The sequence below is a fragment of the Pedobacter gandavensis genome (genome assembly GCF_032678465.1).
Taxonomy (GTDB): domain Bacteria; phylum Bacteroidota; class Bacteroidia; order Sphingobacteriales; family Sphingobacteriaceae; genus Pedobacter; species Pedobacter gandavensis_B.
In genome coordinates this window covers 1-57,671 of record NZ_JAVTSK010000011.1, presented here as the reverse complement: position 1 = coordinate 57,671, position 57,671 = coordinate 1, and the positions used below count along the sequence as shown (strand labels likewise).

Genomic DNA, 57,671 nt, shown 5'->3' with positions numbered 1-57,671 from the left:
GCTGCAGATTATGCCGTATCTGAATTGAAAAAAAATAACGTCTAAGCTATGGATAGAAGAGAACTTTTAAAAATGATCGCATTACTATCTGGTGCTGCTGTGATTGGAAGTGATGTGCTACTCAGCGGTTGTAATTCTGGCTCCGAAAATGGAAATCAACATCTTTTTAGCAGCCAGGAAGAGGTATTCTTAGATGAAGTTGCAGATACAATGCTTCCTGATACGGCTAAAAGTCCGGGGGCGAAGGCGGCTAAAGTAGGGGCTTTGATGGCGGTAATCGTTAGGGATTGCTATACGGAAAGAGATCAACAGGTATTTAAACAAGGGATCGCTAAACTAAATGCGGCTTCGGAAAAGATGCATGGAACAAAATTCCTAAAAGCTACTGCTCCCCAAAGATTGGCATTGATTCTTGCAATGGATAAAGAATCAAAAGACTACCAGTCTAATAAATCAGCTCTTGAAGAAATTGAACGCAAAAAAGACAAGAATTTTACCAGCTTACCAGCTCATTATTTTACCATGATGAAGCAATTGTCTTTCTGGGCTTATTTCAGCTCTGAAATAGGAGCAACAAAGGCCATGCGGTATGTGGCTGCCCCAGGTCGCTATGAAGGTAGTGTACCCTATAAAAAAGGGGATAAATCCTGGGCCTAGATTATTAATACCATTTAAACTAAATCCCCATCAGACGCTCCTCAGCCTTTCCATTGCAATATGTACTGGAAGGAGAAGAGCGCTCTTTGGGTATAAAATACATTACAATGAAGAAGTTAATTTTATTATTGTGTTTCCTTTCGGTGTCATTAATGATATGTGCCGCCGAAATTAATCCGGCAAAACCACGAATCCTTGTTTTTTCTAAAACTACAGGTTTCAGGCATACTGCGATAGAAATCGGAAAACTGGCCATAATGAAGCTAGGAAAGCAAAACGGTTTTTTAGTAGATACTACTGAAAATGCAGCCTATTTTACCACTCATGGCCTAAAAAAATATGCTGCGGTAGTCTTCTTATCTACTACTGGCGATCTGTTTAATGCAGCCCAGAAGGCAAGTTTCGAAAAGTATATCCAGGGAGGTGCTGGCTTTGTTGGTGTTCATGCTGCAACTGATACTGAATACAATTGGCCATGGTATGGAAAATTGGTGGGTGCTTATTTTGTCAGTCACCCTGCACAGCAAATGGCAACCTTAAATGTCATTGATCGTACACATAGCTCTACTAAACACCTTCCTGAAGTTTGGAAACGGAAGGATGAATGGTACAATTTTAAGAACATTAATAAAGACCTGAAAGTGTTGATTACGATTGATGAGAAATCTTACACAGGTGGTATCAATGGGGATTCACACCCTATGGCCTGGTACCACAATTTTGACGGTGGACGCTCCTGGTATACTGAACTCGGACATACGGAAGAATCCTATGAAGACCCGAATTACCTAAAACACTTATTGGGTGGGATTCAATATGCCATCGGTAAATAAATTAAATTTTTAACCTCCATTTAATAACCTCCTTTAATGTCTTATTTTAAGAAAGTTAGTCAGGCAACAGTTCAGCTATTGCTTGTGGTTTGCCTATTGTCGCTTAGCAGGGTAAATGCACAGCAAGTGATTAATGCCCATTATAATATGGGCCGTTCAGGCTCCATTACCTATGCTACTGCACCAGATGTCCTAAAAGATCAATCGGGCAAAGGAAATGACCTGAAGAAGAAAGGGCAAGCAGTTTTCTTTGCCGATGCCCCTGCCGATAAAAAGCTAAACGGGGAAGGAGCAATCTCATTTAAAGACCAGGGAAGTTACAGTACGGAGAAAAAGCTGATACAAGGGAAAGTACCCTTCGTTCTGGAGGGATGGTTTCAGGCGAATAGCCGTCAGCATGGACAAAAAAGCGATGATAATAAGGGTGTTGCCATGGCTTATGGTGATGATAAATCCGGCTATGTACTCCTGCAGAAGGCTGATCAATGGATGTTGTGGATTGATGGAAAGGAAGTTTCTCTTACAATTGCAAAAGTAAATCCTGGTGAATGGATCCATATTGCTTTAGTTGATGATGGTAAATTCCTATCGGTATATGTCAATGCACGAAAAGTAATCGATGGATTAGCCTCAGCGAAAACTATAGCGAGTAATCTCTCCATTGGAGCACTAGGGAAACAACATTATTTTGATGGTTTGGTTTATGAATTGAGGTTGAGTACTTTAAATCAATTGAAATTCGACGGAGCTAAACATTTGTTGTTTAATGGGAAAAACCTGGCTAAAAAACAAAGAGAGGCCACAGAAACGCAACGGGCATTGGTAGCAGCCCTGGAAAAAAATAACACCATTATTAAAGTAAAGAACTTTCCCTTAAGTAATTTAAATTCAGCAGATTGGTTGGTGGATCCGGTAAGTACTCCGGTGCAATTATTGATGAAAAAGAGTGAAGATGAATTGTCAGCCAAGTTATTGCTTAGTAATGGCCTGATGAGCAGAGAATTTTATATTGCAGAAAATCTGGCCTGTGTAGGCTTCAAAAATGAATCGAATGATGCCCAGTTTCTTAGAGCAATAAAACCTGAGGCGAGAGTGATGCTGGACAGTACCTGGTATGACATTGGAGGATTGAGCGGGCAACCTGAGAAATCCTATCTAATGGAAAGCTGGTATCCTAATTTAATTGCGGAGCCTTCTGCCTTTCGTTTTGCTGGTATTGAAGTCGCTCCACCTGTAGCCCGATATCCATGGCAGCAAAAGTACAATGCGGTTCATGCTGATTGGCCTCCTAAGGGACTTCATGTTTTAATGCACTATCAGGCGCCGCGCAATAAAAATAATTGGAAGGATAAAGTACAAATCACCATTCATTACGAAATGTACGAAGGAATGCCAGTCATCGCGAAATGGCTAACGATCAATAATAATTCGGATAGTTCTTTTGTAGTTCGGGAAACGGAGACAGAAGTATTGGCCATCAATCAGGATCAGGTAAAGCGCATCCATATGGAAAGTGATTACTCTTTTGCATTGGCTAACGCAGACAGAGAAGGTGGTGCGTTGATGCATTATAAGGAAGCTCCACCGGCATATCAGACCGGAGAAAGTACCACTGCCTGGCGAATTGATGATGATTACCACACCTGGGCGTCACACAATCAGGCAGAAGATAAATTTCTTGGTTTTCCACATCATAACCTCTTGGTTAGTAGAGTGCCAATGGGGCCGGCTGAAACCTTGAAAAGTAAGTCTCAATTTACTTCTTTTACCAGCTTTGAGTTATTGCAGGACAATGACGACCGCGAGCGGCAGAGCCTGGCTCATCGTAGATTCTACAGGAAACTGGCTCCACAGGTCACCGAATCTTTAATTACCGCAGGAATTACCTCACATGATCAACCAAAATTAAAAGGCTTTATTGATCAGATGGGAGAGCTGGGCTTCGAAAGATTAGACATTATGGCCTGGCCTGGGATTGCTCATGATCAACTGGATACTGCATATGTAGCTTTATGGAAGGATATCGCCGACTACGCCAAGGCAAAAGGGATCGTAATGGGTGGATATGAGTTACAAGTGGCATCCAGAGGCAGGGGAGCACAATACGATTGTATTGACCCGGTTACACAGAAACCTGGGAGCTTGTTTGGGCAAAGTGTGTGTATTGCCAGTGATTGGCAAGATGATTATTATACCAAAATGTGGGAATTTTTTGATAAAACCGGACTGATGACCTACAATATGGATGGGCCATATCATGGGGATGTTTGTGCTGCTACCAACCATAAATACCACCATAATTTATATGATTCTCAATGGCAGCAATGGAAACAACAGGTACGTGTACTTCATGAATTGCAAGGCAGGAATATGTATGTTCCCATTCCTGACTGGTATTTTTTAAACGGACAATCCTCCACTGGAATGGGATATCGGGAAGCGAGTGCCAATTTAACACCCCAACAGCAATTATTACTGGGACGGCAATATATCTATGATGGTACCTGGCATAAAACCCCAACTATGGGCTGGATGTCTTTGCAATTGGTAGGTTTTTATACCAATGATCCGAGGGTGGGTTTGGAACCTCTGGTTGAAAATATCAACCGCTATGAACTTGCCTTGTTTCAGCACCTGGCCAGTGGTTGTCAGTTTACCCTCCGTGGCAACCGGCTTTACGATACTCCTGAAACGAAAGCGATGGTATCGAAATGGTTGGGTTGGTTTAAAAAGTACAGAGCCATTCTTACTTCCGATATCATCCATATCTCGCGACCAACAGGAAGAGATCTGGATGCCATGCTACACGTTAACTCCGGCTTAGAGGAAAAGGGAATGCTGGTGGTCTTTAATCCAACAGACCAGACCATTTCTAAACAGATGAAATTGCCATTGTATTATACAGGAATCAAAGGGCAAGCGAAAATAACAGACCAAAATGGACAGGTAAGTGATTTGGCGCTCAATGAAAAACAAGAGACTTTGATTAACGTAAGCATTCCCGCTGGTGGCTTTAGCTGGTTTACCATCAAACCATAACATCATTTCATGCCCCTGCAATAAGGTGGTAGATACCAATATATAAAAAATGAAGAAGAATTTAACAGGGCTATGGCTCAGCTTTTTATGCTTAAGCTTTGGAATACGATCATTAGCCCAGGCACCAACCAGCACAGTTGATCAATTTTTAAAGCAGTTGCATGGTACATTAAAATGTTCGGTAAAAGAGTTTAATGGAACAGAATTGATGAAGGAACATGAGTTTCAGGGAAAGTCCCTGAAAACAAAAACTGCCGATTGGGGCCTCATCCTAAACGCAGCTCCTATTTCAGGACGTCCTGATGCCATGAACCTTGTTGCATCATTTCAGCTAAATACGGGTCTGGCTAGATCATCCGCGGTTTCAGTAGCCTTTGATTTTAGTAATTGGAATCCAAAAAACTATGTGTTGGTCCCCGCATCCATTTATAATGGGAATCGTTATCGTTCTATTGGAAATAGTTATGATCCCCCATATCCTAAAGATATGTACTATAACCCCGCGGTTCCCTTGACGATTTCCAATAATCCCAGACTTTCTAATCAGGAGGGACAAGCTGGGTTGATTGAATTGCAAACTGGAAATGTGTCAACGCCAGCCATGTGTTTCTTTTCAGAGCAGGAAAAGAAAGGATTTATTGTACTGACGACACAGCAAAGCAGGCTTGGTAATAACGGATTAATGATTGCAGAAAATCATAGAAAGGACAGTTGTTCCTTTAGTATTTCTGCACCGGCAGTTCGTAAAATGGCTCCGGGTTTTGGTGATTTTCATTTGAGTAATGACCTGGCTCCAGATTGGAAGGCGGGTGATGAACTCCATCTTAGTTTTAAGGTTTACGTCTTCCATGCAGCTGGTATTCCGGATTTGTTAAAGAAATTCATGGAGATTCGAAAAGAACTTTCCGGAGCAAATCAGCCACGCAATATATTGCCCATGAGTAAGCTTTTTGAAGCTGCAACAGACATCTGTAAAGGAAACTTTATTGAGGTCCCTGCTGGTGCCTATTACATGCCCGAAAACAATAGAGACTTTCAGTTGGGATGGGTGAGTGGAATGATGAACACCTATCCGATGTTAGCCCTTAATGATCAAAAGGAACGTGATCGGGTGAGTAGAGAACTCGATTTTATAGTGGATAAACTTCAGGGAAAAAGTGGATATTTCTATGGGGGAATTACAGCTGCAGGAGATTTGAGGCCGGAAAAGATGAACAAAGATTTTAAACCCCTTCAGGCCATGGTCAGGAAAAATGCAGATGTGCTTCTTTGGTTAATGAAACATATTCAATTGCTAAAAGCTCAGGGATATTCCAGTAAGGTTAAATTAGCCTGGGAACATGCCGCTGAAAAACTGGCCACTGCCTTTGTTCGCAACTGGAAAAAAGATGGCGAATTCGGACAGTTTATCGCTCCGGAAACCGGTGAAATTGCCGTGTATAATTCAACTGCAGGCGCAATTGTACCAGCGGGTCTGGCCATGGCTTCTGATTATTTTAAAAATAAAGAATGGATGAAAGTGGCACAGGATGCTGCCAGATTCTATTATAAACGTGATGTAGAAAAGCAAGGCTTAACCGGCGGCCATTGTGGAGATATTTCTCAGGATGCAGATTCCGAATCTGCATTCGGTTTTCTGGAATCATTAATGGCTTTGTATTATTATACCGGAGAACAGGAGTGGATAGAAAAGGCAGAAACACAAGCTGCATTGGGCGCAACCTGGGTGTTTTCTTATGATCCGGTATTTCCGGAAAATAGCGCAATTGGAAAGTTAAAAAGTAACATGGCTGGAGCAATTTGGGCAAGTATTCAAAATAAACATTCTGCTCCCGGTATTTGTACGGCTTCTGGCGACTATATTTTTAAATTGTTCCGTGCCACCGGTAAAATGGTTTATGCAGATCTTATCCGGGATATACAACATGCACATGCAGAAGCGGTGAATATGCCCGGACACCCAACCACTAATGGGCTAATGGGCTCATCTATGGAAAGGATTCAGTTGAGTGATGCGGAAGGTAAAGGCAGTATTGGAAATTACATCAATACCCGAAATTCATGGACAGAAACCAATGGGATGTTGATGGCGATGGAATTGCCAGGAATTTACCTGAACACAGATCAGCAAAAATTGGTCGTGTTTGATCATGTAAAGGCAGAAATTCAGTCTGCCAGTTCCTCTGAAACAATTTTAGTGCTCAGCAATCCAACGGTTTATCCTGCTGAGGTGTCTTTCCTTTCCGAAACAGAAAGTCAGGCAAAAAAACCACTGAGCTATACCGCATTTTTAAAATGGCCGAAAGTACAACTGAAAGCCGGAGAATCCCTTAAAATACGGATTCAACCTGGCAATGAAATCAGTATATTATAGGCGAAACAAAATGACCAAATATAAACGCAACAACACACTTAAAAATGAGCACAAACGATTTTTCAAGACGACACTTTTTAAAACAAACCATGATGTTATCTGCCGTTGCAGCGCTGACACCTGGTTTGTTGATGGGGATGAATAAGGGGGATGTTAAATTTGCAAGTCCTAATGAAAGGGTAAACCTTGCCGGTATCGGTATAGGAAACAGGGGAGCAGAGATCATCATTGATTTATACAAGACCGGCCTGGTCAATATCGTTGCCCTTTGTGACGTAGACATGGGTGCAGCACATACCCTGGCAATTCTAAAACAATTTCCAGATGTACCTCGTTTTCAGGATTTCCGTCAGATGTTGGATAAAATGGGCAATCAAATTGATGCGGTCACTGTTGGAGTGCCGGATTTCTCTCATTTCCCGATCACCATGATGGCTATGGGTTTAGGAAAACATGTGTATGTAGAAAAGCCAATGGCCCGTACTTTCAATGAAGTCGAGCTGATGATGAAAGCAGCAAAGAAATATCCTAAATTGGTGACACAAATGGGGAATCAAGGGCATTCTGAAGCCAATTACTTCCAATTTAAAGCCTGGAAGGAAGCGGGCATCATTAAAGATGTGACTTCCATTACTGCTCATATGAATTCGCCAAGACGCTGGCATGGTTGGGATGTCAATATTAAATCCTTTCCTGCTGCCCAAACCTTGCCAGACAGCCTGGATTGGGACATCTGGCAAATGGCCACTACAGGACATGATTACAATAAGGATTTTGTAAACGGACAATGGCGTTGCTGGTTTGATTTTGGAATGGGCGCACTCGGCGACTGGGGTGCACATATACTGGATACTGCGCATGAATTTCTTGATCTGGGTTTGCCATATCAGATCAATCCGGTATTACAGGGACATAATGATTTCTTTTTCCCTACTTCCTCAACATTAGCTTTTAAATTTCCAAAAAGAGGGTCAATGCCAGCATTAGATGTGAATTGGTATGATGGCATTAATAATTTACCCCCAATTCCAAAAGGTTATGGGGTGTCTGGATTAGACCCAAATATTCCGCCACCAAGTACCGGTGTAATTGCACCTGCAAAATTAAACCCAGGAAAAATCATTTATAGTAAAGACCTTACCTTTAAAGGTGGTTCACACGGCAGTACCTTGTCGATTATTCCCGAGGAAAAAGCAATGGCTATGGCAAGCTACCTGCCTGAAGTACCTTTAAGTCCGAGTAACCATTTTAAGAATTTTATTCTGGCTTGTAAAGGAGAAGAAAAGGCAAGATCACCATTTGCAGTCGCCGGCCCATTAAGTCAGGTCTTTTGCCTGGGGGTACTTGCTCAAAAGTTGAACACAAATCTGGCGTTTGACCGAAAGAAAAAAGTGATCACCAACAATAAAACAGCTAACGCCTTATTGATCGGCCCGCCGCCACGTAAAGGTTGGGAGCAATATTATAAGGTCTAATTCTTCAGTCCTGGAGACTTAATGATTTAGCTATTATTCCGCCGATGTCAGCAGTTGATCTGCTCCCATCGGCGGGTAATGTTAGGAATGGTCTTTTAATTTACCCATTATTAATTCTATATCGCAGGGAGACCAGTCCTGTTTCATAGGTTTTGCTTTCCAACAATTCAAGTTGAGTCCGATGCTGTTGCTGATGAAACAGGGATTTACCAGCACCTAGGAGTATGGGATGAACAGAAAGCCACAATTCATCCACTAATCCTTCTTTCATCATGGCCTCAGTTAATTCAGCGCCGCCATATAACCAGATGTCCTTACCGGGTTGTTCTTTTATTTTTTTTGCGGCTTCCATACTATTTTCAGAGATAAGTACCGCCGCTTCTTTTACACTTTTCAAGGTTCTCGAGAATATATATTCCTTCATTTTCGGCATCCCAGGAATCATTTCTCCTGAGTTTTTTTCGGCATATTCCTGGGCGATATGATAGCTTTTTCGACCGATAAAGAGGGCATCAATACGCTCGAAAAAGTCATTTAAGCCATAATCCTGGTCAGTAAAGCACCAATCATATTCGCCATTTGGTCCTTCAATGTATCCATCCAGGCTTATGGCCAATCCCAATATAAGTTTTCTCATTTATTTTAAGTTTTTAAACAGTAAAACCGCAAAGATCTTGCCTGAGAAAATTGTACAAAACCGAGATCATCTTCATCACCATCTATTGTAGAGGAAAAGTATAATTACAAAAATTCCTGCAGATTATTTTACTGCTTCAATTTTTAATACCACACTGGTTCTGCCCGAATTTACATCAGGGTTAAAACCAACTGTATTTAAGAAATCACCGGAAAAAACCTGTGTTCCTTTTAAGCTGGAACTGGTTCCCGGATAAAGATTGATTTCCTGGATTTTATATTGCTTTTCTGGATCCAGTCCCTTTAATGGTATCGGAAGACTACTGTTCGCAGCATATCTGTTGTTCACCAAATAATTAAAGATTACACCAGATGTTTTTTCTTCATTTAGGTATAACATCGATGCTGTATTGCTGGTCCCTGGATCAGATAAGCGGTACTGATCTCCCTTCCAGATGATCGTCTTTAAACCATTATAATTTTTAATGGCCTCCTGACAAAATTTAAGGTCTTGTTCCGGCAATTTACTCACCACGATATCAAAGCCTAATTTACCCATCATGGCTACATCTGTACGGAATTTTATAGGTTGTTTACCCCAGTCTGTCACATGATTGGCACTGGCAATAGCAGGGTAGAAGTAAGAGTATTCCCACTGCATAAAAATGCGTTCCAATGGATCTGTATTGTCGCTTGGCCAGAACTCAGTGAAATATTGCAAAGCGGCATAATCTACCCTTCCGCCACCACCTGAGCAAAGCATCATCGGTACCTTGGGATATTTCGTTCTGATTCTTTCTAAAACTTTGTATAAACCTTTCACATATTCAATGTAAAAATGGCTCTGGTTTTTCAGCGTGGCCGAATGTGCATTATAAATTACCGCATTACAATCCCATTTGATATAGGCCAGCTCGGGATTCTTTGTAAATAAATCAGCTACCACCCCGTATACAAAATCCTGAACCTTTGGATTGGTCAGGTCAAGGATCAATTGGTTTCTGAAATAATGTTCAGCTCTGTTTGGTTGTTTAACCACCCATTCCGGATGTTTTTCATACAGCTCACTTTTAGGATTCACCATCTCCGGTTCTATCCAGATTCCAAATTTCACCTGGTTCTGTTTAGCTTCCTTTACTAAAGAAGAAATTCCATTTGGTAATTTGGTTTTATTCTCCTGCCAGTCGCCTAAACCTGCAACGTCCCCATTGCGCGGATATTTATTGGCAAACCAACCATCGTCCAATAAAAACAGTTCCACACCTAGTTTTTTGGTGTCTTTTAATAGTCCGGCAAGCTTCTGCTCATTGAAATCGAAATATGTGGCTTCCCAGTTGTTCAGTAAGGTTAAGCGGTTGCCTTTACCATCCAGCAATTTATAGTTTCTGGCCCAGTTGTGCAGGTTTCTGCTGGCTAGCCCTTTCCCTTTGGTAGAAAGTGTGTATAAAAATACAGGGGTAACAAAGTCTTCATTTGGCTTTAAGGTATAAGGCGAAGCGTAATTATTGATGCCCGATATGATGCGTAGGTTGTCCTGAAAATCCAGCTCCAGGTCGGTGCGGAAGTTGCCGCTATAGGCTAAACTTCCAAACAACACTGTACCTTCATCTTCTGACGCAAGTTTGTTCAGAGAAACCATAAATACCGGTGGCTGGAAAAGGTCCGCACGAGTACCTAATTTGGAATCCAATGTTTTAATCCCGTGACTAAGTTTGGATTCCTCAGGTTGCATTTCCTTTGCCCAGTCGCCGTGATACTGTGTTAAATAGAAATTGCCACCCTTTAAATAAAGATTTGCCGAAGCATATTTATGAAGGACAACATTGCCTTTTTCCGTATGGTTAATCGTCGACCATTGCTCAATGACGTCCTCTTTAAAGTAGATTTTATAGTGTAGCGTCACCTTGAAATTATAGACAGGATCTTTTAGGGAGATGTTCAGTAAAGTTACATTGTTACTAATGTTTTTAAGTTCATGGTTCACATAAACCAGGTTTAAAGAGTTGTTGCCGTCAGCATGAGTGACTGTTATGGCTGGTTCCAATAAATTTGTTGAACCGGAAGGTGTATAGACTGAATTCAATACTCCGGTGAAATCCGAGCCTTGTTGATACTGTGCGCTCACCTGTGTATATTCCTGTGCTTTGCTGAGTTTTTTTCCAAAGTAAATGGTACCAAGTTGTTGATCCTTATCGGTTTGAAAAACGATCGCATTGTGTTGCGTTTCTACAGGAATAGTGACAGATTGTGCTACTATTTTGCTGGAAATAACTGCGGAAAATAAAAGTAAAAAACAGTAGGGAAGTGATCGTGGATTCAATCGGGGCTTTGGCATTTTTAAAATCGGTTTATAGGTTGTTTGTGTGTGTGTTGATGATCAGTAGAACTGAGGTTCATCGCCTAAATATAGGAAATTTTGGTAGAAGCCAATATTCAGCTATGTTTGGCCCAATCCTGTAAACCTGGTCCTCAAATCCTGACCGAAAAATTGTATTTAAACAAATAAGGCCGGTTAAAAACCGACCCTATTATGATTATTAACCTATTATTGTATTATTTCTTATGGAAACTTTCAACCCCGCTTTTTAGGTAAGCCAGGTATTCAGTAGCATCAAAGATTGCTCCCTGAGGCTTTACCAGTGGGTTCAGATCATGACCCGCCAGCACATAGAAAGGCTGACTGTTCGATACGTATTTTGTGGCCTGGAAATCTCCGTTCCATCTGCCTAAATCATCCGTATTGGTTCTCAGGACTTCTGAATAATGTACCTTTTCTTTCGGCATTTTGATGTTTCTTTCATCAACATACAACTGGATCAATACATATTCTTCCTTGATAATTTGAGCTACCTGAGGATCAGTCCAGATCTTATCTTCCATCTTACGACAGTTCACGCAGGCATGCCCGGTAAAGTCGATCAGGATAGGCTTGTTCACTTTTTTAGCATAAGCAACTCCTTCATCCAGGTCAAAGAATGGGTTGAAACCAATCGGAGCTTTCAATACCTCACTGTATTTTACTTTTGAAGGAAAATCTGTTGGTGCAGCAGCAGCTGCTGAAGAACCTCCGCCAGTCAGGATAAAGTCCTGGGTATTCATTGGAGGAGCTAAACCACTCAGTACGTTTACAGGAGCACCCCAAAGTCCTGGAACGATATAGATCGCAAATGCAAAAGAAACAATAGCAAAGAATAACCTCGGAACCGATACATAAGGAACATCACTATCATGAGAAAACTTCAGCTTACCCAGGATATAAATCCCCATCAGGAAGAAGATCACAATCCAAAGGGCCAGGAAGATCTCCCTGTCGAACCATTGCCAGTGCCATACCAGGTCGGCAGCCGACAAAAATTTCAAGGCCAATGCCAGTTCCAGGAAACCCAGACATACTTTAATCGTATTCAACCAGCCACCTGATTTAGGCATGCTGTTTAAAAATCCAGGGAAAATCGCTGAAATGGTAAAAGGTAGGGCAAGGGCCAATGCAAAACCAAACATCCCTATTGCAGGAGCCAGCAATTCACCTTTTGAACTCGCCTGAACCAATAAGGTACCGATAATCGGACCTGTGCAGGAGAAGGAAACGAGTGCAAGAGAAGCAGCCATAAAGAATATGCCACCTAATCCTTTACTGTTATCCGCCTTTTGGTCAATTTTATTTACCAATGAACTTGGTAAGGTAATTTCAAAGGCACCAAAAAAGGAAACCGCAAAAACCAATAGCAAGATAAAGAAGGCCAGGTTAAACCAGCCACTGCTGCTTAGTTCGTTCAGCATAGCAGAACCAAAAATCACCGTAATCAGTAAACCAAGTGCGACATAAATCACAATAATGGATAAACCATAGATAATGGCCTGACTGATGCCTTTTTGTCTGCTCCCGGCACGTTTGGTGAAATAACTAACCGTAAGGGGAACCATTGGGAAAATACAAGGCATCAGGAAGGCAATAAAACCTCCTGCCAGGCCTGCAATAAATGTATCCCAAAGTGTTTTTTCCTGATTGCTATGGTCAGCAGTTTTGCTTTCCTCTACCTTGCTGCTTTCAGCGACTTTAGCAGTAGAATCAGCTACCGGAGCAACCAGTTTTTCTTCTGTTTTAGGCGCAACCGTATCGGAAACTTTTGTCGCTGAAGAATCAGCACCAATCTCTGTAAATGTTAAGTCGGAAGGCATTTCTTCTGATTCCTGAGCCATCACCACACTTAGAGAAACGATATGGAACAGTATTCCCAGAAGAAATGTTTTTAGAATTATCTGATAACGCATCTTTCTTATTTAACTGGGATTGAAAATTCAACAGTTTCCGGAGGTAGGCATTGCTGGTCGTTACAGACCATAAACTCAACTGTACCTTTAACCAGTGCTTTTGGCGTAGTTAATTTGATTTTTTGTTGAAAAACTACTGAATTTGCAAAGTAGCTCACATTCATATCAAAGGACTTCTCAAATTTCGTTACCGCTTTTGGCTCTATGGTTTTTCCAATCAGTTTATAGGCTTTCGAAGGACTAAAACTGAAAGCTGTTTTCACTGGTCCGCCATCTGCCATATTTTGAGAATAAAGGTGCCAGCCATCTTCAATCGTGGCTTTCAAATATAATACAGCTTCTGTTTTTGAAGTTTTTTTAGCGGCATAACTCCATTTAACAGGTTTTAAAATCTGACTGCTTGCAGAGAAGCTGCACATCAGTGCAAATACAAATACGAATAAATTTTTCATTTCTATTGGTGGTATTGTTTAGGTTTATTTTTCGGAAAGTCTGCAGATCGGGTCGAAACCAGTAAAAATGGTATCGGTAGAAATGTAGGAATCCTGGATGGGTTCTTCTTTTACTAAGTCTGTACTCAGGTATTTTTTATTGCTGTCGGATAGGAGGGTAACTACTACTGCATCAGCGCCCATTTCCTGTTGTAATTTAATTGCACCAATCACATTGGCTCCTGAAGAAATCCCTACAGCAAGTCCCAGTTCTTTAGCCAGTTTTTGCGCCATAATGATCGCATCACCGTCGTTTGCCTGAATCACCTGATCAAGATTTTCAAGTTTTACAATCTGAGGAATGAACTCATCAGAAATGCCTTGAATCCTGTGACTACCCACTTTATATCCTGTGGTTAAAGTTGGACTTTCAGCTGGCTCCAAAGGGTGTACTTTGATGTTTGGCTGATGCGCTTTTAAGCGTTTACCCACACCCATTACGGTACCACCTGTACCTACACCAGCTACAAAAGCATCAGGAATCAGATTTCTGCTTTGCAGTTGTTCCCAGATCTCCTGACCTGTAGTTTTTTCATGGGCCTGCTCATTGTATTTATTCTCAAATTGCTGTGGCAGGAACACATTGCCATTGGCAGCAAGTTCTTCACATAATTTAATACTACCCAGGAAACCTCCTTCTTCTTTGCTGATCAAAACTACTTCAGCTCCCAGGCTTTTGATGATGTCAATTCGCTCTTTACTCAGCCAGTTCGGCATAATGATTTTTACCGGGTGACCTAAAGCTGTTCCAATTGCTGCAAAAGCAATTCCTGTATTTCCACTTGTAGCTTCAATAATGGTATCTCCAGGGCGGATAGAGCAGTTGTTATAAGCCTCAAACATGATATTAAGAGCCATACGATCTTTAATACTTCCGGTAAGGTTGTAATGCTCACATTTCACATATACTTTTCCTGGTTTTCCCTTGTAGGTATATTGAAGTTCCAACATGGGGGTATTCCCAATTAAATGGGTAAGGTTTTTGAATTTCGCAGCTAAATCTGTAGTCATACAAGCTGGTTCATTAATTTCAGCAATCATCGCTTTTTTATAAATTAGTAATGGCCAAAACTCTATATATTCCTTTTAATACACAATGGATATACATATATTCCGTTTTTTTAATGGAAAAAATATAATTTTGCTATCTTTTTACTGATTACGACTGTTTAAAGTGTACTGTAACTGTTTTTTTTACACCAAACCTATTTTAACCTATGCAATTAGACGCTATTGACCACGAACTTTTAAAAATTCTGCAACGGGATGCGACACTGACGAATAAGGATCTTGCCAATCAACTACATAGATCGGTGGCCGCAATTCAGGAGAGAAGGAGGAAATTGAATGATTTGGGCTATATACAAAGTACAGTGGCGATATTGGATCGAAACAAGATTGACCGCGGACTGATTACTTTTCCGCATGTGCACATGAATAGCCATACCGCTGAAATCCTGATTGAATTTGAAGCAGAGGTTTCTAAATTTGAAGAAGTGATGGAATGTTTCCAGATGTCCGGGGATTGCGATTTTATCCTGAAGGTGTCGACCGCCAATCTGGAGGAATACTCTAATTTTTTAAGAGATAAACTGGCCAAATTACCGAATGTTTCCAGAGTCAACAGTTCTTTTGTATTGAGGGTCGTGAAAAATATTACTGCTTATCCAATTTAAGATCGCTCTTTAGATTTGCTGTTGTCTTATTTTTTGTAGTAATCTGGATGACACCATCTTTAGCTCTGTCACCATACATTTCAATGGCTTGAGCACCTTTAATGATATTAATGGCTTCAATATGATTTGGATTGATGGAATTGATATCGGTAATCATTTCCACCCCATCCAGAAAAAATAAGGGTTTAGGGCTAATTACTGAGTTTTCTTTTCCATTTACTTTGACATCAATGGTGTGATTTCTTTCAGTGAGTAGCTGATTTTCCTGGGGTGTTACAGGCTGATTTTCCAGTTTAATTTCGGGCCTGGCACTTATTTTTAAGGAAGTCCTTTTGTTTTTTCCTACAGCTACTTTTTTTATTGGGTTGTTGATCATTGCGGTGGCTTCCATCACCTCATTTCTTGCCGCTGGTTTTTCTATGGCTGACTTTTCTAAAGCAGGCCTTTGCTGGGTAGCAGCTGGTTCCTGTAAAATTATTTCAGGTTCTGAGAATGCCCATAGGAAGAATGCTAAAGCAGGTAGAATGCTCAGCACTGCTGTTTTTTTGATCCAGACTGAAGCAGGTCTAGCCAACATTTTAATTCTTTGCTGAGGATAGTGATAGAAAGCGCTTGAAATACTAAACACCCGTGTACCCACAAAATGGTTCAGGAGTACGGCACGATAACCTGCAACTGAACTCCCTTGTTTTAAAACATGCTCATCCGCTAAAAATTCGTGGTTTTGTCGGATGGCTTTTAGATAAATCCAGGCCAATGGATTGAACCATTGGAGGCTGCAAAATAATTGTGCCAATACCAGATCTGCCCAATGCGCTTGTTTTACATGCGCGAGTTCATGTCTGAGTATCATTTTCTTTTCTGTATCAGAAAGTTCCTCTGAGCTGTCAAAAAAGATGTAGTTAAATACAGAGAAGGAGGATTTAAATTCCGGGGTACTCACCAGCCGGCAATTTTTAATGGAACGGTATCCTGATTTGGAGATCACCTTTTTGATTTTTAGCAATCCGAAAATATGACGAGCCAGTAAAAAGAGGACAATTACAGCATAAGCAATTCCCACATAACTACTCAAAAGGTTCTCTTTTATCAGGGAGGAATCTATGCCAGCACTCAGCTCATTAGCAGCATTACTTATTGGAAGGTTTAACCTCAGCTCATAGGTGTAAGTATAGAAAGGTAGAAGTATGGAACAAATCAATCCGCTGATTAAAAAATACCTGTTGAAACGAAAGAAGGTTTCATTCTTAAGAAAACACCAGTAAACGCCGAAAAACAACGTAATGCAGCATACAGATTTCAATAGATATAGCCCCAATACTTCCATAATTATTTAGCTTTTTTCTCTTTATCAAGTTCCTCTTTGGTGTCTTTGATCAATAAATCCAGTTCTTCAATACTGTAGTTGTTTTCTCTGGCAAAAAAGGAAGCCATAGCGGCAAAAGAATTGTTGAAATAGTTCTTCAGTAAGCCGGATAACTGCGTTTTAGAATAGCCTTCTTTGCTGACCAAAGGTGTGTAGATATTGACTCTTCCCTGGCTGCTATGACTGGCAAATCCTTTGTTTTCCAAAATACTCAATACGGTTGCAACAGTAGTACGGGCAGGTTTAACTTCCTCCAGCCTGTCTCTGATGTCTTGTACAGTACCTTCTCCCAGTTCCCATAACACCTGCATTATTTGTTCTTCAGCCTTTGTAAGCTGCACATTTACCAATCCATTCATCATTTAAAGATAAGAATTTTATATAGACATCACATCTGCTACTTAATTTTGAACCTTACTTTCAGCAATACCTGTGTTGGCCGAAGTTCATAGCTGGTATAATAGGAGCCAATTCCGCTATATGCCGCGGCAATGTATCGTTTGGTATTAAAAATATTATGATAATCCAGGTTAAATTCCAGTTTTTTAATGGTGTACCTAATCCCGGCATCTGCAAAATTCATAGCTCTTCCGCTGCCACTAACCGCACTGTTGTAGCCATTTTCATAATTTAACCGGATCACCAGATCTTTCAGCGGAAAAAAACTGAGCCTGCCAGATTGGGTTGCGGAATGAATGGGGCTCAATTTTCTATCATCGTTTTTCAAAATGTTCTCAGAATTTCTGTAGCTGATTCCATAATTGAAATCCCCCCATTCAGAGAATTTTCCATTGATTCTGGCGCCAGTACTATAAGATCGATTGAGGAAGCTGACGATCTCGCTTTGGTTGAGCCGGGTGTTTTCTGAACTGCTATACTCCCCGCTTAGACTCAGTTTCTCAATGATACCATCGAAACCTTTATCGACATTCAGTCTGAAACTGGCCGTATTTGATGCATTTGGAATGTCAAGCGTTCTTCTTAGGGTAAGAAAGCCCTGAAACTCCTGCCCATAGAGCAAATTCATTTTTGAACGGTTGTAACTGCTGTAAAAGGAGACAAACAGCATTTTAATGGGATGGCTGTACCGGATTCCCATACTATAGTTTTGAGTGCTTCGTTCCGGTAATTGCCCCTTGTTTTGAACCAGATATCGGTAGGATTGCATGATGTATCCGGTGTAACCGTTTTCGGCACCATCAATAGCCTGAGAATAACTGGCATTTGCACTCAGTTGCCACAATAAGTTCAGTTTGTAGAGGGCGGAAAAAGCAGGCATTAAAAACACGCGCTCCTGAGTTGCACGCAGATCTGGAATCCTGTCGCTCCGGTACTGATGGGTATAATTGAACGGTAATCTGAGGCTAAGGTTCATTTTCTTATCGTCATAGTTATATTCCGGAGATACTCCCAAATCATATCTGTTCCATTGCAGGTCGTTACTCAGCGAGTCGGTGGTCTTTCCTAATCCATTATTTTCAAGCTTGCTCTGCAAATCAGAATTCAGGTGTAACAGGCTGGCATTGGCATACAGCAGGTAATTCTGACTAAATTTCCCATTTTTTATCCTCATACTGATGTTGTTCTGCGAATTGTAGAGTTGCTGGGTAAGGGATTGATACGTACCTATATATGCTCCCGGATCACTAAAGAGGAGTGGGTACAGCATCGGTTTTACCTGAAGGTCATCATTGATTCTACCAAAACCATTATAAGAGTTGATCTTAAAAGTGAGTTTCCTGTAGTTTTTAACCATACTCAATTGATTCCCTATTTTAAAGTAAGGAGCTGTTCTGGCCTGGTCGATCAGCTGGTTGTTGGCCACACTGCCATTTTCTTTTCTTTGCAGATCAGCAGTGAAAGAAAGTGAGTTGTCAAAATAGTATTTATCCGTATTCGCATTCAGTTTTAAGCTGGCATCCAGGTAATGAAAACGGGAGAGGGAATTGAGGCGTTCTTCTATCACCAATGTGCTGTCGCCCGGAAGGTATTTCTCATCACGTGAGTAACTGCTCTTTTCCTGTTTATCGTTCAGGTAACTGATATTGGTCGTCAGTTTGTAGTCTTTCGCAATGTTGCGCAGGTTGTTTAAGCTCAGGGCATTGTCCCGATTCAAAAGGTACCTTCTTCTACTCACTGCAGGATCTGCCGGCGATTGAATTCCCAGGGAAACCGGGAAGCTGATGCTTTGACCTCCTCCATAAAAATTCCTCAGCTCTGATCCGGAATCATCTCCTGTATTGTTCCCTTTATAGGTCGCCATCCATTGCTTACCTTTTCCAAAAAACATTCCAAAAATTTCATTGTTCCACAGCAATGGGGCTGCACCGGCACCCAATTGGGCATTAGCTACCCATACGTCTTTTGCGGTATCTTTAAGCTTAAGGTTAAGTGCACCTTCATCGGTAAATTCCTTGTTTTTCAACGCTTTTATAGGTTGATGATTTTCCAATACCTGCACGGTTTCTACGTCTTTAGCAGCAATATTGTTGGTCGCAACGCCATATCGGCCTTCCAGCAAGTCCTGATTCTCAATGTAAAACTTGTTGATGGGTTTGTTGTTGTAGGTAATAGAACCATTTTCGGCGACCTCGATACCCGGCATTTTTCTCAGAACTTCTCCAATCGTCCGGTCGTTTTTTCCGGAAAACTGATCTACCGCATAATTGAGCGTATCATTTAACCTGCGAATCTTTGGAGGTTTAACTTTTAATTCTTTGAGTGTAATTCTTGCATAGGCAACATCAAAATTCAGCAAAGCGGTTTTGTTGGGGTAGCGGTGACTTTGTTTCTGAATGCTCATGCCAGAAATGGTAAGTTCAATGCTGTCAGCCGGACTGTTAAAGCTCAATTGATACCCACCTTTATCATCTGATACCGCATAACTGAGGATGGCAGTATTGCCTTTTGCTTTAAGGATAATATTTAAGCCCGGAATACCTTTTCCTTCCTCCTTGTTTTTAAGATTTCCGGTGATTTTAGTTTGACCATTGGCTAAACAGACCTTGCAAACGATCAGGAGCAGAATTAAATACCTCATTCTAATTCCATTAGGGTCGGTTCATATTTACCAGGAAAGGAATTAACGATCATTGCTCCATTAGTGAAATTAATCTGGGCGCCCAGTCCTTGTTTCTCCAGTTGTTTGGCAAATTCCGCTCTTGTGCATTTCAAATAATCGGATTTGGTGATCAACATCGGTATGGGAGTTTTAGGCTGGGTCATTCCAATCAGGGTAAATGAGAAAATCTGATCTGCATCTTCTACCTTAAGGATCAAACCTGGCAGACCAGCGAATTTCCATGGGCCATCATTAATCGGAATTTCCGGACTAAACCATGCGGTGTAATTTCTGCCTCTGAATTTTAATACCGCTTTCTGACAAACATAAGTAGCGATGGTATCGGTACCCTCAACCAATTGCCAGTTGAGTTTAGGAAATTGATCCTCATATTGGAATTTCATGGCGCCAATTGTATTGATGTAATCGAACACGGTGATCAAACCGGTCTGTTTATCTTTCACAATCTGATAGCTTTCTCCCTCCATGGTATTGCTCTGTTTTGTGCCCGGCATTTTAGATAAATCCTGCTTGCCATCTTTAAAAATACTGACACTTTTGAGTTCCGGACCGCGTATGCTGGTCATCATATCCGCCAGTGCTGAATCTCTGCCTAGTCGGGCGGGATCATAAAACCTGGAAACCTGTTTTCCTATATCCAGTGCCATGGTATCTCTTCGAAAGACAGGGGAGTTGGTGTCTTTCTTTTTTGAAAATAAATAGTAGCACCTTACGTTCACATCATCGGAAAGTTCTTTGTCTTTTTTTTGGCCAAAAGTAAAACTGCTGAGGCAACAGAATGAGATGGCAATCAGGAATTGTTTCATACAAGATTGGTTTAATTGGTAAGCCAATCTACGTCTATGTTTTTAGACAAACAAGTGAAATGAAATATTTGTCTAAAAATATAGACGAATAGGATTTTTTATGGGTTTAATAAACTTTTGCCCCAATCATTTAGCGTCCAAAGTGCGGCAACCAGTTGAAGGCCAGAGGAGCTTAACTCGTATTCTACTTCCAAAGGCTTTTCTTTAACCACAGTTTTGAACACAATTCCACTTTCTTCCAGCTCCTTTAATTGTCGGCTCAATACCCGTCTATTCATATCTGCGATGTGTAGAAAGAAATCGGAAGGTCTTTTTACGCCTTGATGAAGGTGCCATACAATTGGGATTTTCCATTTACCGCTGATGGTGTTGACTGCATGCTCCAATGGACAAATTTTATTCTCAGATACACGCAGTTTGTTTTTCATGGAGCAAGGTGTTTTTTGAAATAATGCTAAGGACAATTTTGTCCATTATTGTTTGTTAGGAGTAAGGCTCCGAAATTAGCATTTCAAAATAGCTCCATCAAATCGAAGAACAAATAAAAGGAAAATTCAATTTAAGGATGGATTATAAATGAAAATCTGAATGACCAATAAAATTTGAATGACTAATATAGAAAAGTTAAAGAATAGGAAGGGGGCTTTAAAGGTCCAAAGTATTCCGGATGAGGTGCTGAAGGCCTTGAACATGGGCTTGTTGGAAAGTGTTAACCTGACCGAGTGGCTGGCGGTAAACCATATGGAATTGCTGCGCAATGTACTTACCGCTTACCCGTTGATACTGCAGACTTGCGAAGCTCAGCTCGCTAATAGGGAAGGAATGAGTGTAAGAGTACTGATTGTAGAAATTAGTAAAATTCTGAGTCTGGAAATAAAGGAATATCCAGCGTTATTTAATGATCTGGCCAGACATCCTTCAGATAGTGTGCGTTGCTGGGCGGTTTATATTGTTGGTGGAAATGATGAGCTGGATTTGCAGGCAAAATTCAAGGCCATTTATCCATTTGCGGCTGATACCCATTTTGGAGTAAGAGAGTTGGCCTGGATGGCGATGCGGGACAACCTGGAAACGCATTTGTCGGAAAGTCTGACCATACTGTTAGCATGGACGGATTCAGAGGATGAAAATATCAGACGTTTTGCAACAGAAGCGAGTCGCCCAAGAGGAGTTTGGTGTAAGCAGCTCAAAGCTCTAATCACAGCGCCGGAACTCGCCCTGGAGCTATTGGAGGCTTTAAAAGCAGACCCCTCAGTTTATGTGCAACTTTCCCTGGCAAACTGGTTAAACGATGCAGGTAAAAGTAGGCCAGACTGGGTCATCCAACTTTGCAAATCCTGGATCACGAAAGGGGCAAATGAACATACCTTAAAAATTGTGAAGCGTGCAACAAGAAACCTATCCTTCCAGCTAGAGCGCTAAATGTACTTATTGAGCTTTACAGATGAGGTGATAAGTTCTATACGCTAAAGTATCCTGGTTTTTTAAAGTAGTCAGGAAGGATTCATTAATTTCATTATTAGAAAAACCATTTGTAATATGGTAAGAAGATTCGGTTCTTCTGGCAATGTAATAGATCTGCATTGGAAGTTCTACTGCTTTGAAGTCTCCGTAAGCGAGCTGAATCGGTCTTTGTACCTGATACATGCCAAGGTTTATCACAGATTGATACTTAAATAGCTTATCATTGAGCTCAGGAGAATTTTCTGGAAGCGGAAATACCTGAGCAGAACTGAAAAGGAATTTATTCCCTTTTATTTCATAAGTATACTTGTTGTTATAATTACCGATTGTAAATCTAGCACTATCTAAGGAAGTAATTGAAAACAAAAACTCCGGTTGAACGACTAAGGAATCCTTAATGTTAAAGAAATCTTTGTGGCCGGCAAATTTTGAAATTTTTATTGGGTCTGTAACTTCACCATCCTTTGTAAATAAGCGTACTCCGGATTTAACTTTAAGTTGATGAACATAAAAATTTACCGGAAATACGATATTTTCACTTTTTGGTTCTTTCTTACAGGCGGTGAATATAGCACTGAATAAAAATAGCAGTCCAATGGTTTTATATAAAGACTTCATGATCACATTAATTTGAATTGTAAATCTATAAATAAAATAATTCTATTAATGGATTAATTATGACTAGCCTCTTTTCATTGAAGTTTTTCTTCTTTGAATAACAATATGGGTAATTGAAGGTCGTAAGCCAGTTTACTACTGAGACTATGCTGAAACAGGCCTTCGAAAAATCCATAGGTTTTGGGAACTGCGATCACCATTTGCATATGATGTTCATTGGCAAAGTCCGTTACTCCTTTGGCGATATGTTCATGATGGGTATGGTGGTATTCTGGTTTTTTATAATTCCACAATGGCTGAAGATCTGTCATTTCAGTCAGGATATCTCTATCCGGATGTTGCTCATCCGGAGAAACATTTAAGATAGACAATTCCGCCCCAAGTTCCTGTACAATATGCCTGATGGCCAATGTTGGCGTTGTTTTAGATACTTTTCTCAAATCACAGGCAAATACAATGTTTTTTATAGTCCGATAGCTGCTGTGTTCCGGAACAATTAACAAAGGAATTTCTGTAATCCTGGCAATACGAATGGTATTGCTTCCAAGAAAAGCACGTTCCACAGGATCTTTACCGCTGATACCCATTACTAATAGTCTGACACCATATTCCTTGTGGCAATGAACCACAATTTCATCCAGTGTACGACTATCTATAAAATAATCGATCTGGAGGGTCTTATTTGACCTGCTCTTTAAATCATTTTTTAAATCGGAGATTTGATTTAGTAGCCTCTGGTGTTCCTGCTCTGCCCGTTTTACCGTTTGCAAATGGATTTCCATCGTCGTTGGAATATGTTCAGAATGGCAAATTAAAAGCCTGGAAGCATTTAGCTGTTCCGCTAAAGCACCCGCATATTTTGAGGCATTGTAGGCCGAATCAGAAAAGTCTGTCAGTAGTAATATCGTTCCCGCATGATTTCCAATTTCTGCTGAAGTCGCCATAATACAGAGCCGGATGTTTAATCACCGGAACTTTATGGGAAACAATTGATGCTTAGAAAGGTTTCATAAGGAGCCAAATTAGGCATGCGGACTTAGCATATAGAGGTAACCGATATTTTTTCTGGATGGTACAGGAGCAATCTGATCAGCAGGATTTTTATAAATAGGTATGATCACTTCGCATTTTTTAAGTTGATAGTTTTGATCTTTAATCCTATAAATACGTTCTTCTTTTTCCTGCTCTTCAGTAGAGAAAATTTGTTCCATCCATTGATTTTGTTGGCTAATTTTAGGGATCATCATACCGATACTTGTTATTTTATTTAAGTCTAGAATTTCAGCAGCAGCAGTATTGATAAATAAGATTTCTTCATTTTCTTTAACCCCGATCACTGCCGCTGTTATTTGCTCTATGAGGGTTTTAAGCCTTACTTTTTCAGATTGTATTTCAAATAAATAGTTGTTTTCGGTATCCTCCAGTAAAGCCGTCATTTTATTGTATTCATTGGCAAGCTCTGAGAATTCATCGCCGGGACCGAAGCTTAAATGGTGGTTATAGTTTTTTCTGGAAACTTCTTTCAATCCCTGAACAAAGACCCTGATGGGTTTGGAAATCATATCCGGCAGGTTTACCATAAAAGAGAAAAGGAGTAAAAAGGAAATAGCTGCTGCCAATGTGACATAACTGGCCGCATTCTGCACTTCTTCCTGAGCTTCAGTATGTTTCTTGCTCACTGCATCCAGATTGATTTCTTCTATAGTTCTTAATTGTTGATGCGCCTTAATCACCGCATTTTCTCTGGTCAGGAGATCTGCTGATGGATCTGTGATCGTGGCAAAAGCCGACGAAAGCGCAAGTACTGCTTCTTTTTCCCCTTTTTCTGTAATGTTGTTTTTCTCTTTTGCCAATTGTGCTGCAAATTGTTTTGTAGCTTCAGAGGGAAGGGGGAGATGATTTTCGTCCAATATTTTCTGCATTTTGCTCGTGTAATTGAGCGTCTCATAATTGTCTTTGAGTATGGTCTTTGAACTTTTCGCGATCTCACGCATATAAAACAAGGAAACACCTCCAAATAAGAGTACCACCACGAATAATAATCCAAATCCGCGACGGAGTTTATTTTTTATTTTCATGATTGATTGAACTGATTAATTCAATTTATATACCCGCAAAAATGATGCTGGGATAATTTAGGCTCCAAAGAATGGTCAACTTATAAAACGGAACGTATGGCGCCATGAAAAAACTGATCCAAAAAAAGGCACCGAAAAAAACGGTGCCTTTACTAAGAAAAAATGCTTTTATTTTAAATCATACCTGTCCAGGTTCATTACTTTGTTCCATACAGTAATAAAGTCTTTTACAAATTTACCTTGAGCATCAGCACTGCCATAGACTTCAGCAACAGCTCTCAACTCAGAATTTGATCCAAAAACCAGATCTGCACGACTAGCGGTCCATTTTACCTGCTGAGTCTTACGATCACGGCCTTCATAAACCTCTTTGTCATCCGATGCGGATTGCCATACGGTATTCATATCCAGTAGATTGATGAAGAATTCATTGTTTAGCTGTCCAGGTTTCGTGGTAAATACCCCATGCTTCGAACCATCGAAATTAGTGTTCAATGCGCGCATACCACCCAACAATACTGTCAGTTCCGGCACAGTAAGGGTTAGTAAATTTGCTTTATCTATCAGTAATTCCTCTGTGGATACGGGGATTTTTGAATTGCGATAATTACGGAAACCGTCAGCCAGTGGCTCCAGATAACCAAATGATTCAACATCAGTTTGTTCCTGTGAAGCATCCATCCGACCAGCAGAGAAAGGAACTCTACTCGAATGCCCGGCATCCTGAGCGGCTTTTTCAACACCCGCACAACCTGCCAGTACAATTAAATCTGCAAGGGAGATCTTTTTACCGTTAGTCTGTGCAGCATTAAATTCCTTTTGAAGGTTTTCCAGCACATTCAAAACCTTTGCCAGTTGAGCCGGATTGTTCGCCTGCCAGTCTCTTTGTGGAGCAAGGCGTATACGTGCGCCATTGGCGCCACCGCGCTTGTCTGTGCCACGGAAACTGGAAGCAGAAGCCCATGCAGTAGAAACGAGTTCGGCTACGCTCAAACCAGATCCTAAAACCTTAGCTTTTAATGCGGAGACATCGCTTTCATTTACTAATGCATGATCTAAAGCTGGAATAGGGTCCTGCCATAGCAATTCTTCCTGTGGTACTTCAGGACCAAGATAACGCTCACGAGGTCCCATGTCGCGATGGGTTAATTTATACCAGGCACGTGCAAAAGCATCAGCAAACTCATCCGGGTTTTCAAAGAAACGTCGGGATATTTTCTCATAAACCGGATCAAACCTTAAGGCCAGATCGGTAGTGAGCATAGTTGGTAAGTGTTTTTTTGAAGGTTCAAATGCATCAGGAATTATTGGATTCGCATCTCTTGCCACCCATTGGTGTGCACCGGCAGGACTGGTGGTCAATTCCCATTCAAAACCAAATAAGTTTTCAAAGAAGTTATTACTCCATTGAGTAGGTGTGGTCGTCCAGATCACTTCTAATCCACTGGTAATTGCATCCGGACCTTTACCTGAGCGATAGCTATTGCTCCAGCCCAGGCCCTGCATTTCAAGATCTACAGCTTCAGGTTCTTTGCCTACATGATCGGCTGAGGCTGCGCCATGTGTTTTACCAAAGCTATGGCCACCCGCGATTAAGGCCACTGTTTCTTCATCATTCATGGCCATACGGCCAAAAGTATCACGAATATCTTTAGCAGAGGCCACTGGATTCGGATCTCCGTCCGGGCCTTCTGGATTTACATAAATTAAGCCCATTTGTACTGCTGCAAGTGGTTTTTCCAGTTTGCGGGAAGGAGTTTTTTGAGAATCATCGTCTGTAGATAAAACACCATGGTCTTCAACTACCCCTGGAGAACCCTGGGCATAACGCAAGTCACCACCTAACCATTTTTCTTCAGCACCCCAGTACACAGATTCATCTGGTTCCCAGAGGTCCTCACGTCCGCCCGCATACCCAAAGGTTTTAAAGCCCATAGATTCCAAAGCAACATTTCCAGTCAGGATCATTAAGTCCGCCCATGAAATGTTACGGCCATATTTTTGCTTGATTGGCCATAATAAACGGCGCGCTTTATCCAGACTGACGTTGTCAGGCCAGCTGTTCAGTGGCGCAAAACGTTGTAAAGCTGCACCTGCACCACCACGTCCATCGCCTACACGGTAAGTTCCTGCACTGTGCCATGCCATACGGATGAACAAACCGCCATAGTGGCCAAAATCTGCAGGCCACCACTCCTGGGAGTCGGTCATCAGCGCATTCAGGTCTTTCTTAACCGCTTCAAGATCAAGGCTGTTAAAAGCTTCAGCATAATTAAAATCTTCCTCCATCGGATTTGATAAAGAAGAGTGCTGACGAAGGATGTTCAACTTTAACTGGTTGGGCCACCAATCGTGATTTCGAGTGCCACCACCGCCAACATTGTGCTTCATGCTGCCATTGTGGAAGGGGCATTTACTGATGTCATTTGATTCTCTTTCCATACTTTAAATTTTATATGTTGAATAGATGCTTCCTCGCTAATCCTAAAGCAATATAAAATTAGGAGAATAAATGAAAAAGTCACTATCAAATGATTCTAAATTAACGCTTTATTTCTAATTTTTCGCTGTAAATATGGAAGGCTAAATGCTGGAGATAAGATGTTTTTTTTATGAAAAATAAAGGATATTGAATATTTTCATACATTTGCATAACTAGTTATGTAATTGATTATATCTATGAAACTATTTGAGAAAACAGGAAAAATGGCTTTAGGTAGCCGACTCAGGTTATTAACTTCCAGAATCACTGACGATGCTTCCAGAATTTATGAATTGTATCATGTAGAATTTTCTCCTAAATGGTTCCCTGCATTATTCGTGTTGTCGGAAGATGGGGAAAAAACCATTACAGAAATTGCCAATGAAATCGGGCATTCACAACCCTCCGTAAGTAAGATCATCCAGGAAATGACAAATGCCGGATTGGTACAGGAAAACAGGGGATCCGGGGATAAAAGACGGACTGCAGTGGCCTTAACTGAAAAAGGAGAGAAGATTGCCGGGGAAATCAAAATACAAGGTATAGATGTAGATGCGGCTATCGACAGTGTAATCGCTCAGGCCAGACATAATCTTTGGGAAGCGATTGAAGAATGGGAATACTTACTTGATGAGAAATCATTGTTCAGAAGGGTCCAGGAGCAGAAAAAATTAAGGGAAAGTAAAGAGGTTCAGATTGTGGCTTATGAAGAGAAATACCAGCAGGCCTTTAGATTGCTAAATGAAGAATGGATTTCTACTTATTTTAAAATGGAAGAAGCCGACTATAAGGCTTTAGATAACCCTAAATCCTATATATTGGATAAAGGAGGGAGGATATTTGTGGCTTTGTATAAAAATGAACCTGTTGGTGTTTGTGCCTTGATCAAAATGGATGATCCTGATTATGATTACGAGCTGGCAAAAATGGCTGTTTCTCCTAAAATTCAAGGTAAAAGCATTGGCTGGTTGTTGGGCCAGGCGATTGTAGATGCAGCTAAGGAGTCAGGCGCTTTTAAAATTTACCTGGAAAGCAATACCTCTTTAAAACCGGCCATCAATCTTTATCAGAAGCTGGGATTCAGGAAAGTTATCGGTAGATCTACGCCTTACGAACGTTGTAATATTCAAATGGAATTGGAGCTCAATTCCTCAGCGAATCCCTAAATAAGAGCGAATCTTAAAACAAGCAGTTCAATGGAGCATCATGATGTAGGGACATAAGATATCTACCTATCAAGATATCTTGAATAGGCCTGAAAAGGAGATCAGCTCATAATTGTTTTGGCCAGATTTCCAAGTTGTTTGAGCTTAAATTTTAAGTCATCCGACCAGGGTAAACCGATGCAAAGTCTGATGCAGTTTTCAAATTGATCCTGTAATGTAAACATACGCCCCGGCGCAATGCTGATCTTTTGCCTGATGGCCAGATCGTATAATTTAGTGGTGTCTACCTCCTTGTTAAATTCAATCCAGATCGCAAGTCCACCTTGCGGTCTGCTTGTTTTTGTTCCTTCCGGGAAATATTCCGCAATTGCATTGACGTAATGTTGGTAATTGCTAAATAAGGTTCGCCGAATCTGTTGAAGGTGTTTTTCATACCTTCCCGTTTTCATGAAATTGCCAACCGCTTCATGTATCAAAGCAACTGAAGCAACCGCATGGATCAATTTTAATTTCAATAATTGTTCTTTGTACTTACCAGGGGCGATCCAGCCAACACGATAACCAGGTGCCAGCGTTTTGGATACAGAACTGCACCATAGCACATTCCCTTCTGTATCGAAAGATTTGCAGCATTTTGGTCGGTGTTCCGAGAAATAAAGGTCTCCATATACATCATCCTCAATCAGTGGGATCCCATGTTTTGCTAGCAATGACACCACTTCCTTCTTATTTTCATCTGGCATACAACTCCCTAAAGGGGTATTGAAGTTAGGAACCAATAAGCAAATGTTGATCTTTGGAATCGCTGCTTTTAAGGCCTCAATTTCTATTCCGGTGATGGGGTGAGTGGGTAATTCCAAAACTTTTAGTCCCAGACCGATAGCGAGTTGTAAAATTCCCGGATAGCAGGGACTCTCGATGGCAACGGTATCTCCGGCTTTGCCTAAAGCCATCAGGCAAAGAGAAAGGGAATTCATTCCTCCTGTAGTAGTGATCAGGTCATCTTCATGCAGATTTCCGCCCCATCCCAATGAGCGTACAGCCACCATTCTTCTCAATTTCAGGTTGCCCTGGAGGGATTCATAGGCGGCACCACCTTCCTTAAGCTCCCGGGTAGCATAGCCGATTTCTTTCTTCAATTTAGCCAAAGGCAACAAATTCCCGGAGGGAACTGCAATAGAAAAAATGGTCATGTCGTCGTTTCCCATGCTCGAATATACTTTAGAGATCAACTCATCTGGCTCGGTGTTCTGGGCAATTAAAGAAGGCCTGCTGACTTCCGAAAGCGGGAGTTTTTTATAGAGTAGTTTGCTGACGAAGAAACCAGATTGCGGCCTGGATTCAATTAGGGACTGACTTTCGAGCTCCAGGAAAACCCGTTTGGCCGTATTCATTCCAATACCATAATCCAGACATAACTTCCTGACGGAAGGCAGTTTGTCGCCAGCCTTCAGAACTCCATTTCTAATTTGAATGGCAATTCCATTCGCTATTTCATCATATAAAAAAACTTTACTCATGTCTAAGAAATAAACTGTGTCCATGCAAATGTATAAAACTGATACTGTGTTTACCTAATCCTTCTCCTCATTTTTGCTCACAGCAAATAAATGATGGTATCAGTATGGAAAAGACAATAGACAAAAGTACATGGGGTTGGATGAACGGCTTTATTGCCGTTGTGATCTTTAGTGGATCACTCCCGGCAACAAGAGTAGCGGTTTTAGATATGGATCCTGTATTTGTTACTGCTGCAAGAGCAACGATCGCTGGTATACTTGCCATTGCCATGCTGTTGATTTTCAAAGAAAAACGTCCGGATTATAAACAAATGTTTCATTTGTTAATTGTAGCATTGGGTGTCGTTATCGGCTTTCCGCTATTAACTGCATTTGCGTTACAGTATGTGACTTCAGCGCATTCCATCGTATTTTTAGGTATGCTGCCCATGACTACAGCTATATTTGGTGTGATACGTGGGGGAGAACATCCCGCTCCGGTTTTTTGGCTTTTTTCGGTCCTTGGGGCTAGTTTGGTAATTGGTTATGCAATTGCGCAAGGCCTCGATGCGGCTCCTATCGGAGATTTGCTGATGCTGATAGCTGTTGTTTTATGTGGATTAGGCTACGCGGAAGGGGCTAAACTATCTAAAACACTTGGCGGATGGCAGGTGATTTCCTGGGCATTGGTGTTGTCATTGCCGATTATGGCGCCACTCAGTTTCATCTTTCGTCCGGAATCGTTTGTCGGGGTAAGTACAGCTGCCTGGATCAGTCTGGGCTATATTGGTGTCTTTAGCATGTTTATAGGCTTTATGTTCTGGTACCGTGGCTTAGCTCAGGGAGGAATTGCATTGGTTGGACAATTGCAACTCTTGCAACCGCTTTTTGGCCTGGCCTTAGCTGCTGGCCTGCTTCATGAAGAAGTGAGTATGGGCATGCTGGGAATCACTGCCGGAGTCATCCTTTGTGTAGCTGGAACAAAGAAATTTGCTAAAGCTGCATAAGGCAGGGGGTATGCTCGCATGATTTAATGCGATTGACCTTTATTTACCTTAAAAAGATGTAGTATTTGGGGGAATAGGGCATGCATATATTCCTCAACTCCGCTTTTTGATCCTGGGAAGGTCAGTACAAGTGTTTCTCCAATAAACCCGGCAATACTACGTGATAACATCGCATAAGGCATTCGCTGTTGTCCATACCATCTTGCTGTTTCCATTATGCCATCAATTTTGCGTTCAATTAGAGGAGAAATTGCCTCTGGGGTAACATCTCTCGGAGAAAGACCGGTTCCACCTGTAAAAATGAGGAGTTGGTGTTCCTTTCCGCTAAGTTCAAGCGCTTTTTTACTAATCGTGCTGGCATCATCAGGTAGAATTTCATAGGTTAATGTTGCTATGCCAAACTGCTCCAGTAACATGATAATGGCTTTACCTGAGGTGTCCTGATTTTTGCCAGAAAATATAGAATCAGAGCAAACGACTACTGCCGCTTTTAACTCAGGAAATTGGATTTGCTTTAGGTCGGATTTTCCACCTGATTTTTTTAATAACCTGATGTTTTGAATTTCCACACCTTTGTCAATAGGCTTCAGCATATCATAAATAGTGAGCGCAATAATCGAAGCACCGTGCATAGCTTCTACTTCCACTCCAGTTTTGTATATGGTGTGAACTTCTACAGTAATGTGGATTTCCAATCCTTCAGTGGCATAGCTGATCGCAGTGTATTCTATTGGAAGTGGGTGACAGTCGGGGATGAGATCACTTGTTTTTTTTACCCCTAATAGTCCGGCAGCACGGGCAAATTCGAAAACATCTCCTTTGGGGATTTTTCTTTGTTCAATAGCTTCAATTGTTTCAGGTTTTGAAACTTTAACGGTAGCCATTGCAATGGCAATTCTTAAGGTATTTGACTTATTTGTTATGTTGACCATTTTAGTTGTTTTCTTTCCATTGATGTGTGTCGTCTTCAAATATTTCCTTACCCCAGATCGGAAGCTCTGCTTTTAGCCGTTCTACGATTTCAGCACAGGCATCAATTGCCGGCTTGCGATGTGCCGAGGAACAGAATACAAAAAGGCAGATTTCACCCGTTTTAACGATGCCAAGGCTATGATGTACATGCAGACAAATGATTGGGTATTTCTCAAAAATCTCCTCTCTGATCTGATTCATTTTTTCTAAAGCAAGGGCTTCATAAGCGGTGAAATCAATCGCAGATACAAATTTGCCCTGCTGCTCATCCCTTCTTACCTGGCCCATAAATATACTGTGGCCACCAATTCCTGTCTTAGAACTGTGTTTGGCGATACTTTCTCCTATAAACGCAGGATCAATTTTACCGTTCACAAATATGTTCTTTGTTTTTCTATCGCTCATTTGGTAACAGTTAAAAGTAATTTTTCCATTTTTCTATTCCCCCTTTCAGGCTGTAAATAATTTTACTGTCGCCATATTTTTCCTGTATGGCTTGTGCAGCAAGCCTGCTGCGAATGCCATGCTGGCAAATGAATACAATGTTCTTTTCCGCAATATCTCGATCTAAAAAGGCCATAAATTCGGTCATGGGCACCTTTCTGTATTCTTCTTCGTTTAGCAATGGTAGCTCATGTCGCTCCCTGACATCTACCATCATTGTAGATTGGTTTTGAAGGGAAATCAATTGCTCCATATTAATTTGAGTAGGATTGCATGCTGTGTCACAAAAAATGGGATCTACCATTTTTAAGAAATCATTTTCATGAGCAGCAATGATGTAATCATTTCCAGGACTAATATTGATTTTATATGCTTCCTGGTTGAGGAGGTGATATTGTAGCAGCTGATTAATCAATGGCTCACCGGTTTTTGTAATCAGTTTAATGGTTTCTGCGGCAGCCATAGTGCCAATTATTCCTGGCAATACCCCCAAAACGCCATTATCAGCGCAATTTGCAATTTCTCCCGGATCAGGAGGTATAGGGAAGATATCTCTGTAATTACACCGATTACCTTGTTTGCCAGTTACATTAAAAATGGCTAATTGTCCTTCAAAACCAGAAACGGCCGCAAATATCAAAGGTTTATTCAGTAATACACAGGCGTCATTAATGAGGTATCTGGACTCAAAGTTGTCGGTCCCATCCAGCACAAAATCATAACCTCTTAATAAATTAAGGATATGCGCTCTTTCAACGCGTACCGGATGGCAAATGATATCGATTTCCGGGTTCATCTTTCGAAGTCTTTTACTGGCAATGATAGTTTTTGGTTTGCCCACATCCTCGGTTTTAAAAAGCACCTGGCGTGGAAGATTAGATAAGCAGATGGTATCATCATCTGCAATTCCAATACATCCAACTCCAGCTGCGGCAAGATATTGCAGCGCCGGACAACCAATGCCTCCGGCACCAATTACCAGGACCCTGGCCTTTGATAATAAAATCTGGGCAGCCTCTCCAAATCCATTGAGAATAACCTGCCTGTGGTATCTTTCTGTAGCCATACCTGGTTAACCTCCAGAAAAAGGGGGCATAATTGCGATCACTTCATTTCCTGAAATCAGGGTGTTGTGTTGAATCAGGTTTTGATTTAACGCAAGCTTATATTTCAGCGTACTGATTTGTGGGAAAGTCCTTTCTAAATATATTTTTAAGGCATCGATATCACTGACGCCAGTAATGTCTATTTTCTGTCGTGGTATAAATTCCGATATTTTTCCAAAACTGATGAGCTCAATTTCCATGATACTAATTTACTTTTAAAATGCTGATTTTGCTTAGCCCTTTTACAAATCTTCGACCAGTTGCCTGATCGGTGGTCACTATCATGGCGATGTTCCCTTTTTCTTTTTTCGTTGAACTGGTATCAAAACTACTTAGAATCAGGATACCCTCGTTTTTTGAATTGAAGACCTCATTCCAGGAAAGGACAACTTTATAATCATCAGAAGCAGTACAAACCAGATAATACTCGCTGAGCAGTTTTGGATGATCAGCCGTAATCTCGACTTCGGCCAAAATATCTTTTAGCAGGACACCTTTAATGTTTTTTAGGCTGCTTCTTTTTTGCATCAGATGATTGTATATCACCAGGCTATCTATGTTGACTGTTTTATATTGGAGAAGGTTCTCCATGTTGACGGTCCTTGTTTTTTTAATTGCTCCATCAATAACAAACTGTTTACTTTCCTGCGCAGAAGCAGCTGAGCATAAAAACAATAAAATGGGTATCAGGTATTTCATATTAAGCATGAGTGAAAATTAATTTATAAGCGGCTAAAGCAAGGACGCCAGCCAGTACATTTTTTAACACATTTTGGGGGAACTTTAAAGCACCAAAATAGGCTCCGCAAATTCCTCCTGCGAAAGCAACTCCTACATAAGCAAGCATTGCGCTATTAAATTCAAAGCCCTTGATCAGCTGACCACCTAAGCCGGCAACAGAGTTAACAAATATAAATGCAGCGCTGATGGCTGCAGTCTGTTTTTGGTCAGTCCATTTTAAAAGCAACAGAATGGGAGAGAGAATGATGCCTCCACCAATACCAATCATGCCCGACAGCAGGCCAATAATACCCCCAATGGCTAGAGATAAAGGGATGTTGGCAGGCTTGAAATCTTTAGGATCTGTATTGCTGAAAAATAAAAAACGGATCACTGGAATCAGCAGTAATATGCCAAGGATTTTTTTGTAGACCGCACTTTCAATGACCATCATTCCTCCTACAAATGAAAGGGGAATGGAGGCAAAAGCAAATGGCCAGAATGTTTTCCATTTAAAATAACCACCCCTGTAAAATTGAATAAAGGAGGTAGAGGATACAAATAAATTTAAAAGTAATGCTGTAGGTTTCATGACCGTAGGGGAGACCGCAAAAATGGCCATGAGTGCTAAATAGCCACTCGCTCCTCCATGTCCGACTGAGGCGTATAAAAAGGCTACGATAAAAAGTAAGCCATAAAAAAGCATAAAGTTATCTTCCATAAATTATTATTGAGGTAACATCATGACCGTTACTGTTTCACCAATGAGGAATTCTTCTTTTGTTTCCTCCAGGCAGATCAGACAATTTGCGATGGCAAAGGAGCTCAGGCGAAATGACTCTTGTGCATTTAGCGGACTAACCAGCCCGTTTTCATAACTTCCTTTTAAGAAATGACTCAAGCCGGCGGGTTTTTGATAAGCCCTGCTGAGTTTAGCCTGGATATAGTTTACACTATCTTTTTGATGAGACAATTGTTTAATTGCAGGAAGTACATAATTGTAATAACAACTGAGTACAGAAGAGGGATTACCGGGTAAACCAAAGATCAGTTTAGTCCCCTTTATTCCGAAAAACAAGGGCTTGCCAGGCTTCTGCTTTACCTTGTGGAATACCTGTTCGACCTTACAATTTCCGGAGGCCTGCAGCACAAAATCATAATCTCCAACACTGATCCCTCCGGTAAGTAAGACCACATCACTAACTGTAAGTGCTTTCTCTAAAATTTGAGTCAGCTGACTTAAGTCATCATCAGCCTGAATAATATTTAAATCAGTATGGCCTTCAATTTTTAATGCCGCAGACAAGGAATAGGAATTGGATTCATAAACCTGACCAAAGCCAAGTTCAAGTCCGGGTTGCTGTAATTCTTTTCCAGTGACGATGATCGAGATTTTTGGCAAAGGGTAGACCTCCAGATTAGGAATGCCGATTCCAGCCAGAAAACCAATTGCTGCCGGACTCAGTAAGGTTCCTTTGCGCATGGCCAGATCACCAGATTTGATCTCGGCACCCTGATCCCGGACATTTGCTCCATAGTGTAGTTTTTCATCCTGAAGAACAATCCTGCCATGTCGGAAGGTTACTTTTTCCTGCATGACTACGGTATCTGCACCATCGGGTAAGGGCGCTCCGGTAAATATCCTGCTGGCTTCTCCTTCAATTAAGCTCAGGGATTGCTCCGTTCCGGCGGCCATCTCTCCGGCAACTATAAGTTCCCTTGCAGGGTCTGCAAATTTAAAAGCATATCCGTCCATGGAAGATTGCCGGAATGCAGGGATATTGCAGCCGGCATAAATATCTTTTGCCAGCGTTAAACCAGATGCTTTATCTAAACTAACCAATATGGACTCTAAGGGGCTAATGTGGCTTGAAATGAGTGTTTTTGCTTCGTTAACTGTGATCATAATTAAGACTTATCCTCCAATGGTTATCATACTTCTGTTGTGAATACCAGCAGCATCTAATTTTTCAAAATGAGTGTTTAATTGTCCACCAAGTTCCTTTTTCTTCGCCCATATGGAAGCCTGAATCAGTGGGAGTATCTCCTGATGATTTCTAAGTGCGCTCAGTAAATCAGTCTCCCCATCACTAAAAAGACAATTTTTAAGTTTTCCATCTGCAGTTAACCGCATTCGGTTACAAGTACTGCAAAAAGGAGCCGTCATGGTACTGATGATGGAAAAGGACCCTTGGTGTCCAGGAATCATAAAATGCCTGGCAGTATCATGAACTTCTCCCTTAACGGGCATGTAGGCAAAGTCTTTAGCTATACTGGCCAACATCTCCTCCAGTGAAAACACTTTGTTACTGCTCCATTTGTTTCCACTAAAAGGCATGAATTCTATGAATCGGATCTGAATAGGATGGTGTTTGGTCCATTGTATAAAATCCTTGATTTCCTCTTCATTCAATCCCTTCATGACGACCATGTTGATTTTTACGGTAAGCTTATGCTGTAACAACAGCTCTATATTGCTGCGGACCTGGTGAAACAGATCTCTGCGGGTGATGAATAGGAACTTTTCAGCTTGTAAGGTGTCCAGACTAACGTTTATCGTTTTTATGCCAGCCTGTAAAAATGTAGGCAGCATTTCTGCGATCCTGGTGCCATTGGTCGTGATCACCAACTCCACAGGAAGCTGTGCTAATGCAAGTATGATCTCCGCGGCATCTTTGCGGACTAGTGGTTCACCACCTGTTAAACGGATTTTTTTTACCCCTTGTTCGACGAAAATTTTCGCAAGTTCTACAATTTCTTCAGTCTGCATCAATCTCGAGGCCGGGCTAAAATCGTACTCTTCCTCCGGCATGCAGTAAAAACAGCGGAAGTTGCAGTTATCCGTTAGCGATATCCGCAGGTAATCATGTACTCGTCCAAAAGAATCCGCTATCATCTGTGAAAGTTTAAGTTGTCGTAATCTGATGTTGTGTCAATATCGATATCACCAAGTTCAAATACAAGACTTGAGCAATCTTCGGGATATTTATTTAAAAGGTATTTTGCGCCTTCATTTCCCTGGAGCGATAATAGCTTCGGAAAGTAATTTTTATAGAATAACACAGGAGTACCTGTTGTGTTTGCATAGCTGCTTGCGACGATTCCTTTGTTGGTTTTACTTTGTGTGCTCATCAGGGTTTTAAAAACTTCAGCACTGATAAATGGCTGATCTGAAACGGCAATGATCAGCTGTTGGATGTCTTTGTCCTGAGCTAAAACCGCAGAAATTCCTACCGCAATGCTGGAGGACATTCCTTTTTCCCAATGTTCATTGATGACATATTGGATAGCGGGATGATGATGATTTGCTGAAATCTCCTGCGCATAGGCACCCAGCACTACAACAACAGGTTCGCAGGTAGTTTCAATCGCTGCTTTGCTAACGATTCCCAGAAGTGTTTCTCCCTGATAGTTTAACAATTGCTTCGGTTTCCCAAGTCTACTGGAATTGCCTGCAGCTAATATGATCATGCCGGTTTTCATCCTATGCTAATTATTTCCTGATGATGAATTGGAGCTTTTTTTTCCTTTAGTGCGTTTAATGTGGCTCCTGAAAAGACCGCTTTGATTTCCGCAAGAATCGAAATGGCAATTTCTTCCGCGGTTTCTGCACCAATATCAAGACCAACAGGGCCGTGGATCCGCAACTCGTTTTCTTTTGTATTCCTGTCCAGCTCATCCAGCATGCGGATCAATTTCTTTTTAGGGCCTAAGCTCCCAATATATGGACTGTTGGTATCTAAAAGGATGTTCAGCACCGCAAGATCGTAATTGTAATTGTGCGTCATCAGTACAAATGCAGTTTGCGCATCAATTTTGATGTGGGATAAGATCTGTTCTGGTTTAGCGATGATTACACGAGCCGCATTCGGAAAACGCATGCTTGATGCATGGCTGGCCCTGCCATCAACGATGTGAACTTCCCAACCCAGTAAATAGGCCATTTCTGCCAAAGGTTGTACATCATTTCCAGCCCCGGCAATTACCAATGAAATAGGCGGCCTGATAAATTCAAAGAAACCAGTGATTGCATTTGCGCCAGATGGATAAACCTGAAAGGAAGAGGTATTATCATTCAAAACAGCTGCTGCGGTTTTGATGACCTCTTGCTGAATAGCAACGGGAGTCCTGGACTGCAGATGATCCCGACGGTAAAGCATACTAGTTCCTGGCTGACTTTTGTCTGTCAGGGAAAAGAGGGTAACCAATACCGCATCTTCTCTTTCAGCTGATAACGCTTCTAAAAGTACAATAGGGTTTAAAGGGTCCAGATCGTTTATCGGTTCAAACAGGATGTGAACAATGCCATTACATCCCAACTGAACACCAATCCTGGCATCTTCTTCATCAGTAGTGTCATAGGTAATCAGCTTGTTTTCTTGTTGCACAATAGCTGAGAGTGCTTTTCTTAGTGCATCTCCCTCCAGGCATCCGCCGCTAATTGCACCGGTGAGCTGGCCATGCTCCGTAATCAGCATCCTGGCGCCTGGGCGGCGATAGGATGAGCCCTCCACCTTAACCACAGTAGCCAGCGCCGTTTTTTGTTGCGCTTTTGCCGCCTTTTTATAAGCTTTAAGTATGTCCGTGATTTCCTTCATGAGCTGGCCTTATACTGCTTTTAAATCAAATGGAAGTTTGCGGATCCGCTTCCCTGTTAAATCAAATATGGCATTGGTCAGGGCAGGAGCGAAGGCCGGTAAACCTGGTTCTCCAACACCACCTGCATTGGCCTCGTTTTCCATGATAAACACTTCTATTGGTGGGATGTCGGTAATTCTTGGCATTTTATAATTGTAAAAATTACTTTGTTCTACCAGTCCATCTTTAAAAGTGATTTCATGAAGGGTAGCTGCTCCTAAAGCCATGATTATACTGCCTTCCACCTGAGCTTTTATAATATCCGGATTTACGTACCATCCACAATCCATTACTGCCCAAACCTGATCTATTTTTATCTTGCCATCCGAAGCCCTGGATACCTTGACAATCTGACCTACGGTACTGGCAAAACACTCGGTGATGGCTACCCCGAATCCTTCATTTTTCTTTCTTTGTTTCCAGCCAGAAACCTCTTCCATTTTGTCGATAAGGAGCTGGGAACGTTCCTCCTGTAAATATTGTCTGCGAACTGAAAGCGGATCTTTACCTGCTGCTATGGCCATCTCATCAAGAAAGCTTTCATAAGCAAAGCCATTGGTTGATGCGTATACTGACCTCCACCACATCGTAGGGATGGGTGTTTCGAATTGTACTTCCGCAAAGCTGATGTTTTTTATGCTTTTGTAGTAAGGGGCTAAAAAGCCCTCAGATGTACTCCGGTTAGCCTGATCGGTTTTACCAGTTCTCCAGTGATCATTGTTCTGACCTGCCATTCGAAATTTTAAAGCCATGATCTCTCCATCGTCAATTGCTCCCTGGCACCTGTAGGAAATTCCCGGGCGATAGGGTCCTTGTGTGGCATCATCTTCCCTGGTCCATACTACCTGAACCGGGGCATTCATTTCTTTGGAGATCATAGTCGCCTCATGAGGGTAGTCCATAAATGCTTTTCTGCCAAAACCACCACCCAGAAAGGTCATATTCACAATGACCTTTTCCTTAGCAAAACCCAGTTGCTCACTGATAAAATCCTGTACCCATTCCGGAGCCTGAATAGGACCCCAGATTTCTACTTTATCAGCCTGGTAATGGGCCACACAGTTGACTGGCTCCATACAGTAATGGGATTGATATGGTGTTTGGTAAACTACATCTAATGTTTTACCTGCCTGCTTAATTGCAGCATCAGGATCTCCCTGCTTTTTTAGAAACAGGCCTTCCTGAGTTTGAAGACTATCCTGCTGACGTTGGTAAATTTCGGTGGTATTGATGTGCTCAAATCCGGAATCGTCCCATTCTACTTTTAATACTTTTTTTCCTTGCATTGCAGCCCAAGTAGAAGTGGCTACTACTGCTACGCCTTCACGAAAGGTTTTAAAAACACCCATACGTACTTTGAATACCTTAATCACTCCGGGTATCTTTAAGGCTGCACTGTCGTCGAAACTTTTTACCATACCCCTTAATCTTGGGTTACGCTCTACAGTGGCATACAGCATTCCTTCTAACTTTTTATCCAGGCCAAAGACGGCTGTACCATTTGTTTTAAGCGGAGTGTCCTGTCTGAGCAGTGGTTTTCGAATCAGTTTATATTCTGATGTTTTTTTAAGGATCACTTCTTTTGGTGCGGCTAATTTAGCGGCCTGTTCAACAAGTTCTCCATAGTGGAATTTCCTCCCGGAAGTTTTATGGAATACATGACCAGATGCCGCATAGCAGTCTGCCGGAAGGGTACCCCATTTTTGTGCAGCAACGCTGATCAGCATCACCCTTGCTGTTGCACTTAATTTTAATAAGTTCTTATAGGAACCTCGTATAGTTGAACTGCCACCAGTAATCTGGCTGCCATATTTTTCTCTGTTTCCCTGTGCAAAAACGATATTTACATCTTTTAGGTCAACCTCAAGCTCTTCGGCAATAATTTGTGGAACTGATTGAAAAGAACCCTGACCCATTTCGGCGCGGTGGTTGAAAATGGTTACTTTGCCACTGGTATCAATGTGAATCCAGGCATTGAGTTCTACCTCTGAATTTGTGATACCAGTTGTATTGATAATCTCCGCGTCTTTAGCGCTGGATGGAAAATAGAAACCCAGACACAATGCTGTGCCTGCCAGACCTGAAACTCTGAGGAAATCTCTTCTGGATACCTGATTAGTGCTCATGTTGTTGGGTTTAAGGTTTTGATTTAGGAGCGTATGCGCCGTTATTTAGCCAGGTTTCCCATGCTTTTTTGAATTCGGCATGGCTAATAGGAGGTAATGTCCGACCTTCTCCGGGTTTCCAGCCCCAGCGGACTAAACCATCTTCAGCATGTGCTAACAATTCTTTCATAGACTTGTTGCCATTTTTTTTAGGGTCTATCAATTGTTTAGCCAGTTCGGTTGCAGTTTTGCCCTGGAAAACCATTTTCATATCTGCTGGTGGTAAATGCCATTCCGGGTTTCCGGGAGGACTGTGTATTCCAGGAGTATTTGAGGGTTGGTGGCAGCTGCTGCATTTCATGGCGAACAAACCTTTGCCATCTTTTCCTCTTTTTGGAAACATTTCATGCAAATGGCTGTCGTCTCCCTGTAAAGGAACATCTCCTGAGGGATGGCAGTTCATACAACGTGGACTCATCAATACGCGATAAACTTTTTCAAAAGCTTTTACAGAAGCGAGGCTGTCTTTTTTTATGGGCATTGCTATAGGCGCAGGAACAATTTCTTTACGATTACCGCTATGCCAGGCAAAGGCCATTAACCCTACCATGGTAAGGATGATGGACATGATGAGGATTGATTTTTTCATTTCGCCTGCCCTTCCTTTTTTTGTAATTCTGCAGCCAGGTGTATGGCCTTACGAATGCGGGGATAGGTTCCACAGCGGCAAATATTTCCTGCCATGGCATTGTCTATATCCTGATCCGTAGGATTTGGATTTTCCCGGAGTAATACTGCTGCAGACATGAGTTGTCCGGAATGACAATAACCGCACTGAGGAACACTTACTTCATTCCATGCCAGTTGAAGAGGGTGGTCATTGTTTTGAGAGAGCCCTTCAATAGTGACTATTTTTTGTCCTGTTGCACGGCCGACCTTAGTTACACAGGAGCGTACTGCCTCACCATTTAAATGAACAACACAGGCACCACACTGAGCAACACCACATCCATATTTGGTACCAGTGAGCCCGATAAGATCCCGCAATGCCCATAACAATGGCATTTCCGGATCTGCATCTATCGAGTAAGGTTTCTGATTGATAGTTAGGTTAATCATAATCAATTGATTTATTTGATAGGTTTTGGTTCTCTGTTGATATGGTTGAAAGCTTATTGAGTTTATACAAGTGATAACTAAATAGAAGTTACGGTTTTAGCTTTAACTCTTAAAGTTAATCCAGGAATTCTTTTTCTGTAACAGCTTGTATATAAGTTGTCAGGTTCATTCTCGTTGGTATGAAAGATAGGTTGATTTATAAAATGAGGTTAGAAAGCCAAACATTGCCTACATGGTGAACATTTGGAGATTTTTCCCCTTTTGGAAAAATTGGACCTTGCTGTGCTAAAACCTGGCTAGCGAATCCAAGAATTAATGAAATTGAAAAATATATTGCTTTTCTCATGTTCATGATTTTTATGGTTAAAAAAATACATCGGTGTAATTCTGTCTTATGGTGTACTGACCATATTATAGTCATACTTAAATATCGGAAAATTACTTCATGCTTTTTTAGCTGGAGGTGCCAACACGAAAATCAGGTTCTTTAAGACGAAAGATCTTTTCAAATATCTGGAGGTTACCCATTTACCAGCCTTCTTTGAATTCGGTGGCTATGTTTTACTGATGAGCCAGAAAGATCATGTACGTAATGGATATAAAAAGGAAGGAATTAGGAGCAGGAAGCCCGGTACTTTCCGTGTATTGAGGTGTGGTATGCGATCAGGAGCTAACGTTTATAGGTTTTTAGACCTTAAGAAATTTAGAAAGCCGTTCTAAAATTTAAAACGGCTTTCTCAATCGAATTATTTTGGCATTAATACAGTATCAACCACATGGATCACTCCATTTTTTTGATTAACGTCTGCGATTGTTACGGTGCTCATTCCACCTTTTTCATCTTTTAGAACAAGTTTATTTCCTTTCATCCATGCCCAAAGTTTACCACCTTCCACAGTAGTTAGCTCTGCTTTTCCATTTCCTTTTTTGATGGCTGCTGCTATGGCTTTGCTATCCATTTTTCCTGGAACCACATGATAGGTTAATATTTTGGTCAATGCTGCTTTATTTTCTGGTTTAACCAGGCTTTCTACCGTTCCTTTAGGAAGCTTATTGAAAGCTTCATTTGTTGGTGCAAAAACTGTAAACGGTCCTTTGCCTTTAAGTGTTTCTACCAGACCGGCTGCTTTTACTGCTGCTACCAAAGTGGTATGATCTTTTGAATTCACAGCATTATCAATGATATCTTTTGTGGGATACATGGCTGCACCACCTACCATTTTTACTTTTCCAGTCATGCTCATTTTTGATTGTGCCTGAACTGTAACACTAGATGCAAATGTGATAGCTACTAAAACAATTGCGGTATAAAAAATTTTTTTCATGGTTATGTTTATTTGATTGCATTTACGTAAAGAGATTCCTGTTTGGTTTTCGATTTGTTTAATAAATTATTTGGCTTAGTTTTTTTGCTGATCTGGTGTTTTTTTGAAAACTAATTATCCGTTTATCTCGTATTATATGTGAAGTGTCTCATTATAAAATCTTTATGGTAGGTGTTAATTGTGAAGGTTTAATTTACAGCGAGATACAAGCCTTATGAAAAAGTTTAATTTTTTGATGATCCCGCTTTTGGCTCTTGCATTAAATGCATGTAGTCAGAACCCATCATCGCAGCAAAAGAATAGAAGTTCTGAAGACACAAATTTGTATCCTGATGCAAAACCTGCTCAATATTGGAAAAAGATTTTGTCGCCTCAAGCCTATGAGATCATGGTGAACAAGGGTACGGAAACTCCCTTCAAAAATCCATATTGGGACAACCATAAAAAAGGTGTTTATGTAAGTGCAGCAACTGGCAAACCTTTGTTCAGCTCAGAGGCAAAGTTTGAATCTGGAACGGGATGGCCAAGCTTTTTTAAACCCATTGATGAGAAACTGATTAAGATTGTGAGTGATACTTCCGATGGCATGGTTAGGGATGAAGTGGTTGAGGCAAGTACAGGTTTACATTTAGGGCATGTTTTTGATGATGGCCCTCTGCCTACGGGTAAAAGATACTGTATGGATTCTTACGCCTTTAAGTTCGTTCCTGTTAAATAATGATGTTAAGAGACAACAGAACTGCCTACCTTAAACCAGAATTTAAGTACAAATAATTGTATTTTTAATTAGAGGCCAGAATAATAATCATAGCCTTGTTCTGCCCAATAATCCCGCGGTCTGCTGTTGCTGAAGGACATGGTTCCTATTCTTTTGAGGTTTTTGATCCCATATTTTACCGGAACCAGCAGTCGGAGTGGAGCCCCATGTTCATTGCTCAGGGGCAGATCATTCATTTCATAGGCGAGTAATGTTTGGGGATGTAGTACACTATCCATCTCCAAACCAACATAGTATTCCCCATTGGGCGTTTCCAGGCCCATATACTGTTTTTTTGTTTGTTCATCCAGGTTAAAATGTAACAGGAAATCACTGAGCCTTACGCCGGCCCAATGCTGTATCTGATCCCAGCCTTCCACGCATTTAAAATCGAAAACAATCTCTGTCTTTGGCAGGGCTTTTATCTCGTCGAGACTGATCTTTAAATCGTCCTGATTTTGTCTTTTTACAGACAGTTTCCAGTTTTTGAGATCAAAATTGGTATCGTCCTCAATTCCTATCAGGCTGTTGATTCTGACCTGGCTTGCCGCTCTTGATTTCGGGTAAGTTTTTACCAGATGGTTATTGCTAAAAAAATTTCGGAAGAAAAGCTCTGTTTTGTTTAACGCTTTTCTTAACGGTGCCCTGGTGCCTCCAGTGATTCCCGGGTCTTCATCAGGTGCATTTAGCAGCCATTTCCAACCGCTAAAGGCAGCGGCTCCGAATAGAAAGAAGGTGCTAAAAGAAATGAAGTTCCTGCGTTTTATTTTTTGTTCTATGGTAAGCGGTAGTTTGCTTTTCTTTTTATTTTGTTCCTTCATCTTCTGATTTTTTAAGGATAATTATTTCAGTTTGATCCGGACTGTCTTCTTCAATTACTTCAAACCCGGAGACGACGGATCGGAAATTATTCCAGCCCGCAATGATCACCTGAACAATGTGGATTATAAAAAAAAGCACATAACCAATGGTTAATGCGAAATGTAGAATTCTGGCAAAATGATACCCACCACATAACCAGCATATCCAATAAAACTGAACGGGTTTATAGATGGCCAGACCAGTAAAGACCGATCCGAATCCCATCAATATAATCGCTGAATAGGCAATTCGCTGAGCAGCATTGTATTTCTTTTGTGGAGGAATCATTTTTCTGATATGGAGATCATGAAGAAGCACTTGCCAAGCCTCCTTAAAAGAATATTTATTGGGAAGCAACTCCCGCCAGGCACCGCTAAAAATGGTGTAGAGCACATATAGCAATCCATTAATGAAAAAGAACCACATGAACAAAAAATGGAAAGCCATGCCCTCAGCAAGTCGCTGGGGAATATGGAAGTAATCATAAAACCATTCCGGAAAGAATTTGATCAGTGTAAAGCCGAAAATAGAAATACCATAGGCATCATTTGCCCAATAAATGAATAACCCACTCCAAATCATGATGGCCAGAACCGGGAAGTTAACCCAGTGAGTCCATCGCATCAGGAAGGCATGCTTTTCTTTGATAACTTTCATGACTAAACAGGTATTGGTGCTATTAACGGGGAATTCTGATGTATGGATTTTAAATGATTGATTTTTAGTGTGATTGATGGTTGGCGTTGAATTAAATATACCGAAAATTCATGAAAATGCCAGCAGTGTAAAAAGAGGAAGCGTGTTTTTTTTACTGTAGATTTAAGATCTGTTATTTTTTTATCTCAATTTCAACCACATTAGTTTTATTTACAATAATTTTGCGGCGAAATGATAAATTCAATCGCAATTATGTTGAGTAAAGATTTGCTGAAATGGGATAACATAAAAACCAGATTGATTAGTTTGGTATATGGGGAGTACTTTACCGATGCCCTGCGAAATACCATCGCTATTGTATTGCCATTTGTCTTGTTATTTTACTATGATCAGCCTAATATGGCGGTTGGAGTAGGGGTTGGTGCATTACTGATCAGCTTAACCGATGCACCTGGAAACCGTGCAAATAAGTTCAAATCCGCGATTACCAGCATTCTATCTTTCTTCTTTAGTGCGCTTATTATTTCCTCTTCTCTGGGAAATCATTGGCTGATGGGAGGAAGTATTTTTCTGCTGACTTTTATTTTCTCTATGCTAGCGATTTTTGGCAGCAGGCTGGCATTAACTGGCACCATGGCCATCATACTTGGCATTTTTACTCTTGGTCTGCATCCCGTAAATCCACTGCTCTTCAGCTGGTACATTCTCCTTGGAGGATACTGGTACTACCTGATCAGCCTGATTCAGATTGTCATCTGGCCATACCGATCGCTCCACCAGGCGATTTTTGAATGTATTACTGCTACTTCAGTCTTTCTAAAATCTAAAGCACGTTATTACGATCCGGAAGTTAACCTTGAGGATTGTTATAGTGAAACCATTGCTTTACACATCAAAGTGAGTGAGAAACAAGAGCTGGTTAGAAACCTGCTCTTAAGCGATAAGGCGGCAATGAAGCCTACCAATGAACGAGGCAGACAATTGTTGCGCACTGCGGTAAGTGTGATCGACTTGTATGAGCAGGTAACCGCGATTCATTACGACTATGCCTATGTCAGAAAAAACCTGGATAAAACCGGTGCATTAAATCTGATCATTGAGTTAATTGAAATTCTTGCAGAAGAGCTGAAAGTGCTCAGCGCAGTATTCTTAAGACCAAAACAAACCCATTCGGAATCACGCTGGCTTAGATTTGAAGCCGCTAAAGCAGCGCTGACCAGGCTATTAGATTCGGCAGCAGAAACGAATGCCCATATCATACAGAAAGTATTAAAAAACCTGGAAGGGATTGTGTTGGATATTCAGGTGATTGAAAACAGCAGGCCAATGTCTGCCATTCCTGCCAGTCTTGATGCGGATGACATCGCCTATCAGGAATTTTTATCTCCCCAGCTGTTTACACTAAAATCGCTAAAACAGCAATTTTCTTTTGCTGCGCCCGTATTTAGGTTTTCCCTGAGACTGGCACTCATGTGTGCTTTTGCTTATCTGATCACCCTGGTTTTCCCTCTGGGGAAATACAGTTACTGGTTGTTACTCACCATTGTGATTGTTGCGAAACCCAGATTTGGACTCACCTGGAAAAGAAATGTAGAGCGCTTATCAGGTACTTTTATAGGTGCTGTGTTGGGCATTGTTTTATTGCTGACCATCAAGCAAACCGCGGTACTGTTGGTTTTAGCGGCATTTATGTTATTGGGCTTTTTTACCTTCAACCGGATCAAATATTCGGTAAGTGTGGTGTTTGTCACCGCGATGGTGATCCTTTCGCTCAGCGTTTACGACGGTCATTCAGATCACATCATCATGGAAAGGGTTCTATATACCATTGTTGGCTGTGTCATCGCCTATCTGGCGGCCTTTCTTTTTCCAGTTTGGGAGATCAAAAGTTTAAAATCACTTATCTCGAATATTCTGGAAGCCAATAGCAATTACCTAAAAAAGGTGAGGGAAGAACTATGGGGTACCGCAGTAGGTGCAACGGCCTCAAAACTGGCAAGGAAAAACAGTTACATTCAACTGGCAAAATTTTCGGAAACCTTGCAATACCTTCACCTGGAACCAAAAAGTAAACAAGTAGATCTGCCAGGAGTTTTTGGTATTCAGATTCTGAGCTACAGAATCAATTCTATCATTGCGTCCCTGTCGCTTTCCGCGAAACAAAATACGATGGAAGATTCCTGCCTGAGGTTACTTTCTGAGGCTTTGGATCACATGGAATATTGTGCGCAACACAGTGACAAATTGAATCTGCAAAGTATCAATGAAGTGATCCATAAAGATAAAATCGAAGAAGACCATGACGATGAAGGTACACTTCAACATCAGCTGAAACTCTTACTTGCTTTATCTTCAGAGCTGAAATTGTATTTCGTTTGATTTTTGTCCTATCTTGGAAAACAGCAATTAATTCAGGAAATGAGTACAACAGAAAATTGAAAGGAGAGTGGAACAGAAAAATTTCCTGAGGTTTAAAACTCATGGAAGGAATGTGTTAGTTTCACTTAAAGCTGGATATAGATCAGTATTCCTGCTATTCGGGATTTAAATATGTAGTTTTTCTTCTTCCATATCCAGAAATTTCAAATGTCTGCGGATGATTTCTTCGTCCAGAGTTTTTTCAGTTTTGTTCTTTTGAAGCAACCATATCCTTTGTTGTTCCAGCAAATCAATATAGATGATTTTACATTCTTCTGCCATGGGTTCATCGGGACTTACTGCAGTCACACTTTCCCATTTGATCGCCATTTGTTGTAACATGGGCTGACGATTCAACTGCTCCGGATAGTTTGATCTCAATTGACCTAAGGCAAAGGCAGCAAGCTCTTTTTTTAGCGATAAATAGACCTCATCTTCAGGTAATTCTTTATCCAGATTTGGGAATTTAAGCTTTCTGATCAGATAGGGCAGCGTGAGACCTTGCAATAATAAGGTGAGTAGAATCACAATAAAGGTAATGAAGAGAATCAGGTTCCGCTGCGGGAAAGGACTGCCATCTGCCAGGTGTACAGGAATAGATAAAGCGGCGGCTAAGGAAACCACACCTCGCATGCCAGTCCAGCCCAATAAGAATGGACCTTTTAATCCCGGATTTTTAGCATCAGCTACAGTGATGAAATTTCTGGCAATCAGTGTCACCACTACCGCACCGTAAGCAGCGATGATTCTACCAATGATTAACACTGCGGTTACCATTACGCCATAGCCTATAGCTGCAGCAAGACTCACGGATTCCAGTCCGGCAGTAATTTCCGGTAAATCGAGCCCGATCAGGATAAAAACCAGACCGTTTAATACAAAACAGAAGCTTTCCCAGACATTGACACCTCTTAAGCGTGAGGTGCTGCTCAGGAAATGATGGCGATGGGTGGAGAGTAATAAACCACCACTAACCACAGCCAGTACTCCAGAGCTGTGTACTTCTTCAGCAGCCATGTACATGATATAGGGAGTCACCAATGTGAGGACAATATCTGTGTTTGCATCCGTAGGAAGGAATTTATGGGCTTTCATGAAAATCCATCCCAATATTAAACCGATTCCTACACCACCCAACATCATCCAGCTAAAACTTAAAGCGGCATCAGACCAAATAAATTGTCCGGTGGCCACTACAATTAAGGCAAAACGAAAGATGATCAGGGAGGAGGCATCGTTTAAAAGGCTTTCACCTTCCAGTATGGAAGACATGCGTTTTGGCACCTTGACAAATTTCAGAATTGCTCCAGCGCTTACGGCATCTGGCGGAGACACAATTCCACCCAATAAAAAACCCAGGGCAAGGGAGAAGCCGGGAATGAAATGATTTGCAAAGAAAGCTACCGACATGGCCGTTAGAAAAACCACCACAAATGCAAAACTGGTAATGATGCGTCGCCAGTGCCAGAGTTCTTTCCAAGATACTGTCCAGGCTGCCTCATACAATAAGGGAGGGAGGAAGATATAGAAAATCACCTCCGGGTCCATATGGATAACGGGAACTCCGGGAATGAAACTGATGCACAACCCTGCAACAACTAAAAGCACGGGATAAGCGACCTTGATTTTATTGGCCAGCATAATCAGTAATACAATGGCCACGATTATGCCCAGATAAAAAGAGAAATATTCCATCATGTACAGCTTTATAGAAACAAGATAACTATTCTTTTCCTGATCGGCTTTCTACATGATGGCCATTTCTTAACTTATTTTCCTACTCTTTTTTGCAGGTGTTCCGGATAGCGTGCACCCTGGATCTGTATTTGTTTTGCAGCTTCCTCTATCTGTTGTAAGTCCTGAGGGCTAAGGGAAAGTCTGCTGGCACCAATGTTTTCTTCCAGGCGATGTAGTTTGGTGGTCCCTGGAATAGGAACGATCCATGGTTTCTGTGCCCAAAGCCAGGCCAGGGCAATTTGTGCCGGTGTAGCCTCTTTTTCTGTGGCAATGCTGTTCAGTAAATTTACCATGCTCTGATTGGCTTTACGTGCTTCCGCCGAAAAACGTGGTACTATATTGCGGAAATCGGTTTTATCAAACTCGGTAGTTTCGTCAATTTTTCCAGTTAGAAAGCCTTTTCCAAGTGGACTAAAAGGTACAAAACCAATTCCCAGTTCTTCAAGAGTAGGGATAATCTCCAATTCCGGCTCTCTCCACCACAAGGAATATTCGCTTTGTAAAGCAGTTACTGGTTGTACAGCATGTGCAGCACGAATACTGGCTACACCAGCTTCCGATAGACCAAAATGTTTGACTTTACCTTCTTTAATCAGCTCTTTTACAGTTCCGGCAACCTCTTCCATGGGTACGTTCGGATCCACACGGTGCTGGTAAAATAAATCAATGGCATCAACTTTTAATCTTTTTAAAGCAGCTTCTGCAACTGCTCTTATTCTCGCCGGACTGCTATCCAGTCCTTTTTTAGAGTCACCATCCTGAAAGCCAAATTTTGTGGCAATCAAGACCTGATTTTGAAAAGGAGCAAGGGCTTCGCCTAACAGCTCTTCATTTGTGAAAGGACCATAGCATTCTGCAGTATCAAAAAAGGTAATGCCCTTTTCGACAGCTGCGCGTATCAACGAAATCATTTCTTTTTTATCGTGTGCCGGACCATAGCCAAAGCTCATCCCCATGCAACCCAGACCCATAGCTGATACCTGAAGTCCGTTTGTTCCTAATGTTCTCTTTTCCATTTTTTATAAAACTATAGATGAAATTTTTCACTCAGTCGTAAGTTAAACAGTGATATACCGATACAGTTTTCTTAAATTACACTAATGATCGGTTCTATTTTAATCTGTGCTTTCGAATGACAGTATACAAAGATGCGCTGGATTCTTTTGCCGATTGTTATCCTGATTACGGTTTTACCTACCAATTTTACTGATCGTATTTAAAGTCTTTAGAGATTTAACGGATCATTAGTTTTTATGAGCCAATTTGCCAAAAGGAGTATTTAACATCCTGAATGGATTGGGAAATGTGCTGGGTACTGAAATTGTTAAACATCCGGAGGTGGGAAAATAACTATTTAGATCTGGGTTTTGAAGATCTATCTCATTTTTCCTATGCTTTTAAAAATGAATTTGGAGTAGCACCATTACAAATTAGCCTATAGAGGGGGGTGTTCTACGACTTGAGAACAATGCTGTTAAAGTGCAAAGACCAACACCTATGGTATAGGCCAGCATATCAGACCATAGGAAACCACGTCCAAGAACCAATGCACCTGGCGTAGTATTTCTGATTTGGGTGATCCATGTTGCCTGATAAAGCTGAGCAAGCTCAATGCAGTAGCATATGGATAAACTAATGATTGCGATCTGTTGAAGTTTTGAATTAATGAGCAGAAATCTGATGATCAGAAACATCATCACTGCATATAAAATGTCGCCAACAATAGGAGGGATCATTGCTGTTTTTCTGGAAAGTAAACCAGCAGCAATAACGATGATAATGAGTAGCGCGTAAAGTATTCTTTTTTTGAGATTAAGCATTTTTTGCCATTAATTCCTTCGCGAGCTTTTTAATAAACATATAATTGATGGTTCCACTGATTACACCTCCTACTACTGGAACCAGTCGGCGGCTAGCTTTGGAGCCCAAATTTAGAAATATTTTCTCTGCAACTTCTTCCATGATATTTTTGCTCAGCACCAATTGGGTATCTGCTTTAACCGAGGAGGCCACAATCTTAAAGAAATCTTCAAAACTGATTTTGTACCTGCCTGTTTTATGATAAGAAATGGCCAGTGTGACGCGGAATTGTTGTGTGATGATGTTGATCATATCCAGAGGAGTCCCGATCAGCATGGTGCTTACACCGCCAACACCGGTTACTAAACCAGATCCACCTGCCATTAAAGCACATTGATTCACGAATTTATCGATGCCTAAAGTATCTACACCTTTCTTGATATTCACCTGGTCAATCCTACTAAAAATTTGTTTAAAGCCACCAGAGGCAAGATTGTTAAAACCTTGTCTGATGTCCTTTTTTACCTTTTTAAAGTTGATGTTCTTATACGAGGGTAAATTCATAATTTCTAAATTAATAGAAATGACTGTACCACTTTCATGCCAGAGCTGAATATGTGGTATGTTTATGCCGGATGGTCAGGTTCTTCGGGGCTTTTGTACTTTCGAGGTAGGCTGCCTGAAGGTTTTAGCTTTGCAATCAGTTTTGTTTTAGCTATTTTTTTAGTGTTGTATACCTGTTTTTCCCTTGTAGAACCTTGTTTAATGTCGGTTGAGGTCTTTTTTTGAGTAGCGTCAGGTACTGTTATTTTAGGAGTTATTGCTTCCTTTTTAGGAATGGTTCCTGCATGAACACTATCTGAAATTTCTGATCCATCCTCATTAATAAAGGAGATATAGGCCTCCATTCTATGATTGACCAGGTTTGGGTCAATTTCCAGGGTATGTTTTCCATCTTCTCTGTGGGAGGCACTCAGGCAATGGGTTTGCTGAGAGTGGCCTGGAAAACATACTTGCAACATGGCCCGATCTTTTCTGTTTTTCCATGGCAGGTTTTCAGGGACATCCCAACTAAATTCAACGGCGGTACCAACCAGCTGAATCCTGGGTTTTTCTGCCTTTAACAGGCTTCCCATGCTGATCATGGCTTTGGAATAATCCATCCCCGCATTTGGATATTCGCCGGTTACGGCATGTTTTTTATTATAGGAAACCGCTTCATTATAATAGTTTCTGTCGGTACCCTGTACCTTTAGTTTGAACCCAAGTTTAATAAAAGGAATGATAGGTCGCAGGAATTCGTTTACAATCGTCATGCGGTTGCAATTGATCTTTCTGGCGGGACTGAGGGGTTTGGTGGAATGTCCAATCAGCCTGATGACGTTTTTTCCGTTCAACATATAGCCTACTAAATTGCCTACCCGGCCATTAAATCCACCAAAAAAACCGTTTTGTAAACTTCCCATAGCGTTAATTTTTATTGATAATCCTTTGTATAGAATACAATATAGTAAATAAGTTTCAGAAAAGATGCAATTATATCCGGGATGTGCTGAGGTATATATAATTGTTATTACAATTTCTCTTCATCCTTAAATGGTGTTTAAATGGTCATTTAGACCTATTGAGGATTAATCAACCATTTATTAATGATGGATTAAAGATTTAATATATCTAGTCTCATTTAGGACTCTTCTCAAAGTCAGGCTGGCAGGAAGAAAAATTAAATAGTTGTACATGGTTTTGTTTGTGTTTTTATACTTTTGTTTATTTTTAATTTATATTATTATTTTTTAATTACTTTTTAAGCTTGTTGTTGGTTTTATTAATAATATTAGCATTGTGATTAAGTGTTAATAAGAGTCTTGTCGTAGTAGTATCTGAAGCCGTACTGCTGTAATTCTATTTCGCCTAATGCTTCAGAAACTTTAAATTGCTACATAGGTTTTGCAGTCCTCGCATTTATTTGTGGAATGGGTTTGGATATGCTAACAGGTTCTAATTGAGGATAAAAAGTCGGAGGTTTGTTCAATGATGCTGGGACTATAATTCTAACCGGGGGAATTAAAGAAAAAAAAATATATAAAAGGCAGTACAAATGCCAAAATTCAATTGGAGATTTTAGGGTATTTGAAAAATAACAACTTAAAATAATAGTTAGAAGACGTTAAAAGTCAGTTAATACGATTATGTGGCACGTTTTTACGACCCGGTTATTGGGAAAATCACCTTATGTCTATGGCTTTATGTGCCATATAAAAGATAGTTAAGTAATGGAAAATATTTCTTTGAATAACGAGCCGTTAAGATTGAGAACGGGCACGACCTATATCATAATAGATGCCCTTTATTTGAATGATATTAAAGAGTGTATACAAAATATAGATACCTCTAGTGGTATCATTGCAAGCATAAAATCAATATCATTTCCATATATGGACACTCCTTTTGCTATGTACCTGGCTAAAGAATCCTTATTTGATGTAAGTAAAATAAAGAAGGTTCACTACTCAGATATTGATGTAAGAGACCCATCTTTTTTCTCAACTGACACTGCTCTTATGGTGTTTATTAATGAAACGCTATTGCTTCAGTTTGTCGATGCTTTCGATTACAATGAATTGGTGGATTCTGCCGATGCTTTAATTGTCTTGTCCTAAAATGGGTTTACACCTAAAAAGGCAAGAAAATGGAAGAAAAAGTTCTATCAAAAAGGAAACCTGGTCAATACTTCAGTACAAAGCAGAAGCACATAATGATAAAGGCGTACCTCGAAAGTGGTAAATCTAAACAGGCAATTTGGAAGGAGTTCACAGGCGATTATAGAGAACGAGGTAAGCTTTTAAAATTTATGAGACAATTGGGTTACATTGAGGATAGTATCAAGAAAAAACCCATATCATTCTATATGAAAGATAAACCCGTTACTAGTAAGCCAGTTGAACTACCTGAAAATAATGAAAATGAAGCTGAAATGCGTCAGTTGAAATTGCAACTAAAGGATAGTCAGTTTCGTGAGCAGGCCTATCTAATGATGATTGAAGTCGCAGAACGTGAATTGAAAATCAACATTCGAAAAAAGTCCTATACCAAGTAATCTATGAAATGAAAGACAGAAATAGAAATATAAGCCTTGCACGCATCTGTCGAATACTTGGTGTTACCAGACAAGCTTATTATCAGCATTGGTGGCATAATGAGACGTTAACTATTGAAAATGAATTGGTTTTGAAGCATATCCACCAAATACGACAAGATCACAGACATATGGGAACCAGAAAACTTTATGAATTGATTCAGCCATTTTTAATTGAACACCAGATAAAAATGGGACGGGATGCACTATTCGATTTGTTGGCAACACATGGAATGTTGGTTAAAAGATATAAACGGAGAATATCGACTACTAATTCATTCCATATGTACCGAAAGTTCCCAAATCTGATAAAAGGTTTTGTTCCTAAAGCACCTAATAGATTGTGGGTAAGTGATATTACTTATTGGAGAGTCAATGACAAGTTTTTGTATATAAGTTTTATAACGGATGCTTTTTCAAGGAAAATTGTTGGCTACAATGTTGCGGAAAATTTATTATCTATTGAGACCGTGAAGGCGCTGCAAATGGCTCTAAAGGGGGCTGATGATACTGAGTTTCTTTGTCATCATTCTGACAGGGGCTTACAATACTGTTCCAATGAATACATCAGGCTTCTGGAAGAAAGTGAAATTAAAATCAGCATGACAGAGAGTGGTGATCCGAGGGATAATGCTATTGCTGAGCGATTGAATGGGATCATAAAAAATGAATATCTCAGCGGTTATCAGGTACAAAACATTGAAGAAGGACGGAAGGTTCTGGAATTTGTCATTAACCTTTACAATGATGAACGACCTCATATGAGTATTGGAAACCTAACTCCCAATCAAGTTCACGAAAATAAAGGAAAGCCCGAGCAGCTTTGGAAGAATTATTATAAAAAAAGCAGTACTATTGTAAATCCTATTCAGGATCATAGTGCTGCAGTAAATCAATAGCAGGATTATTAATTAAAAATCGTAAACGTATTTTAGGACGAGTCAGCTGAGCAAGCGGAAGTTGGGCAGAGCCCTACTTGCTTGCCCTTACGCTATCGCTAGAGGGGTTTGAAGTATACTCCGGGTATACTTTACTACCTTCACCGTACCAATAAGGCCGAAAAGAGTACACTGCAACGTATACCCTGATGATAAAAGCCTGCGGCAGCAAGGTGCTTCGCAGTTTATAGTTGGGGAATCTTCCATTCCCCAAACCCCTTTGGAACCTCTTACTGATAGAAAGAGCCGCTCTTTCCTCCCCACTGCCAAAGCACTTTCCATCAGTAAGAGGTCACCACCCAAAGCAACCAACGGGAGTAGTAAAAGTAGTTTTTGTATAGCAAAAACATAAACTTGCTCCATCAAGGCTCCCTGCAATACACCAACGAGAATAGAGGTTCGGGGAGATGATCTGTTAAGCCCCAAAAAGCGGAAGAAGGGGAAGCTGTCAAGGGAACGTGGAATAAATGGGATTGCAGGGTAAAGGCTAAGAGCGTTTATGCCGCGAAAGTCCCTTTACTGCTTTCCTTTCCGGAGGCTATCTTTGCTGTAACAGATGATCTTCCTACCAGTAAAAGCCAAAAAATCAACGCACCAACGGCCTTGTAAAACCCAAACAAAAAACTAACTTCACGCTAAAGGAACGTTCTTTATAAAGCTGAAAAGTAGCTGCCAGCAAATCCGGTGAACTGTAAAAAAGTTGCATAAGGGTGTTCGATTACGGGGCACGTTTCTATGATCCGGTGATTGGAAGGTGGAATGTGGTGGATAAGCTTGCCGATCATCCAAGACAAATAGATAAATCTCCATACGCCTACGCATGGAATGATCCTGTTAAATTAACTGATCCTGATGGGAACTGTCCAGCTTGTATCATTGCTATACTTGAAGCTGTAGCTAGTCTGACAGCAGCTGAAGTTGCAACAACAGCAGCGGTAGCTACTACGACCTATATTGTAGTAAACAATGCAAACAAAGCAAAAAATAGTGGAAAGACTTTTAATTTCTTCCCTTCCGGTAACGGTACTGAATTTTTTATACCCAATGACAATGCTGAAGATAAAAGCACTGAGCCAGAAAAGAAGAGCGAAAATAAAAAAGATAATACTTATGATCGTGTTAAACCTAGAAAAGGGACTTTAAAAGAAGTAGATAAGGCGCAGCCAAAGAACGAGGAGGGTATAATGATAGATCCTAATACTTTAGAAGTATTAATGCCAGGAAAAATAGATTTGGGGCACAAAAAGGGAGAAGAGTGGAGAACTAGAAAACAGAAACACATTGACCGTGGAAGTACTAGAAAAGAAGTGCTTGACGCGGAAAATGATGCACTTATATACCAATGGGAAGACCGACGATCAAATAGAAGCCGTAAAAATGAAAAAAAAGATTGAAAATAAACTTTCAGAAGAAATAGTCAGAGCTGTTAATAGAAATGAGCTTGAAACGTTAGTGGAATTGGTTAGCCCATTAAATATTAATGCTGTTGATAAAGAAAAACGGAGTGTGTTGTTTCACGCTGTACTGGCCAAGTCTATAGATATGGTTAAACTCTTATTAAAGAGTCAGCCAGATTTAAATGTTAAGGATCTTAATGGATGGTCAGCATTGCATTATGCTGCGCAAGGTAATCTGACAGATATTGCAAAGTTACTAATCGAAAATGGAGCAGACTTAGAAGTAAAAGACGATTATGGAAATACACCGTTATCAAGAGCTACATTCTCGTCATGTGGTTATGGTGATTTGATAAAACTGCTACTCTCTTACGGAGCTGATCGTAATAATGAGAATAATAGTGGCATTAGTCCTTTAAAATTAGCAAATACCATCGCAAACTATGATTTGAAGCAGTTTTTTGAATAGATATGTTATGGTACATCCACTTTAATCAATAAAACAACAAAGCTCAGAATT

At 40.8% G+C, this 57,671-nt stretch carries 54 protein-coding genes (1 of these 54 running past the window's edge); 17 read left to right on the top strand and 37 right to left on the bottom strand.

Annotated features, from left to right (window positions below):
• From R2Q94_RS18400 to R2Q94_RS18375, 6 genes are all read left to right on the top strand, one after another.
• On the top strand, positions 1 to 45 hold the 3' end of the coding sequence (locus tag R2Q94_RS18400) for a GMC family oxidoreductase (protein ID WP_316822943.1). 1,635 nt of this gene lie to the left of the window's left edge; the window shows 45 of its 1,680 coding nt (coding positions 1,636-1,680); its start codon lies off the left edge, out of view; it ends in the stop codon at positions 43 to 45.
• 3 nt (positions 46 to 48) lie between these two features.
• Positions 49 to 657, top strand: coding sequence for a gluconate 2-dehydrogenase subunit 3 family protein (locus R2Q94_RS18395; RefSeq protein WP_316822942.1), 609 nt, complete (start codon positions 49 to 51; stop codon positions 655 to 657).
• 107 nt (positions 658 to 764) lie between these two features.
• Positions 765 to 1,490 carry a ThuA domain-containing protein gene (locus R2Q94_RS18390; RefSeq protein WP_316822941.1) on the top strand — a complete coding sequence of 242 codons (726 nt, stop codon included), beginning with the start codon at positions 765 to 767 and terminating at the stop codon, positions 1,488 to 1,490.
• Positions 1,491 to 1,526: 36 nt separating this feature from the next.
• The gene (locus R2Q94_RS18385; RefSeq protein ID WP_316822940.1) at positions 1,527 to 4,529 is read left to right on the top strand and encodes a LamG-like jellyroll fold domain-containing protein; all 3,003 of its coding nucleotides are present in this window, start codon (positions 1,527 to 1,529) and stop codon (positions 4,527 to 4,529) included.
• A 49-nt stretch (positions 4,530 to 4,578) separates the two neighbouring features.
• A complete protein-coding gene (locus R2Q94_RS18380; protein WP_316822939.1) occupies positions 4,579 to 6,903 on the top strand; it encodes a hypothetical protein in 2,325 nt (774 codons plus the stop codon).
• Between the two features lie 44 nt (positions 6,904 to 6,947).
• On the top strand, positions 6,948 to 8,378 hold the full coding sequence (locus R2Q94_RS18375) for a Gfo/Idh/MocA family oxidoreductase (RefSeq protein WP_316822938.1): 1,431 nt from the start codon (positions 6,948 to 6,950) through the stop codon (positions 8,376 to 8,378).
• A 100-nt stretch (positions 8,379 to 8,478) separates the two neighbouring features.
• Here R2Q94_RS18375 and R2Q94_RS18370 read toward each other — a convergent pair whose 3' ends face one another.
• The 5 genes from R2Q94_RS18370 to R2Q94_RS18350 all read right to left on the bottom strand — a co-directional run bounded on the left by R2Q94_RS18370 (position 8,479) and on the right by R2Q94_RS18350 (position 14,788).
• A complete protein-coding gene (locus R2Q94_RS18370) occupies positions 8,479 to 9,015 on the bottom strand; it encodes a dihydrofolate reductase family protein (protein ID WP_316822936.1) in 537 nt (178 codons plus the stop codon).
• Positions 9,016 to 9,138: 123 nt separating this feature from the next.
• Positions 9,139 to 11,349, bottom strand: coding sequence for an alpha-galactosidase (locus tag R2Q94_RS18365; protein ID WP_316822935.1), 2,211 nt, complete (start codon positions 11,347 to 11,349; stop codon positions 9,139 to 9,141).
• A 218-nt stretch (positions 11,350 to 11,567) separates the two neighbouring features.
• Positions 11,568 to 13,286 carry a protein-disulfide reductase DsbD family protein gene (locus tag R2Q94_RS18360; protein WP_316822934.1) on the bottom strand — a complete coding sequence of 573 codons (1,719 nt, stop codon included), beginning with the start codon at positions 13,284 to 13,286 and terminating at the stop codon, positions 11,568 to 11,570.
• A 5-nt stretch (positions 13,287 to 13,291) separates the two neighbouring features.
• Positions 13,292 to 13,738 carry a protein-disulfide reductase DsbD N-terminal domain-containing protein gene (locus R2Q94_RS18355; protein ID WP_316822933.1) on the bottom strand — a complete coding sequence of 149 codons (447 nt, stop codon included), beginning with the start codon at positions 13,736 to 13,738 and terminating at the stop codon, positions 13,292 to 13,294.
• A gap of 24 nt (positions 13,739 to 13,762) precedes the next feature.
• On the bottom strand, positions 13,763 to 14,788 hold the full coding sequence (locus R2Q94_RS18350; protein ID WP_316822932.1) for a PLP-dependent cysteine synthase family protein: 1,026 nt from the start codon (positions 14,786 to 14,788) through the stop codon (positions 13,763 to 13,765).
• Positions 14,789 to 14,994: 206 nt separating this feature from the next.
• Here R2Q94_RS18350 and R2Q94_RS18345 point away from each other — a divergent pair, with 206 nt between their 5' ends.
• The gene (locus R2Q94_RS18345) at positions 14,995 to 15,453 is read left to right on the top strand and encodes an Lrp/AsnC family transcriptional regulator (protein ID WP_316822931.1); all 459 of its coding nucleotides are present in this window, start codon (positions 14,995 to 14,997) and stop codon (positions 15,451 to 15,453) included.
• On the opposite strand, the gene R2Q94_RS18340 is transcribed toward R2Q94_RS18345, so the two are convergent.
• The 5 genes from R2Q94_RS18340 to R2Q94_RS18320 all read right to left on the bottom strand — a co-directional run bounded on the left by R2Q94_RS18340 (position 15,434) and on the right by R2Q94_RS18320 (position 21,135).
• Positions 15,434 to 16,780, bottom strand: coding sequence for a M56 family metallopeptidase (locus R2Q94_RS18340; protein WP_316822930.1), 1,347 nt, complete (start codon positions 16,778 to 16,780; stop codon positions 15,434 to 15,436). The two genes, R2Q94_RS18345 and R2Q94_RS18340, sit on opposite strands and share 20 nt — an antisense overlap.
• Before the next feature lie 2 nt (positions 16,781 to 16,782).
• Positions 16,783 to 17,181, bottom strand: coding sequence for a BlaI/MecI/CopY family transcriptional regulator (locus R2Q94_RS18335; RefSeq protein WP_316822929.1), 399 nt, complete (start codon positions 17,179 to 17,181; stop codon positions 16,783 to 16,785).
• A 35-nt stretch (positions 17,182 to 17,216) separates the two neighbouring features.
• Positions 17,217 to 19,859, bottom strand: a complete 2,643-nt coding sequence (locus R2Q94_RS18330; RefSeq protein ID WP_316822928.1) for a hypothetical protein — start codon at positions 19,857 to 19,859, stop codon at positions 17,217 to 17,219.
• On the bottom strand, positions 19,856 to 20,707 hold the full coding sequence (locus R2Q94_RS18325) for a GLPGLI family protein (protein ID WP_316822927.1): 852 nt from the start codon (positions 20,705 to 20,707) through the stop codon (positions 19,856 to 19,858). Before R2Q94_RS18325 ends, R2Q94_RS18330 begins: the two co-directional genes overlap by 4 nt.
• A 98-nt stretch (positions 20,708 to 20,805) precedes the next feature.
• On the bottom strand, positions 20,806 to 21,135 hold the full coding sequence (locus R2Q94_RS18320; protein WP_316822926.1) for a helix-turn-helix domain-containing protein: 330 nt from the start codon (positions 21,133 to 21,135) through the stop codon (positions 20,806 to 20,808).
• Positions 21,136 to 21,313: 178 nt separating this feature from the next.
• Here R2Q94_RS18320 and R2Q94_RS18315 point away from each other — a divergent pair, with 178 nt between their 5' ends.
• Positions 21,314 to 22,129 carry a DNA alkylation repair protein gene (locus R2Q94_RS18315; protein ID WP_316822925.1) on the top strand — a complete coding sequence of 272 codons (816 nt, stop codon included), beginning with the start codon at positions 21,314 to 21,316 and terminating at the stop codon, positions 22,127 to 22,129.
• A 6-nt stretch (positions 22,130 to 22,135) separates the two neighbouring features.
• On the opposite strand, the gene R2Q94_RS18310 is transcribed toward R2Q94_RS18315, so the two are convergent.
• The 4 genes from R2Q94_RS18310 to katG form a co-directional block, all read right to left on the bottom strand.
• Positions 22,136 to 22,789 (bottom strand): hypothetical protein, encoded by a 654-nt coding sequence (locus tag R2Q94_RS18310; RefSeq protein WP_316822924.1) that lies wholly within the window; start codon positions 22,787 to 22,789, stop codon positions 22,136 to 22,138.
• 74 nt (positions 22,790 to 22,863) lie between these two features.
• Complete coding sequence (locus R2Q94_RS18305) at positions 22,864 to 23,733, bottom strand: universal stress protein (protein WP_316822923.1); 870 nt, start codon at positions 23,731 to 23,733, stop codon at positions 22,864 to 22,866.
• A 78-nt stretch (positions 23,734 to 23,811) separates the two neighbouring features.
• Entirely contained in the window at positions 23,812 to 24,867 is a 1,056-nt protein-coding gene (locus tag R2Q94_RS18300) for a PAS domain-containing protein (RefSeq protein ID WP_316822922.1), read from the bottom strand.
• A 168-nt stretch (positions 24,868 to 25,035) separates the two neighbouring features.
• The gene (gene katG, locus R2Q94_RS18295) at positions 25,036 to 27,309 is read right to left on the bottom strand and encodes a catalase/peroxidase HPI (RefSeq protein WP_316822921.1); all 2,274 of its coding nucleotides are present in this window, start codon (positions 27,307 to 27,309) and stop codon (positions 25,036 to 25,038) included.
• A gap of 237 nt (positions 27,310 to 27,546) precedes the next feature.
• Here katG and R2Q94_RS18290 point away from each other — a divergent pair, with 237 nt between their 5' ends.
• Positions 27,547 to 28,515: a GNAT family N-acetyltransferase gene (locus tag R2Q94_RS18290; RefSeq protein WP_316822920.1), complete on the top strand. Its 969-nt coding sequence runs from the start codon at positions 27,547 to 27,549 to the stop codon at positions 28,513 to 28,515.
• A 101-nt stretch (positions 28,516 to 28,616) separates the two neighbouring features.
• On the opposite strand, the gene R2Q94_RS18285 is transcribed toward R2Q94_RS18290, so the two are convergent.
• Entirely contained in the window at positions 28,617 to 30,035 is a 1,419-nt protein-coding gene (locus R2Q94_RS18285; protein WP_316822919.1) for a PLP-dependent aminotransferase family protein, read from the bottom strand.
• 104 nt (positions 30,036 to 30,139) lie between these two features.
• Between R2Q94_RS18285 and R2Q94_RS18280 the strand changes: the two genes are divergently transcribed.
• Entirely contained in the window at positions 30,140 to 31,021 is an 882-nt protein-coding gene (locus R2Q94_RS18280; protein WP_316822918.1) for a DMT family transporter, read from the top strand.
• 23 nt (positions 31,022 to 31,044) lie between these two features.
• On the opposite strand, the gene moaCB is transcribed toward R2Q94_RS18280, so the two are convergent.
• The 15 genes from moaCB to R2Q94_RS18205 form a co-directional block, all read right to left on the bottom strand.
• Positions 31,045 to 31,953 (bottom strand): bifunctional molybdenum cofactor biosynthesis protein MoaC/MoaB, encoded by a 909-nt coding sequence (moaCB, locus tag R2Q94_RS18275; RefSeq protein WP_316822917.1) that lies wholly within the window; start codon positions 31,951 to 31,953, stop codon positions 31,045 to 31,047.
• Position 31,954: 1 nt separating this feature from the next.
• On the bottom strand, positions 31,955 to 32,398 hold the full coding sequence (locus R2Q94_RS18270) for a molybdenum cofactor biosynthesis protein MoaE (RefSeq protein WP_316822916.1): 444 nt from the start codon (positions 32,396 to 32,398) through the stop codon (positions 31,955 to 31,957).
• Positions 32,399 to 32,408: 10 nt separating this feature from the next.
• Positions 32,409 to 33,503 (bottom strand): HesA/MoeB/ThiF family protein, encoded by a 1,095-nt coding sequence (locus tag R2Q94_RS18265; protein ID WP_316822915.1) that lies wholly within the window; start codon positions 33,501 to 33,503, stop codon positions 32,409 to 32,411.
• Positions 33,504 to 33,509: 6 nt separating this feature from the next.
• On the bottom strand, positions 33,510 to 33,743 hold the full coding sequence (locus R2Q94_RS18260; protein ID WP_316822914.1) for a MoaD/ThiS family protein: 234 nt from the start codon (positions 33,741 to 33,743) through the stop codon (positions 33,510 to 33,512).
• A gap of 4 nt (positions 33,744 to 33,747) precedes the next feature.
• Positions 33,748 to 34,251, bottom strand: coding sequence for a molybdopterin-binding protein (locus tag R2Q94_RS18255; protein ID WP_316822913.1), 504 nt, complete (start codon positions 34,249 to 34,251; stop codon positions 33,748 to 33,750).
• A complete protein-coding gene (locus R2Q94_RS18250; protein ID WP_316822912.1) occupies positions 34,244 to 34,984 on the bottom strand; it encodes a sulfite exporter TauE/SafE family protein in 741 nt (246 codons plus the stop codon). Before R2Q94_RS18250 ends, R2Q94_RS18255 begins: the two co-directional genes overlap by 8 nt.
• 6 nt (positions 34,985 to 34,990) lie before the next feature.
• A complete protein-coding gene (gene glp / locus R2Q94_RS18245) occupies positions 34,991 to 36,169 on the bottom strand; it encodes a gephyrin-like molybdotransferase Glp (RefSeq protein WP_316822911.1) in 1,179 nt (392 codons plus the stop codon).
• A 9-nt stretch (positions 36,170 to 36,178) separates the two neighbouring features.
• A complete protein-coding gene (moaA, locus tag R2Q94_RS18240; protein ID WP_316822910.1) occupies positions 36,179 to 37,159 on the bottom strand; it encodes a GTP 3',8-cyclase MoaA in 981 nt (326 codons plus the stop codon).
• On the bottom strand, positions 37,156 to 37,734 hold the full coding sequence (locus tag R2Q94_RS18235; protein WP_316822909.1) for a nucleotidyltransferase family protein: 579 nt from the start codon (positions 37,732 to 37,734) through the stop codon (positions 37,156 to 37,158). Before R2Q94_RS18235 ends, moaA begins: the two co-directional genes overlap by 4 nt.
• 8 nt (positions 37,735 to 37,742) lie before the next feature.
• Positions 37,743 to 38,861, bottom strand: a complete 1,119-nt coding sequence (locus R2Q94_RS18230) for an XdhC/CoxI family protein (protein WP_316822908.1) — start codon at positions 38,859 to 38,861, stop codon at positions 37,743 to 37,745.
• Positions 38,862 to 38,870: 9 nt separating this feature from the next.
• Complete coding sequence (locus R2Q94_RS18225; protein ID WP_316822907.1) at positions 38,871 to 41,027, bottom strand: xanthine dehydrogenase family protein molybdopterin-binding subunit; 2,157 nt, start codon at positions 41,025 to 41,027, stop codon at positions 38,871 to 38,873.
• 10 nt (positions 41,028 to 41,037) lie between these two features.
• A complete protein-coding gene (locus R2Q94_RS18220; RefSeq protein ID WP_316822906.1) occupies positions 41,038 to 41,655 on the bottom strand; it encodes a hypothetical protein in 618 nt (205 codons plus the stop codon).
• Positions 41,652 to 42,125 (bottom strand): (2Fe-2S)-binding protein, encoded by a 474-nt coding sequence (locus tag R2Q94_RS18215; RefSeq protein WP_316822905.1) that lies wholly within the window; start codon positions 42,123 to 42,125, stop codon positions 41,652 to 41,654. Before R2Q94_RS18215 ends, R2Q94_RS18220 begins: the two co-directional genes overlap by 4 nt.
• 196 nt (positions 42,126 to 42,321) lie before the next feature.
• On the bottom strand, positions 42,322 to 42,471 hold the full coding sequence (locus R2Q94_RS18210; RefSeq protein ID WP_316822904.1) for a hypothetical protein: 150 nt from the start codon (positions 42,469 to 42,471) through the stop codon (positions 42,322 to 42,324).
• A 400-nt stretch (positions 42,472 to 42,871) separates the two neighbouring features.
• Complete coding sequence (locus R2Q94_RS18205; protein WP_316822903.1) at positions 42,872 to 43,450, bottom strand: fasciclin domain-containing protein; 579 nt, start codon at positions 43,448 to 43,450, stop codon at positions 42,872 to 42,874.
• Between the two features lie 214 nt (positions 43,451 to 43,664).
• Between R2Q94_RS18205 and msrB the strand changes: the two genes are divergently transcribed.
• Positions 43,665 to 44,168, top strand: a complete 504-nt coding sequence (msrB, locus tag R2Q94_RS18200; protein WP_316822902.1) for a peptide-methionine (R)-S-oxide reductase MsrB — start codon at positions 43,665 to 43,667, stop codon at positions 44,166 to 44,168.
• Positions 44,169 to 44,236: 68 nt separating this feature from the next.
• Here msrB and R2Q94_RS18195 read toward each other — a convergent pair whose 3' ends face one another.
• Together R2Q94_RS18195 and R2Q94_RS18190 are read right to left on the bottom strand one after the other, a co-directional pair.
• Entirely contained in the window at positions 44,237 to 45,028 is a 792-nt protein-coding gene (locus R2Q94_RS18195; protein ID WP_316822901.1) for a molybdopterin-dependent oxidoreductase, read from the bottom strand.
• Entirely contained in the window at positions 45,012 to 45,725 is a 714-nt protein-coding gene (locus tag R2Q94_RS18190; protein ID WP_316822900.1) for a cytochrome b/b6 domain-containing protein, read from the bottom strand. The genes R2Q94_RS18195 and R2Q94_RS18190 overlap by 17 nt, the downstream gene beginning before the upstream one ends.
• A 231-nt stretch (positions 45,726 to 45,956) precedes the next feature.
• Here R2Q94_RS18190 and R2Q94_RS18185 point away from each other — a divergent pair, with 231 nt between their 5' ends.
• A complete protein-coding gene (locus R2Q94_RS18185) occupies positions 45,957 to 48,104 on the top strand; it encodes an FUSC family protein (RefSeq protein ID WP_316822899.1) in 2,148 nt (715 codons plus the stop codon).
• Positions 48,105 to 48,269: 165 nt separating this feature from the next.
• On the opposite strand, the gene R2Q94_RS18180 is transcribed toward R2Q94_RS18185, so the two are convergent.
• From R2Q94_RS18180 to R2Q94_RS18160, 5 genes are all read right to left on the bottom strand, one after another.
• The gene (locus R2Q94_RS18180; RefSeq protein ID WP_316822898.1) at positions 48,270 to 49,841 is read right to left on the bottom strand and encodes a Na+/H+ antiporter; all 1,572 of its coding nucleotides are present in this window, start codon (positions 49,839 to 49,841) and stop codon (positions 48,270 to 48,272) included.
• Positions 49,842 to 49,912: 71 nt separating this feature from the next.
• Positions 49,913 to 50,896 carry an aldo/keto reductase gene (locus R2Q94_RS18175; RefSeq protein WP_316822897.1) on the bottom strand — a complete coding sequence of 328 codons (984 nt, stop codon included), beginning with the start codon at positions 50,894 to 50,896 and terminating at the stop codon, positions 49,913 to 49,915.
• 414 nt (positions 50,897 to 51,310) lie between these two features.
• A complete protein-coding gene (locus tag R2Q94_RS18170) occupies positions 51,311 to 51,700 on the bottom strand; it encodes a DUF2809 domain-containing protein (RefSeq protein ID WP_316822896.1) in 390 nt (129 codons plus the stop codon).
• Positions 51,693 to 52,244: a hypothetical protein gene (locus R2Q94_RS18165; protein WP_316822895.1), complete on the bottom strand. Its 552-nt coding sequence runs from the start codon at positions 52,242 to 52,244 to the stop codon at positions 51,693 to 51,695. The genes R2Q94_RS18170 and R2Q94_RS18165 overlap by 8 nt, the downstream gene beginning before the upstream one ends.
• A gap of 62 nt (positions 52,245 to 52,306) precedes the next feature.
• Complete coding sequence (locus R2Q94_RS18160) at positions 52,307 to 53,146, bottom strand: DUF6266 family protein (RefSeq protein ID WP_316822894.1); 840 nt, start codon at positions 53,144 to 53,146, stop codon at positions 52,307 to 52,309.
• Between the two features lie 807 nt (positions 53,147 to 53,953).
• Here R2Q94_RS18160 and R2Q94_RS18155 point away from each other — a divergent pair.
• From R2Q94_RS18155 to R2Q94_RS18135, 5 genes are all read left to right on the top strand, one after another.
• On the top strand, positions 53,954 to 54,340 hold the full coding sequence (locus R2Q94_RS18155) for a hypothetical protein (protein ID WP_316822893.1): 387 nt from the start codon (positions 53,954 to 53,956) through the stop codon (positions 54,338 to 54,340).
• Between the two features lie 29 nt (positions 54,341 to 54,369).
• A complete protein-coding gene (locus tag R2Q94_RS18150; RefSeq protein WP_316822892.1) occupies positions 54,370 to 54,777 on the top strand; it encodes a hypothetical protein in 408 nt (135 codons plus the stop codon).
• Between the two features lie 8 nt (positions 54,778 to 54,785).
• Complete coding sequence (locus R2Q94_RS18145; RefSeq protein ID WP_316822891.1) at positions 54,786 to 55,715, top strand: IS3 family transposase; 930 nt, start codon at positions 54,786 to 54,788, stop codon at positions 55,713 to 55,715.
• Between the two features lie 749 nt (positions 55,716 to 56,464).
• On the top strand, positions 56,465 to 57,148 hold the full coding sequence (locus tag R2Q94_RS18140; protein WP_316822890.1) for a GH-E family nuclease: 684 nt from the start codon (positions 56,465 to 56,467) through the stop codon (positions 57,146 to 57,148).
• Positions 57,132 to 57,620: an ankyrin repeat domain-containing protein gene (locus tag R2Q94_RS18135; RefSeq protein ID WP_316822889.1), complete on the top strand. Its 489-nt coding sequence runs from the start codon at positions 57,132 to 57,134 to the stop codon at positions 57,618 to 57,620. The genes R2Q94_RS18140 and R2Q94_RS18135 overlap by 17 nt, the downstream gene beginning before the upstream one ends.
• Positions 57,621 to 57,671: the final 51 nt, after the last annotated feature.

Coding starts and splice junctions, on each gene's coding strand:
- R2Q94_RS18395 (WP_316822942.1), top strand. CDS start 49: ATGGATAGAAGAGAACTTTTAAAAATGATCGCATTACTATCTGGTGCT.
- R2Q94_RS18390 (WP_316822941.1), top strand. CDS start 765: ATGAAGAAGTTAATTTTATTATTGTGTTTCCTTTCGGTGTCATTAATG.
- R2Q94_RS18385 (WP_316822940.1), top strand. CDS start 1,527: ATGTCTTATTTTAAGAAAGTTAGTCAGGCAACAGTTCAGCTATTGCTT.
- R2Q94_RS18380 (WP_316822939.1), top strand. CDS start 4,579: ATGAAGAAGAATTTAACAGGGCTATGGCTCAGCTTTTTATGCTTAAGC.
- R2Q94_RS18375 (WP_316822938.1), top strand. CDS start 6,948: ATGAGCACAAACGATTTTTCAAGACGACACTTTTTAAAACAAACCATG.
- R2Q94_RS18370 (WP_316822936.1), bottom strand. CDS start 9,015: ATGAGAAAACTTATATTGGGATTGGCCATAAGCCTGGATGGATACATT.
- R2Q94_RS18365 (WP_316822935.1), bottom strand. CDS start 11,349: ATGCCAAAGCCCCGATTGAATCCACGATCACTTCCCTACTGTTTTTTA.
- R2Q94_RS18360 (WP_316822934.1), bottom strand. CDS start 13,286: ATGCGTTATCAGATAATTCTAAAAACATTTCTTCTGGGAATACTGTTC.
- R2Q94_RS18355 (WP_316822933.1), bottom strand. CDS start 13,738: ATGAAAAATTTATTCGTATTTGTATTTGCACTGATGTGCAGCTTCTCT.
- R2Q94_RS18350 (WP_316822932.1), bottom strand. CDS start 14,788: ATGACTACAGATTTAGCTGCGAAATTCAAAAACCTTACCCATTTAATT.
- R2Q94_RS18345 (WP_316822931.1), top strand. CDS start 14,995: ATGCAATTAGACGCTATTGACCACGAACTTTTAAAAATTCTGCAACGG.
- R2Q94_RS18340 (WP_316822930.1), bottom strand. CDS start 16,780: ATGGAAGTATTGGGGCTATATCTATTGAAATCTGTATGCTGCATTACG.
- R2Q94_RS18335 (WP_316822929.1), bottom strand. CDS start 17,181: ATGATGAATGGATTGGTAAATGTGCAGCTTACAAAGGCTGAAGAACAA.
- R2Q94_RS18330 (WP_316822928.1), bottom strand. CDS start 19,859: ATGAGGTATTTAATTCTGCTCCTGATCGTTTGCAAGGTCTGTTTAGCC.
- R2Q94_RS18325 (WP_316822927.1), bottom strand. CDS start 20,707: ATGAAACAATTCCTGATTGCCATCTCATTCTGTTGCCTCAGCAGTTTT.
- R2Q94_RS18320 (WP_316822926.1), bottom strand. CDS start 21,135: ATGAAAAACAAACTGCGTGTATCTGAGAATAAAATTTGTCCATTGGAG.
- R2Q94_RS18315 (WP_316822925.1), top strand. CDS start 21,314: ATGACTAATATAGAAAAGTTAAAGAATAGGAAGGGGGCTTTAAAGGTC.
- R2Q94_RS18310 (WP_316822924.1), bottom strand. CDS start 22,789: ATGAAGTCTTTATATAAAACCATTGGACTGCTATTTTTATTCAGTGCT.
- R2Q94_RS18305 (WP_316822923.1), bottom strand. CDS start 23,733: ATGGCGACTTCAGCAGAAATTGGAAATCATGCGGGAACGATATTACTA.
- R2Q94_RS18300 (WP_316822922.1), bottom strand. CDS start 24,867: ATGAAAATAAAAAATAAACTCCGTCGCGGATTTGGATTATTATTCGTG.
- katG (WP_316822921.1), bottom strand. CDS start 27,309: ATGGAAAGAGAATCAAATGACATCAGTAAATGCCCCTTCCACAATGGC.
- R2Q94_RS18290 (WP_316822920.1), top strand. CDS start 27,547: ATGAAACTATTTGAGAAAACAGGAAAAATGGCTTTAGGTAGCCGACTC.
- R2Q94_RS18285 (WP_316822919.1), bottom strand. CDS start 30,035: ATGAGTAAAGTTTTTTTATATGATGAAATAGCGAATGGAATTGCCATT.
- R2Q94_RS18280 (WP_316822918.1), top strand. CDS start 30,140: ATGGAAAAGACAATAGACAAAAGTACATGGGGTTGGATGAACGGCTTT.
- moaCB (WP_316822917.1), bottom strand. CDS start 31,953: ATGGTCAACATAACAAATAAGTCAAATACCTTAAGAATTGCCATTGCA.
- R2Q94_RS18270 (WP_316822916.1), bottom strand. CDS start 32,398: ATGAGCGATAGAAAAACAAAGAACATATTTGTGAACGGTAAAATTGAT.
- R2Q94_RS18265 (WP_316822915.1), bottom strand. CDS start 33,503: ATGGCTACAGAAAGATACCACAGGCAGGTTATTCTCAATGGATTTGGA.
- R2Q94_RS18260 (WP_316822914.1), bottom strand. CDS start 33,743: ATGGAAATTGAGCTCATCAGTTTTGGAAAAATATCGGAATTTATACCA.
- R2Q94_RS18255 (WP_316822913.1), bottom strand. CDS start 34,251: ATGCTTAATATGAAATACCTGATACCCATTTTATTGTTTTTATGCTCA.
- R2Q94_RS18250 (WP_316822912.1), bottom strand. CDS start 34,984: ATGGAAGATAACTTTATGCTTTTTTATGGCTTACTTTTTATCGTAGCC.
- glp (WP_316822911.1), bottom strand. CDS start 36,169: ATGATCACAGTTAACGAAGCAAAAACACTCATTTCAAGCCACATTAGC.
- moaA (WP_316822910.1), bottom strand. CDS start 37,159: ATGATAGCGGATTCTTTTGGACGAGTACATGATTACCTGCGGATATCG.
- R2Q94_RS18235 (WP_316822909.1), bottom strand. CDS start 37,734: ATGATCATATTAGCTGCAGGCAATTCCAGTAGACTTGGGAAACCGAAG.
- R2Q94_RS18230 (WP_316822908.1), bottom strand. CDS start 38,861: ATGAAGGAAATCACGGACATACTTAAAGCTTATAAAAAGGCGGCAAAA.
- R2Q94_RS18225 (WP_316822907.1), bottom strand. CDS start 41,027: ATGAGCACTAATCAGGTATCCAGAAGAGATTTCCTCAGAGTTTCAGGT.
- R2Q94_RS18220 (WP_316822906.1), bottom strand. CDS start 41,655: ATGAAAAAATCAATCCTCATCATGTCCATCATCCTTACCATGGTAGGG.
- R2Q94_RS18215 (WP_316822905.1), bottom strand. CDS start 42,125: ATGATTAACCTAACTATCAATCAGAAACCTTACTCGATAGATGCAGAT.
- R2Q94_RS18210 (WP_316822904.1), bottom strand. CDS start 42,471: ATGAGAAAAGCAATATATTTTTCAATTTCATTAATTCTTGGATTCGCT.
- R2Q94_RS18205 (WP_316822903.1), bottom strand. CDS start 43,450: ATGAAAAAAATTTTTTATACCGCAATTGTTTTAGTAGCTATCACATTT.
- msrB (WP_316822902.1), top strand. CDS start 43,665: ATGAAAAAGTTTAATTTTTTGATGATCCCGCTTTTGGCTCTTGCATTA.
- R2Q94_RS18195 (WP_316822901.1), bottom strand. CDS start 45,028: ATGAAGGAACAAAATAAAAAGAAAAGCAAACTACCGCTTACCATAGAA.
- R2Q94_RS18190 (WP_316822900.1), bottom strand. CDS start 45,725: ATGAAAGTTATCAAAGAAAAGCATGCCTTCCTGATGCGATGGACTCAC.
- R2Q94_RS18185 (WP_316822899.1), top strand. CDS start 45,957: ATGATAAATTCAATCGCAATTATGTTGAGTAAAGATTTGCTGAAATGG.
- R2Q94_RS18180 (WP_316822898.1), bottom strand. CDS start 49,841: ATGATGGAATATTTCTCTTTTTATCTGGGCATAATCGTGGCCATTGTA.
- R2Q94_RS18175 (WP_316822897.1), bottom strand. CDS start 50,896: ATGGAAAAGAGAACATTAGGAACAAACGGACTTCAGGTATCAGCTATG.
- R2Q94_RS18170 (WP_316822896.1), bottom strand. CDS start 51,700: ATGCTTAATCTCAAAAAAAGAATACTTTACGCGCTACTCATTATCATC.
- R2Q94_RS18165 (WP_316822895.1), bottom strand. CDS start 52,244: ATGAATTTACCCTCGTATAAGAACATCAACTTTAAAAAGGTAAAAAAG.
- R2Q94_RS18160 (WP_316822894.1), bottom strand. CDS start 53,146: ATGGGAAGTTTACAAAACGGTTTTTTTGGTGGATTTAATGGCCGGGTA.
- R2Q94_RS18155 (WP_316822893.1), top strand. CDS start 53,954: ATGGAAAATATTTCTTTGAATAACGAGCCGTTAAGATTGAGAACGGGC.
- R2Q94_RS18150 (WP_316822892.1), top strand. CDS start 54,370: ATGGAAGAAAAAGTTCTATCAAAAAGGAAACCTGGTCAATACTTCAGT.
- R2Q94_RS18145 (WP_316822891.1), top strand. CDS start 54,786: ATGAAAGACAGAAATAGAAATATAAGCCTTGCACGCATCTGTCGAATA.
- R2Q94_RS18135 (WP_316822889.1), top strand. CDS start 57,132: ATGAAAAAAAAGATTGAAAATAAACTTTCAGAAGAAATAGTCAGAGCT.